General features: G+C 42.5%; 43 protein-coding genes and 1 other RNA gene (2 of these 44 running past the window's edge). 20 read left to right on the top strand and 24 right to left on the bottom strand.

Annotation, left to right across the window (positions count from 1 at the left end; genetic code table 11):
- From L1070_RS08030 to L1070_RS08020, 3 genes are all read right to left on the bottom strand, one after another.
- Positions 1 to 3,019, bottom strand: partial view of a lantibiotic dehydratase gene (locus tag L1070_RS08030; protein ID WP_237125153.1) — the 5' portion only. Its footprint begins 107 nt before the window's first position; the window shows 3,019 of its 3,126 coding nt (coding positions 1-3,019); it begins with the start codon at positions 3,017 to 3,019; the stop codon falls past the left edge of the window.
- A gap of 15 nt (positions 3,020 to 3,034) precedes the next feature.
- The gene (locus L1070_RS08025; RefSeq protein WP_237125152.1) at positions 3,035 to 4,255 is read right to left on the bottom strand and encodes a lanthionine synthetase LanC family protein; all 1,221 of its coding nucleotides are present in this window, start codon (positions 4,253 to 4,255) and stop codon (positions 3,035 to 3,037) included.
- 729 nt (positions 4,256 to 4,984) lie between these two features.
- Positions 4,985 to 5,233 carry a hypothetical protein gene (locus L1070_RS08020; protein WP_237125151.1) on the bottom strand — a complete coding sequence of 83 codons (249 nt, stop codon included), beginning with the start codon at positions 5,231 to 5,233 and terminating at the stop codon, positions 4,985 to 4,987.
- Positions 5,234 to 5,773: 540 nt separating this feature from the next.
- Here L1070_RS08020 and L1070_RS08015 point away from each other — a divergent pair.
- Entirely contained in the window at positions 5,774 to 8,347 is a 2,574-nt protein-coding gene (locus L1070_RS08015; RefSeq protein WP_237125150.1) for a TonB-dependent receptor, read from the top strand.
- A gap of 282 nt (positions 8,348 to 8,629) precedes the next feature.
- On the top strand, positions 8,630 to 9,958 hold the full coding sequence (locus L1070_RS08010; protein WP_237125148.1) for a TonB family protein: 1,329 nt from the start codon (positions 8,630 to 8,632) through the stop codon (positions 9,956 to 9,958).
- A 4-nt stretch (positions 9,959 to 9,962) separates the two neighbouring features.
- Here the strand turns inward: L1070_RS08010 and L1070_RS08005 are convergent, their stop codons facing one another.
- Positions 9,963 to 12,059 (bottom strand): winged helix-turn-helix domain-containing protein, encoded by a 2,097-nt coding sequence (locus tag L1070_RS08005; RefSeq protein WP_237125146.1) that lies wholly within the window; start codon positions 12,057 to 12,059, stop codon positions 9,963 to 9,965.
- A gap of 97 nt (positions 12,060 to 12,156) precedes the next feature.
- Between L1070_RS08005 and L1070_RS08000 the strand changes: the two genes are divergently transcribed.
- The 10 genes from L1070_RS08000 to L1070_RS07955 all read left to right on the top strand — a co-directional run bounded on the left by L1070_RS08000 (position 12,157) and on the right by L1070_RS07955 (position 24,698).
- Positions 12,157 to 14,757 (top strand): TonB-dependent receptor, encoded by a 2,601-nt coding sequence (locus tag L1070_RS08000; RefSeq protein ID WP_237125144.1) that lies wholly within the window; start codon positions 12,157 to 12,159, stop codon positions 14,755 to 14,757.
- A 245-nt stretch (positions 14,758 to 15,002) separates the two neighbouring features.
- Positions 15,003 to 15,626 carry a hypothetical protein gene (locus L1070_RS07995; protein WP_237125142.1) on the top strand — a complete coding sequence of 208 codons (624 nt, stop codon included), beginning with the start codon at positions 15,003 to 15,005 and terminating at the stop codon, positions 15,624 to 15,626.
- A 10-nt stretch (positions 15,627 to 15,636) separates the two neighbouring features.
- Positions 15,637 to 16,419 (top strand): DUF3307 domain-containing protein, encoded by a 783-nt coding sequence (locus L1070_RS07990; RefSeq protein ID WP_237125141.1) that lies wholly within the window; start codon positions 15,637 to 15,639, stop codon positions 16,417 to 16,419.
- 139 nt (positions 16,420 to 16,558) lie between these two features.
- Positions 16,559 to 18,541 carry a TonB-dependent receptor gene (locus L1070_RS07985; protein WP_237125139.1) on the top strand — a complete coding sequence of 661 codons (1,983 nt, stop codon included), beginning with the start codon at positions 16,559 to 16,561 and terminating at the stop codon, positions 18,539 to 18,541.
- A gap of 225 nt (positions 18,542 to 18,766) precedes the next feature.
- Positions 18,767 to 19,462, top strand: a complete 696-nt coding sequence (locus tag L1070_RS07980) for a fimbria/pilus periplasmic chaperone (RefSeq protein WP_237125138.1) — start codon at positions 18,767 to 18,769, stop codon at positions 19,460 to 19,462.
- 10 nt (positions 19,463 to 19,472) lie between these two features.
- Positions 19,473 to 21,944 (top strand): fimbria/pilus outer membrane usher protein, encoded by a 2,472-nt coding sequence (locus L1070_RS07975; protein ID WP_237125136.1) that lies wholly within the window; start codon positions 19,473 to 19,475, stop codon positions 21,942 to 21,944.
- A complete protein-coding gene (locus tag L1070_RS07970) occupies positions 21,941 to 22,807 on the top strand; it encodes a hypothetical protein (RefSeq protein ID WP_070985675.1) in 867 nt (288 codons plus the stop codon). Before L1070_RS07975 ends, L1070_RS07970 begins: the two co-directional genes overlap by 4 nt.
- 174 nt (positions 22,808 to 22,981) lie before the next feature.
- Positions 22,982 to 23,482, top strand: a complete 501-nt coding sequence (locus L1070_RS07965; RefSeq protein WP_070985676.1) for a hypothetical protein — start codon at positions 22,982 to 22,984, stop codon at positions 23,480 to 23,482.
- Positions 23,483 to 23,781: 299 nt separating this feature from the next.
- Positions 23,782 to 24,285 carry a hypothetical protein gene (locus L1070_RS07960; protein WP_237125135.1) on the top strand — a complete coding sequence of 168 codons (504 nt, stop codon included), beginning with the start codon at positions 23,782 to 23,784 and terminating at the stop codon, positions 24,283 to 24,285.
- Between the two features lie 104 nt (positions 24,286 to 24,389).
- Entirely contained in the window at positions 24,390 to 24,698 is a 309-nt protein-coding gene (locus tag L1070_RS07955; RefSeq protein ID WP_070985678.1) for a hypothetical protein, read from the top strand.
- A 355-nt stretch (positions 24,699 to 25,053) separates the two neighbouring features.
- Here L1070_RS07955 and L1070_RS07950 read toward each other — a convergent pair whose 3' ends face one another.
- From L1070_RS07950 to L1070_RS07910, 9 genes are all read right to left on the bottom strand, one after another.
- Positions 25,054 to 28,101: a DEAD/DEAH box helicase family protein gene (locus tag L1070_RS07950; RefSeq protein WP_237125133.1), complete on the bottom strand. Its 3,048-nt coding sequence runs from the start codon at positions 28,099 to 28,101 to the stop codon at positions 25,054 to 25,056.
- Between the two features lie 22 nt (positions 28,102 to 28,123).
- The gene (locus L1070_RS20415) at positions 28,124 to 29,260 is read right to left on the bottom strand and encodes a restriction endonuclease subunit S (RefSeq protein ID WP_237125132.1); all 1,137 of its coding nucleotides are present in this window, start codon (positions 29,258 to 29,260) and stop codon (positions 28,124 to 28,126) included.
- Positions 29,257 to 30,837: a class I SAM-dependent DNA methyltransferase gene (locus tag L1070_RS07940; RefSeq protein WP_237125131.1), complete on the bottom strand. Its 1,581-nt coding sequence runs from the start codon at positions 30,835 to 30,837 to the stop codon at positions 29,257 to 29,259. Before L1070_RS07940 ends, L1070_RS20415 begins: the two co-directional genes overlap by 4 nt.
- 43 nt (positions 30,838 to 30,880) lie before the next feature.
- Positions 30,881 to 34,336 (bottom strand): DEAD/DEAH box helicase family protein, encoded by a 3,456-nt coding sequence (locus tag L1070_RS07935; protein WP_237125130.1) that lies wholly within the window; start codon positions 34,334 to 34,336, stop codon positions 30,881 to 30,883.
- A gap of 51 nt (positions 34,337 to 34,387) precedes the next feature.
- Positions 34,388 to 35,896, bottom strand: a complete 1,509-nt coding sequence (locus tag L1070_RS07930; protein WP_237125129.1) for a sigma 54-interacting transcriptional regulator — start codon at positions 35,894 to 35,896, stop codon at positions 34,388 to 34,390.
- A gap of 182 nt (positions 35,897 to 36,078) precedes the next feature.
- Entirely contained in the window at positions 36,079 to 38,970 is a 2,892-nt protein-coding gene (gene gcvP / locus L1070_RS07925; protein ID WP_237125128.1) for an aminomethyl-transferring glycine dehydrogenase, read from the bottom strand.
- A gap of 224 nt (positions 38,971 to 39,194) precedes the next feature.
- Positions 39,195 to 39,584, bottom strand: coding sequence for a glycine cleavage system protein GcvH (gcvH, locus tag L1070_RS07920; protein WP_070985682.1), 390 nt, complete (start codon positions 39,582 to 39,584; stop codon positions 39,195 to 39,197).
- Positions 39,585 to 39,638: 54 nt separating this feature from the next.
- Entirely contained in the window at positions 39,639 to 40,721 is a 1,083-nt protein-coding gene (gene gcvT / locus L1070_RS07915; protein ID WP_070985683.1) for a glycine cleavage system aminomethyltransferase GcvT, read from the bottom strand.
- Between the two features lie 119 nt (positions 40,722 to 40,840).
- On the bottom strand, positions 40,841 to 41,413 hold the full coding sequence (locus L1070_RS07910) for a hypothetical protein (RefSeq protein ID WP_237125127.1): 573 nt from the start codon (positions 41,411 to 41,413) through the stop codon (positions 40,841 to 40,843).
- A 130-nt stretch (positions 41,414 to 41,543) separates the two neighbouring features.
- Here L1070_RS07910 and L1070_RS07905 point away from each other — a divergent pair, with 130 nt between their 5' ends.
- Entirely contained in the window at positions 41,544 to 42,389 is an 846-nt protein-coding gene (locus L1070_RS07905; protein WP_070985685.1) for a LysR family transcriptional regulator, read from the top strand.
- Between the two features lie 222 nt (positions 42,390 to 42,611).
- Here L1070_RS07905 and L1070_RS07900 read toward each other — a convergent pair whose 3' ends face one another.
- Genes L1070_RS07900 through L1070_RS07885 form a run of 4 tightly spaced genes read right to left on the bottom strand, consistent with a single transcriptional unit; the run spans position 42,612 to position 46,842 of the window.
- Complete coding sequence (locus tag L1070_RS07900; protein ID WP_237125126.1) at positions 42,612 to 43,781, bottom strand: FAD-dependent monooxygenase; 1,170 nt, start codon at positions 43,779 to 43,781, stop codon at positions 42,612 to 42,614.
- On the bottom strand, positions 43,781 to 44,965 hold the full coding sequence (ubiH, locus tag L1070_RS07895) for a 2-octaprenyl-6-methoxyphenyl hydroxylase (protein ID WP_275423262.1): 1,185 nt from the start codon (positions 44,963 to 44,965) through the stop codon (positions 43,781 to 43,783). Before ubiH ends, L1070_RS07900 begins: the two co-directional genes overlap by 1 nt.
- 9 nt (positions 44,966 to 44,974) lie before the next feature.
- Positions 44,975 to 46,285: a Xaa-Pro aminopeptidase gene (gene pepP / locus L1070_RS07890; protein ID WP_237125123.1), complete on the bottom strand. Its 1,311-nt coding sequence runs from the start codon at positions 46,283 to 46,285 to the stop codon at positions 44,975 to 44,977.
- On the bottom strand, positions 46,285 to 46,842 hold the full coding sequence (locus L1070_RS07885; protein WP_070985689.1) for a UPF0149 family protein: 558 nt from the start codon (positions 46,840 to 46,842) through the stop codon (positions 46,285 to 46,287). Before L1070_RS07885 ends, pepP begins: the two co-directional genes overlap by 1 nt.
- A gap of 185 nt (positions 46,843 to 47,027) precedes the next feature.
- Between L1070_RS07885 and ssrS the strand changes: the two genes are divergently transcribed.
- Positions 47,028 to 47,210, top strand: a non-coding RNA gene (gene ssrS, locus L1070_RS07880) — 6S RNA.
- Positions 47,211 to 47,351: 141 nt separating this feature from the next.
- Here the strand turns inward: ssrS and L1070_RS07875 are convergent.
- From L1070_RS07875 to rplU, 5 genes are all read right to left on the bottom strand, one after another.
- Complete coding sequence (locus tag L1070_RS07875; RefSeq protein WP_237125122.1) at positions 47,352 to 47,726, bottom strand: DUF3718 domain-containing protein; 375 nt, start codon at positions 47,724 to 47,726, stop codon at positions 47,352 to 47,354.
- 80 nt (positions 47,727 to 47,806) lie between these two features.
- On the bottom strand, positions 47,807 to 48,298 hold the full coding sequence (folA, locus tag L1070_RS07870) for a type 3 dihydrofolate reductase (RefSeq protein WP_070985691.1): 492 nt from the start codon (positions 48,296 to 48,298) through the stop codon (positions 47,807 to 47,809).
- Positions 48,299 to 48,368: 70 nt separating this feature from the next.
- The gene (gene cgtA / locus L1070_RS07865) at positions 48,369 to 49,526 is read right to left on the bottom strand and encodes an Obg family GTPase CgtA (protein WP_237125120.1); all 1,158 of its coding nucleotides are present in this window, start codon (positions 49,524 to 49,526) and stop codon (positions 48,369 to 48,371) included.
- A 170-nt stretch (positions 49,527 to 49,696) separates the two neighbouring features.
- Entirely contained in the window at positions 49,697 to 49,954 is a 258-nt protein-coding gene (gene rpmA, locus L1070_RS07860) for a 50S ribosomal protein L27 (RefSeq protein ID WP_010383519.1), read from the bottom strand.
- A gap of 17 nt (positions 49,955 to 49,971) precedes the next feature.
- A complete protein-coding gene (gene rplU / locus L1070_RS07855) occupies positions 49,972 to 50,283 on the bottom strand; it encodes a 50S ribosomal protein L21 (protein WP_070985693.1) in 312 nt (103 codons plus the stop codon).
- A 368-nt stretch (positions 50,284 to 50,651) separates the two neighbouring features.
- Between rplU and ispB the strand changes: the two genes are divergently transcribed.
- Positions 50,652 to 51,623: an octaprenyl diphosphate synthase gene (gene ispB, locus L1070_RS07850; RefSeq protein ID WP_237125119.1), complete on the top strand. Its 972-nt coding sequence runs from the start codon at positions 50,652 to 50,654 to the stop codon at positions 51,621 to 51,623.
- 63 nt (positions 51,624 to 51,686) lie between these two features.
- Here ispB and L1070_RS07845 read toward each other — a convergent pair whose 3' ends face one another.
- Both L1070_RS07845 and mutY read right to left on the bottom strand, forming a co-directional pair.
- Entirely contained in the window at positions 51,687 to 51,962 is a 276-nt protein-coding gene (locus tag L1070_RS07845) for an oxidative damage protection protein (protein ID WP_070985695.1), read from the bottom strand.
- A gap of 38 nt (positions 51,963 to 52,000) precedes the next feature.
- The gene (gene mutY, locus L1070_RS07840; protein ID WP_070985696.1) at positions 52,001 to 53,059 is read right to left on the bottom strand and encodes an A/G-specific adenine glycosylase; all 1,059 of its coding nucleotides are present in this window, start codon (positions 53,057 to 53,059) and stop codon (positions 52,001 to 52,003) included.
- 129 nt (positions 53,060 to 53,188) lie between these two features.
- Between mutY and trmB the strand changes: the two genes are divergently transcribed.
- From trmB to arcA, 5 genes are all read left to right on the top strand, one after another.
- Positions 53,189 to 53,914, top strand: coding sequence for a tRNA (guanosine(46)-N7)-methyltransferase TrmB (gene trmB, locus L1070_RS07835; protein ID WP_237125118.1), 726 nt, complete (start codon positions 53,189 to 53,191; stop codon positions 53,912 to 53,914).
- A gap of 59 nt (positions 53,915 to 53,973) precedes the next feature.
- Positions 53,974 to 55,008: a 16S rRNA (guanine(1207)-N(2))-methyltransferase RsmC gene (rsmC, locus tag L1070_RS07830; protein ID WP_237125117.1), complete on the top strand. Its 1,035-nt coding sequence runs from the start codon at positions 53,974 to 53,976 to the stop codon at positions 55,006 to 55,008.
- Positions 55,009 to 55,248: 240 nt separating this feature from the next.
- Positions 55,249 to 56,868 carry an ATP-binding protein gene (locus tag L1070_RS07825; RefSeq protein WP_070985698.1) on the top strand — a complete coding sequence of 540 codons (1,620 nt, stop codon included), beginning with the start codon at positions 55,249 to 55,251 and terminating at the stop codon, positions 56,866 to 56,868.
- Positions 56,868 to 57,383 (top strand): YfiR family protein, encoded by a 516-nt coding sequence (locus L1070_RS07820; protein ID WP_070985699.1) that lies wholly within the window; start codon positions 56,868 to 56,870, stop codon positions 57,381 to 57,383. Before L1070_RS07825 ends, L1070_RS07820 begins: the two co-directional genes overlap by 1 nt.
- 107 nt (positions 57,384 to 57,490) lie before the next feature.
- A protein-coding gene (gene arcA / locus L1070_RS07815; protein ID WP_070985700.1) for a two-component system response regulator ArcA crosses the window boundary here: on the top strand, positions 57,491 to 57,671 show its start. 536 nt of this gene lie beyond the right edge of the window; 181 of the gene's 717 nt are visible here — the first part of the coding sequence; the start codon lies at positions 57,491 to 57,493; its stop codon lies beyond the right edge, outside the window.

Here is a 57,671-nt window from a genome sequence, read left to right as displayed (position 1 = left end):
GTAGCAAGCTGGCAGCGACCATTTCCAGTGAACAGTTCAGCTGGCCTTGTTGGCTAAGGCTATTTAACTTATCAACAACAGGTCGAATCGCATTTGAACGTATAGCCAAAATATCTGTTACGTGTTGTAACTCTGGATCATGGTTTTGGTTCTCAAACAAAGCCAGCAAGAACGCTTTGTTGGCTCTAAATTTACGGCCTAAAGATGTCCTTGTATCGATGTTCTCATGAAACTCTCTCCCATAAGCAGCACGTAAGTTATTTGCCACATTAAGTTTGGCACTCAACGGCAAATTAAGGTCTGTTAACAACTGCTCACATCCTTTGATGACAACTTTCCACAGTAATTCATCACTGATCCCCAAAGATAGCAGCTGCAAGGTGCACACACTATCTGCGGTAAATATTTCTTCAATCAAAGGCATAGCTTTTGCGCCGCCATACCTTTGAGTTTCTCTGGTGTATGACATCCATGCCACATCACTTATGTAGCTACGCTGATACAAATCACTCAGTAAGGAAGATAACTGTTCCTGAAGCAATGCCATCGAACTTTGCTCAGGAATATAAAGCCGCAGTCGAATATGAAACTCAGGATCTGCGTAACGCAGAAAAAAGTACCGTTGCAGCTCACCCCTCGCGTATTTGTCTGTCAACCAAGGGGCCAAAACATCGGTTAATATGTCTTCAGCTAAAGATTCACCACAGTAAATTTTACAACACAGCCACTGATCTCCATTGAGAAATTTACTCTGATAGCTGGCGTCATTCATAAAGCCAGGAAAGTGAACGGCTTGATACTTAAACTCCGTATTTCTTAGCGGTAAAACAACTTCATTAAAATAACGTTTGTCATCGTAATGCAAGGCGCTGCCAAGTTCTTTTTGCAAGCACTCTTCAAGTTCAATTTGCTGAGTATGTTGTTTAATGCTGTCTAACAAAGCGCCCAATGCCAACACATTATGCAAGTCAACGAGTAGCTTTTGATCGTATTCTTTATATATAACGCAACGGGGTAATTTGTACTTACTACGCAAATGATGAACGGTAACACTGGAAAAGTGATTTAAAAGCACAGTCAACTCAGTTACATCTATACGCCAGCGACGTGGTGCTAATACCAGCTTACCGAGTCTGATCCTTGGCGTATAGGCCATTTCTTTTAGCGCTAATGGCAACTCGAAGCCCGGCATAGCAATATTTTGATTTTGCAGTGATGCCAAAAAGCTGTAGAGCCCCAACGAGTTATTCCGAGTATTATGGGCACATGATAGTCGAGGCACCACTTCCTTATTATGTTTGAGCGACCACAATACTACGCGATTATTTTGGACAAATACGTGGAGATCTTGTAATTCAAGCTGATTTTCTTGCGCTACACTGGCATCTGCAAGAAGTGAAATTTCAAACTCTCTTAATTGTGGGCGAGCAATCACATTACCCACTTTCCCTTCAGGGAAGTGAACAATTTCAGCAAGAATCGCATTTGGATACAATGACTGTTCAAACGCCAGCTCAGACTGAGTTGCAGTCAACAATTGCTCATCTAAGTGACAAAATCGCCCCAATGTATTAGCAGCAGAAGGTCCACCCATGCCTCTAAATTCGAATAACGAAATGTGCTCATTGTCATCGCTCGCTGCTGCATCGGCTATCAAAGTGCCACAGGCATAATAAGAAGGAGGTAGCTGAGCATTTTGCAGTGGCCCCATCTTGTCTATGTCTGTCTTGGTTAGCACAATTTCGTCTACATGTTGATTGCGTGACAGCTTTGCAATGAGTAGTTTATCTAACGCCGTCAGTTTATAGCTCTGTTCAGAGCGTCCAGTAGTGATTGAAACACCATCTAAAATAGGGGTGTTTACACCAGAGGAAGTCGAAAACCCTACCCCGCTTTCATCATCAAGTGCTTCAAGTAACGGTATACTATGACTTTCATATTTTGCTGTAAAGCGCGATTTAAAATCAGCTAAGCTCTGATCAGCATAACAACTTAACCTTGCTAATACTGAAAGATCCGACATCAGGCTATCAATAAATTGCCGTTGTAATTTGAGCTTTTCAGTGTCATACCATAAGTCAGTTTGAACACACGAGCTGGCATTTACGTCAATCGGCAACTGCATGAGAGTGTGTAACACCTCCCGATACGCGTCACTGCTATGTCCAAAACCTTGATCCAATTCTGCCAGCTTTTTCTGACTTTGTATCAAAGTGTCAGCAATCTCGTCTAAACCACATTGATGACAATAGTCAATAATACCTGCAATACAGCCTGAACGCGTCAGTGACATGGGTAAACTGATTTGCAAAACATCCGCAGCCATCAAATCCCATACAAACTCTTTAACACCTTGACGTTCAAATTCGTCATCTAAATCGCAAATGCGACTGATCACCTCTGCAACTTGAATTTCGTCACGACATATATCGATTGCTGCTTCAACAAACTCATTACTATCAATGCTACTTAAGCTATATAATTGCTCTGTTGCGCTGCTTTGACTTTCAATGTATCGAATGGTGCTGTCCAGTTTATATATTGTGCCATTGGACTTTATTCTCAGATTTTCAAAAACATCTAAGTTTTGCCACACTTTTTGTTTTAGTTGAAATGGGATCAGCATATCTAAGCGGCTTTTTCGCTTATAGCGCAATGCTTCAATTGCAAGGCTAGTATCAGTGCTAATTGTGCCGAGCGCGACGCCTGAAAACATACCAAAAGGAGTACACCGACTCGCCATTCGGATGAAGTACTTGGTCAGTACTCTTTCAATTTTTTTGCCCTTTTTACTTGTTGGGTCTTTTATCCAATAGCCTAGTCGCTCTTGCAAAGAAGGAGACGCAATGTAAAGCGCTTCCTTAACCAAAGGATCTTGTATCCAGACTTGTAGCTGAGCCCTAAGCTCATCTTCGTCTCCCTGCCAACGATCCAGCTCGTCTATACCGTACTTTGGAAAGCGCATCACAAAAAAGTCGGCGCTCTTAAACTGAGACTGCAGCTGCTTTAATTCTGACATCGTAGTCATAACTCACTAAGACAATAAAAGAAACTCATCCCAGCCGGAAGCTTGAGGATGAAGTAATGACATAATTGCTAAACCAATTCCACTGTAGCCAACAAGTAAACCCCGTCCGTCAAACGGTTCATCACTCACTTTATGTTTTGGCATCAAACCTCTTAGTCCACACGCTGTGCGACTTCTTTGAATTAGCTCGCCACTCCAGTTTTGGCTTGCATCTAAAAATGCCTGTCGCCGCGTCAACTGATAAAGACGCCTGTAAATAAGCGCAATACCAGATACACCATGACATAAAGAAGCATCCTTCACGTGTTCAGTTTTTGACGTTCTGCTTAATGTTTTTAACGCGATAGACTCACCAAACACCATTAGCTCCGACAAGTTCAACTCTTTTGCGGCTCTAACTAAAATAAGCGCTGTACTTAAATCCCCATAACACCACCCCAGTAGACTAGAGCTATCTTTGCCAGCATGTGAGGGCAGCACAGAGGATTGTTGATCATTTAAAACTTGGCGCTGTAAATAGCTAACAGCCTTCGTTAATAAATCAAAGCATAAGTGGGAGTTAATGTTTGCATGATAAAATTTAAGTAGTAAGCCAATAATACCCACGTTACCGTGCGCGATACCTAAATCAGTTTGAAAATGACCAAGATCCGCTCTAAAAAAAGCTGAATTAACTTGGGTATGCCAATACACTGCGTCCTCATCAACACAGAGCAATTGAGTTAGTTTGGCCAGCACAGCATGGCATATCTGCATACCATTGGATGTATGTGCTCGCTTGACCGCATAGACGCCGAAACCAACCAATCCGTATAACAACTCATATTCCCCGTCCCACGTGTCTTCACTAAGTATCTCTAACAAGCACGCATCAATGTCGCTATTATGGTCGTCAAGCGTGTTGAGATTTAAGTGATCCAGTAACCATCCCAGACCCGTGATACCATCCGCAAGTGATGCATTGAGTTCTTCAGTTGCTGCTTGTTCAAAAAGTCTAACCATTAGCTCATCAATTAAGCTCTGACGCTGCTCACTTGGGTAAATATCATTCAAGTTGGAAATAAACAGAATTTTGCTGGCCAAGCCGTTGGTCAAAGAAGACCTTTCATCGTCATATGAAATATTAGTAACTTGATTCTCGATAGAAAAAAGAAGCGACTGCAAGCCACGTGTCAGATCAGTCTGTTGCTCTCCTTGTTGATAGGAGTGCGCTATTCCTTGCATCATTTCGTTAACCTTAAGTGAAAATTTATTATTCTTGTTAATTTTTCATTTTAATTAATAGACCACATGTTTGTTTTTTGTGTCAACAATAAGTTTTTTATTACCTGATTCAAATCAAATCCCAAACTAAAATCTCTTTAGCTTCATTTTTATTTTCCTAACAAAAAAGACCAAAATGCGAGAGATACACCTCTAACTATTTGAAAATAAAACTTATTTAAAATATCACTCATAAATACATCTGTATTTTAAGCAACCATAATTTGTTACAAAACAACTACTTTGGGCAATGTTCTTGCTGAAATAAAAACAGTTTTCAGTGTGTAAGAAACAAAATATCGCTGTCCACGTCGGTATCTATATACCAGCACGCGCAACAGTATTATTTATTCTGGCATCGCTCATAAGGCATACTTGTTTAATGAGTCTGCAGAAAAAAGAAAAAGGCACACTAAAGAGTATGCCTTTTTCTTAATGATGGAGTGCGACACGCACTGCAATATTTGAATGTGGTTTACATACCTATTTTAAAAACAATTCGTACCTTAAAAATAACCGTAATGAACTGTATTTATTTGCGGATTAAACTGAGGATTAAAGGGTGTGTTCGCAAAGAGCCGTTCATTGCCCACGATAGCTGCCAATTTTAATTTCGACGTTGCACGAAAAGCTTATTCAACATAAATAAGTTCATGCTATAGCGGCTGTAAAAATGTTCTGATAGCTGTCGCGTTAGTTTAATTTCTTCGGTCCACTTCTCACCAAGTCTTTGCCATTTTCAAATACTTCCTGAGTCACCCAGCGACCGAGTAATAGCTGGTGATTGTCATCTAGTACAGCAATGAAGGGACGGCCATCGCTATTGTTGGTTGCCAGTGCTACTCCTGCGGCGTTTGTGAGTCCCAAGCCACCACCATCGACTAACCGTAGAAACGATTCCAACTCTTCTAAGGTATCTATTACTTTGTTATCGTCAATCATGCATTTTACTCCAGTACAACTTACAAGCGCGTAGAATAGCAGTTTTGCACTAAGTAAAGAAAGTTGAGATGTGCGCACGATGTGTTTTATGACATGTTTAGCAACTAAACTTGGCAGCGCGTTTCGAAGAGCATAACGACAATCAGTATCCAATTTCGTGGCAGATTTAAGTTATCACCGATAAGCTTTAATCTAACGCGCAGATACACCATATCGATAAAAAGCAAAAATCTCACCTCACAACCAACACCCTCCCTTTACTCTTGTATCTAATTAGTTGTGAATGTTAACTAAATAAACCATTTCATCAATTGAGTAAATTTAACTCATCATCAAATACAGAAGTTCCAATGCAAATTTTTATCTTTATTTTTCAAAATGATAAATAAAAACCCATCTAATTTTCATACAAATCACAACTAATCATTTTGATTCAAGATTTAACAACTCCCTCTAGTGTTTAATTTTTTAGCGCTATCGATCAAAGGTTGGCTTAAACGACTTTAATACCAAGGCACATATAGTACTTAAGGGGAAACTATGATTCACAATAACAAAAAAAGACTGGCGGTAATCATCAGCCAAATTCTAGTTGGTTCACTGTTGTACACACCAGCTTATGCCGCTCAGCAAGACACTCAGCAACAGGCTGACACCAACGGCGACGTCGAAGTAATTCAAGTTCGAGGGATCAGAGGAAGTGTGGTGCAGTCTCTCAACACAAAGCGATACTCTGATGCTATCGTTGATGCGGTAACCGCAGAAGATATAGGTAAATTTCCAGACCAAAACGTTGCCGAATCTTTGCAACGTATCACAGGTGTATCAATCACTCGTAGTTTCGGTGAAGGGGAGCGAGTCAGTATTCGTGGTACAGGTGAAAGCCAAAACCGTACGCTGCTGAACGGTCAGGCAGTCGGCTCTGCAGATTGGTGGACAAACTCAGCCGCCAGCCGTGGCTTTAACTACACCATGCTACCATCAGAGATTATCTCAGCGTTGGAAGTATATAAGTCTCCTGAGGCAGACATAGATGAAGGTTCTATTGGTGGCACAGTTATCGTAAGAACACGTAAGCCTTTGAGCTTAGAAGCAAATAAAATTGCTGGTGCCATCATAGCCCAACACAGTGAAGTATCAGGTGAAACTGACCCACAGCTTTCAGCCATGTATAACTTCAAAAATGACGATGAATCATTTGGTGCACTTATCTCCGTTGTACGCCAACAACGTAACCTACGACGTGATGGTATCGAAGCATGGTCTTGGACCTATCGTGATATTACGCTTGAAGATGGCAGCGTAGTCGAAAATGTGTATAGCCCTGGCGGCGGTGGCTCAGCGATGTTTTCACAAGAACGAGTGCGCACTGGCATTAACTTAGCACTGCAATACCGCCCAAATGACAACATGGACATTGTCTTCAACGCGCTAGATTCTACATTAGAAGCCGACAATGAAAACCAAAACTTCCTTTGGTTACCAGGCTATGGCGGCTCTCAGTACACCGACATTAACGTAATAAGCCATCCCGTAGCAGGAAACATGGCGGTAGGTGGGACGCTCGGGTTATCTCCAGATGGCAATAATATTCTCAATGAAACCAAAGTCAGAAACTCTGAGCTAAAAACAAAATCATACGATTTGAAAGTTGAGCATCAGGGTGAACTTTGGGAGTCATCTTTTCACCTAGGCTACACAGAGGGTTCTGGTGGCTCTCAGGCTGACCGCTCGGTTGGCTGGGAAGGCAATTACGTACACAGCTTTGATGCCTCACAAGCAGAAGATATTAAAACCAGCTATGGCGCAGATCCTAACGATGGTGAAAAGTGGCATTTAGGCTTTTTACGTTATGATAGCAACGATGCAAAAGACGACGAGAGCTACTTTCAGGCAGACTTCAAACGCCCCATCGACGTGGCCATTTTTAATCAGATCAAAATGGGCGTCAAATACCGTGACCACAGCCGTTTTAATACCAAACACACCACAGATAACCGCACGGATCTAAACTGGAGCCTAGCCGATTACTCAATGGCTATGCCCAGTGATTACCTCTCTGGCCTTGGTTCTGATGGTACAACACGCAGTTATGCTATCACAGATGCCAATAAAATTCGCAAAGAAGGCGATGCGTTAGGCTGGAACTATCGAGTATTAAAAGCCAGTACGTTTGATATCAACGAGAAAATCACAGCCGCCTACATCAAAGCAAATTTGGATGCGGATGGGCTACGCGGTAACCTTGGGGTGAGGTTGGTCAATACCAAACAGACTTCATCCGCATTCGCAGGCGAATCTGGCGCTGAAGTTTGGACCACACAAGAGAAAGATTATTTTGATATTCTGCCCAGTTTAAACCTTGTAATAGACTTAGACGATGATCTGATCATGAGGTTTTCTGCGGCCAGAGTGATGTCTCGCCCTGACTACGCTGATATGACCGCTTCAACGTCGTACAATCTAGAGACACAAACGGGTACTGGTGGTAACCCAGATATTGACCCATATCGTGCTACGCAGTTTGATACCGGTATTGAGTGGTATTTTAGTGACGCAGGTCTATTCTCAGCTGTGATTTTTTATAAAGATATTCAATCATTTATAGAAAGTCAGCCAGCGCTTGAAGTTCATGAAGGTAGAGAAATCCTTATCAGCCGACCCATTAATGGTAAGGCTGGTAGAATTCAGGGGCTAGAACTTGGCTATCAGCAAGAGCTATATGAAGGCTTCGGTATCGCAGCAAACTATACTTACGTAGACGGCGAAGCCAAAGATGCGCAAGGTAATGATATTACGATTCCTGGTAACTCTGAGCATACTGTAAACCTAAGCTCATACTATGAAAACGAAATCATCAGCGCTCGCATCTCATACAACTACAGAACTGGCTATGATACTGGCCGAGATTGGCCAGGCTATATGGATGACTACGGACAAATAGATGCTAATGTCACTTATACCTACAGCGAAAATCTAGCATTTGTAGTAGAAGCAATTAACTTAACCGATGAACATACCTTCAGCTATCAAGAAAAAGGGGTTGAACAAGCACTCACTGGTGTTTATGCGGATGGCAGACGTTTCAGCGCAGGTATCAGGTTTAACTTCTAGTGCTCACTAGAGGTTAGAGAGCGAACATGGATGTTCGCCACACTCAAGTCGTACTACTGCTAACACAGGTTCGACTTTATCGGCTCCCTGCCCGGAGTCACCAAGCTGATAGCACCCGCTATCAGCTTTCTTTATTGCGTTATGAGCATAGTCCGACTTTTTCATCTCGCTCACCGAATATTGGTCTGTGGATTATTTTAATTTCTCTTATATTGTGGTTAGATAACCAGTCAAGTCGAGCTATTCCTAACAACACAAGCCAAAGGGTGAGTAACAAATAAGATGCACAGCAACCTCATTATCAGGCTTATTTTTTTACTCCTATGTGGATGTAGTTGGCTCGGCAGAGCAGACCTCTATGACGCTACCCTCGCTTACCAAGATGCCAATTATCAACGGGCGTTTACCCAATTTAACCACCTAGCCAAACTTGGCAATGCGGATGCTATGTATAACCTGGGGGTAATGTACCTATATGGGCAAGGCGTTGAAAAAAGTGCTGCAAGTGCCTTTGCTTGGTTCTCTCTGGCTCATGATTTTGGCGTAACCGAAGCACTTCAAACCGCGCAGTTAGTGTTGCAACAAGCTAAGCAGCCCAAAGACTTACAAGACTTTGTGCGTCAGCAAAGAGGCAACCTCGCAAAAACTTATTTGCTGGATTCGACACTTCCTCGTTTAGAAAAAGCAGAAACCATTCCCTCCCCAAAGAAAATCGCTGATGTGCTTCCCAACTACCCAGAAGAGGCAGTACGACAAGGTGTTGAAGGATGGGTGTGGCTAGAGTTTGATATTGATAGCAGCGGTAAAGCCATCAACATTGAGGTCATCGATAGCTACCCCAAACATACGTTCACTGCAAGTCTACTCAATGCAGTGGAAAAATGGCGCTACAGTGGCGCAAAAACCAATCACTCTCTTATTTACCACTTCGCCACTTACAAAGGCGAGCAATACCACGCAACTCTAAAACTTCAAAAAAAGGATTATGAGCAACAACTTATGCTCAATATTGATGCCGCTGAAAAAGGCGTTGCTCAAGTTCAATACAATATTGCGAACTGGCTGAGTATGAAAGACTATAACGCCTATCAGTTATTGCGATACCATTGGCGTACTGATAACCCTAGCAATCGCTTGCTACTTGCTGCTGCAAAGAATGGCTTTAATTTGGCACAATATCGCCTTGCTATACAGCTGCTTAACAGAAAGGAGGAAGAGTTAGCAACGCTTTGGTTGCACCATGCTGCAAAGACTATGAATGTTGCCCGCTTCAGACTAGCTACGATACTTTTGCAAAACAGCCATGATGAACAAGCACAAATAAAGGCACTGGATATACTTGAACAAGCTGCATCCGAAAAGCACCTACGTGCCATCATTTTACTCGCTACTACTCATCTGAACATTACAGAAGATCTTGAAAAAGCCAAGTATTGGGTTGAGCAAGGGCTTTCTTTAGATACAACTCACCCACAACTGTTACTGCTTAGTGCCAAACTGACAAGCTCAAAGGTTCAGGTAAACCGATTGCTATCACAAGCGTTAAAATCCGCCATGGACCGAGGCTGGAGCACAGCCGAAATACGCGCATTTTCACAGCTCGCACAATAACTTCTCATTGCTGCTTAAGTAATACAATGTCGCTTTCATAATTGTTGATTCGATTGAATATGACTTTGCTACCATCGAAACTAGATAATACCTGCAGCTCCTTGATATCTGCATATAAATGCAAGCCTACAGCCTGTATTTCCTGTATTTCTTCGCTGGCGCTTAAGTAGCGATAAAGCACTAGTTGATGTCCTCTTTTTAAAATAAAATAGATCCCATCTTGGTATACCGCTGGCTGATAAAGAGAAAGTGAAACCCTCAGCTGCTCCACATCAAACATGCTGGCTAGTTTGGCAATTAGAAAATCTTGCACTTGCTCCTGATAATCCTTGAAGCTCTGATTTTTTGCCGCTAATGGCAAACGACTTACGTTAGTAGTGTGCGCTTGCTCACTGCGACCTTGGGATATGTCAAAAAGCCAGTTCTGCCAATCTGCATCGCCAGACAGTTTGGCCTGATACCGCAAACTACGACTATCACTTGACCAACGAAGGCTGGCAACATCAGAGAAGTTATCAATAATTTTTTTGACTTCTTTGGTAAATGAACTGACTAAATACACCTTATTTGATTTTGACAATACAGCTAAATATTCACTACTTGGTGACAATAACAATAAAACAGGTGTTTCCCCTTCGGGCATGGTGCCAAGTAAACTTGAGGTGGGCCGATAAGCATACTTGTGCCATAATTCGAACTTGCTAAACCCTTCATTTTTAGCTGCAATGGATGCATACACAAAGTGTAAGCCATCTTGTGAGAGTGTTGCGAGCAAATCCATTCTAGACGGTGAGGTAAGTTGTGTTTGTTTACCCTTACCCTGTTCACTCAACTCCAGCTGGTAGTAGTTAATTTCTGCCACCCCTTCAGTATGAGCTGACACCTCAGTATTGGCGTGAAAATCTATTTCAGTGACCGAGCCAAAACTGGCATAGAGTAGCTGTTTGTTCGCGCCGTGTACTTTTTCAATTTGATTTGCGGCCAGTATCACAGACCCTGGTACATCGCCGAGGCTGAAAGCGGTATAAGTTTTGTCTGCTATCTGAGTGTGTGTTCGCGCAATATTATTAAGGTTGGTTAGGTTAGCCAAAAATACTCCCTGCTCTTTTATTTGATAAAGCAAGGAATGGAGCTTCACGTCGTAATGAGTGACATCTCTAATCGGCAATGCAGTTTTATGGATCACTTTAGGGGCACTGCCTGCAAAAGACACATTTAACGACTGCAAATAAGCGCCATCTTTGTCCCAGACTTTAGTGATAAACTGATTGTTGCTATACGGCAACCAAGGCGCGGAATCTTGGGCACTGTTACAAGTATCTAGCACCGTATCTCTTGCCAAACGCCACATCTCCACAGGCCCCTTAACATCCAGTGCGCGTATTTCACAAGAAACGGGGTCTGAACGCGAGTAAATTAACCATTTGCCATCTGCGGACCAACTTGCCGACTCTTCACTATAACCACTGCTTTTTATGGTATGTGTTGTTTTCGTTTCCAGATCATACACAGCTAAGTCAAACTGATCGGCTCCATCGGCTAAGTAGCTATATACCAAGTATTTTCCATTTGGGGAAAAGCGAATAAATAGCTCAGCTCCCGGAGCTGAGGTTATTCTCGTAGTGTTGATCGCTTTAACTTCACCCCGTTGCTGCCAGTATTGCGTAATTGCAAAACCTGCCAAGGTAATGGCTGCGCCCGCTAGAAACCCCAGTAAGGCAAATTGCACACCACGACCACGCGATACTTCTTCAATATGTTCAAGCAGTGTTGGCGCCCTTTCAACATGGGCAATACATTGATAGCCTAAGCGTGGTACCGTTTTGATAATCTTAGGATCAGTCGGGCTGTCATCCAAAAGCCTACGCAACTGCGCCACCAGCTGACTCACCGAGTTATCACTCACTATGGTACCGGGCCACAAGGTGTTGAGTATTAATTCACGTGTTACCACCTCGCCATGATTGGTAATCAACAGACGCAATAAAGCGGCATGCTTCGCTTCGATGCTTCTACAGGATCCTCCTACCTGCACAGATAAGTTGCCCAGATCGACCAGTATCTCATTGATTAAAAAACGTTTATTAAGGTTTTCAAGCATTCGCTAAAAATATTGTAAAACTATGGTTCGGCTCGTAATAAAAGCGTATTATGAAAAGTAACTAACAATAACTTACTCGTATTATAAGTTGAGCACAATGTCAGAGACTCTCATACTAACAGCGTCTTGCAGCGCACTTTTAATTGCAGGTTCTAGTTATGCAACAGAGCGCGATCCGACAATAGAAAACTCAATTGAGCGCATTGAAATTCGTGCCTTTCATGACAGCGTTGTCAAGTCTCTCAGTAATAAACGCCACAATCAACAAGTTTCAGATACAATCAGCGCAGAAGATATCGGTAAATTTCCAGATAAAAATGTCGCTGAAGCGCTACAGCGCATTACGGGTATTTCTCTTTCTCGTGCACAGGGCGAAGGTGAAAGAATAGGTGTCAGAGGTACTACTCCAGAACAAAATAGAACCTATCTAAACGGTCAATATCTAGCATCAGCAGATTGGTGGATTTCGAGTCAGCCCAGCCGCGGATTTAATTTCACCTTACTTCCCAGTGAAATAGTTTCTACTTTAGAGGTCTTTAAAACACCTCAGGCGTCACAGGACGAAGGCTCGTTAGGTGGTGCGATCAATATAAAAACGCGAGACCCTTTATTGACCCCCGCAGGGTACAGCATGGTCACAGCTCAGCTGCAATACAGTGACTTAAGCGATAAGCTCGACCCGCAACTTAGCGCCATTTACAACTATCACAGTGAAGGCGGCGATTACGCGATTTTATTTACCGCCACAAGGCGAGACCGCAGCCTAAGACGAGATGGCCTTGAGTCATGGGGCTGGCATGAGCGCACATTGTATCAAGACAATGACGACAACTGGTATGCCACCCCACAAGAGCAACAAAGTCCAGCAAAAATGATGTGGTTTCCTGGCGGTGGAGGCTCCGCCGTATTCCAGCAAAAAAGGGAGCTGCAAGCGTATACCGTCAATACCGCCTTACAACTATCACCACGCTGGAGGCTCAATGGTCACCTGCTATATTCTCACCTAGATGCAGACAATAATAACCAGAACTTTTTGTGGCAAAGTGCTAAATCAGTGGATTTAGGTGGTGCCGTTCGTAATCTCAATATTATAGATAATACGCTGGTTAGTGCACAATATTTACCAGTAACAGGGCCATTCAACACCAGTATGGAGGCGATTTGGCGAGATTCACAATTAAGCACACACAGCGCACATCTAGATTTAGCCTATGAAGGGGTTTTCTGGACTTCTCAATTACAAATAGGTGTGAGTCGCGGCTCAGGTGGCACCAAAGAAGATATCACCTCGCAGTTTTCTGCCAATACGCAATTTAGTGTCGATACCTCAAACAAAAAGAATATTGTTGCCCGCTACACCACGTCGCCGTTAGATGCTAAACGCTGGTTTCTCACCGAGGCAAGAAATGACAGTCAAAACGGTGAAGACAAAGCTTGGTTTGCACAACTCGACTTCACCCACGATATGGGTTTTAAAATTATTGATGCCATCAAGTTCGGACTCAAGTTTAAAGACCACCAGCGTGATTTTTTGCGTTACCGCTCCAACTCTGGTGGACTTGATGGCCTTGCCGGCCAACTCAATACGACTTTGGCGGACTACCCAGGGCAATTTGTAGACAGCTATTTGGCCGACGTGGGTAATTCAGATACCTTAAAGGTATACAGCTTTGCCGATATCAATGCACTTGCAGAAGATTTTAGCCATCTTAATTTTCAACAGGAAGTTGAAAAAGCCAGCCGCTTTCATATTACGGAAAAAACACTCGCAGGTTACGGCCAACTGCAATTGGCCACGGAGCATTTTAGCGCTAATATGGGCGTTCGAATCGTCAGGACCGCTCAAGATTCAGGCGCATACAAGCGCGTTGCCTCTCCTATCGAAGCCCCTGATAGTTATAAATGGCATGAAGAAACAAGAGATTACACCGATATACTACCAAGCATTAACTTCAAGGTGGATTTAAGCGATGAACTTGTTGGTCGCTTTTCCGTTGCACGCGTCATGTCTCGCGCTCAGTTTCACCACCTAATGCCGTCTACCAATTACAACGTCACGCAAGCCCAAGGCCAAGGCGGTAATGCCAATTTAGACCCTTACCGTGCAGCGCAGTTTGATGCCAGTTTGGAGTGGTATTTTGACGATGCGGGGCTTGCTTCATTGGCTCTTTTCAATAAAGACGTAGAATCCTTTATAGAGTTTGATAGGCAATTGGAACATCACGAAGGTATTTTAATGTCGATTGATAGACCAAAGAATGGCGCGGGTGGCAGTATTCGGGGTATAGAGCTAAGTTATCAACAAACGCTGGCCTATGGCTTTGGGATCATTGCGAACTATACTTTTGTTGACGGTGAACGTGAGCACAGTGACCATAACTTAAAAAACAAAGTGCCCGGCACTTCCAAACACAGCACTAATCTCACCGCTTACTATGAAAATCACCAGTTCAGTACCCGACTAAGCTATAACTATCGCACTCAGTTTGCCACAGGGGTCGGTGAAACCATCATGGATAATTATGGTCAGTTAGATGCCAGCCTTACGATTAAGCTGACTCACAGCCTAGAAGCACAATTTGAGTTTATTAATTTAACGGATGAGCAAATTTATACCTTTGATCGTAATGAATTTGCCCCTACGGGTATATACATCAACGGTAGACGCTATTACGCGGGGCTAAGATATCAGTTCTAAGTTCATTTAAGTTTATAAACCACTTGCCACAGTTGGTATCGAGCTTTGAGTTGAAAAACCCGATACCAAGCACCTATTTAATAGAATAATGTATCTTGTTCCGAGCCACCGTACGCATCAGAGCTAAACGGCCACTCTATAAACAACCAAATAAGGTTGTAATACACATTTGCAACCTTATTTAATTGCTTATATCAATGCAATGAAATATAGTTGCATCAATAATGACTTTGAGCAAACATTATATGATAGCGGTGCTAACCGGAGATCTCGTCAACTCCAGCAAAATGAAACCTGACACTTACACTGCAGCAATATCCATATTAAAAAACATCATGCACCTAGCTGATGAGCGATATGGGGCGAAAGGCGAGATATATCGAGGAGATGAATTTCAGATTCAATTTCCAAACCCTAACCATGCGATTGGATGTACACTGTTACTCAAACTGGCACTGCATTGCGCGCCTCAAACCGATAAGCCTATTTTATGTACGCTATCTTTGGCATATGGTGAGCAAACACTCCATAGCAACAACCCTACCACAGCAACAGGCCCTGTTTTTATCGAGTCAGGCCGAGGCCTAAACAAAACCCCACGAGGTGACCTTACTATTGGCTTTGCAGGCAACGTGAGTGAAGAAATGCAATTGCTAACAGGATTTTTAAGTCATCAATTAAATAAGATGACCAAAACCCAAGCCGAGCTATTATACACTTACATAATAAATGACTTTTCAGATCATCAAAAAATAGCTGAAATAACAAAAACGTCGCGACAGAATATTAGTAATCGACTGAGCAGTATTGGAGCAACCTTGATACGCGACTACATTGGTGTCGTAAACCAAAGAGTTACAACAGCTTAAGGAAAAGAACATGGATCTACTACTGCTGCTGATTGGCGCACATTTTGTTGGCGACTTTTATCTACAACCAACAGCATGGGTGAAATGTAGAAATACTCGGCATTTAAAATCACCGGGGTTGTGGAAACACTTTTTGGTTCATCTTGTACTCTATTCATTAGTTTTTTTACTGATGGAGTTTTCCTTTTGGCTATCCAGTTTAGCGGTTATGCTCCTTGCTGTTTCACATGTAGCCATGGATTGCGTTAAGTCTCACTTGAGTAATAGCTTGCGCCCGTTTTTACTCGACCAAGGCGTGCACCTTTTCATTATCTGTTTGGTCTGGGTATATTTATCTGAGTTTTCAATATCGCAAGTTGAGCTTTTTCTCAGTGACTTTATCACCGCCAAAAACATTGTCATCGCGCTTGCCTATTTACTGGTATGCAAACCCGCTTCGGTACTGATTGCACTAGCTTTGAAAAAACATACCGATTGTTTAACAGCCCCAAACCAACAACACGAAAGACCAAATAACCCCACAGGCACTGCCCCCATCAATGTTGGCTTAATCTCAGCAGGTGCGTGGATTGGCTACATGGAACGATGTTTAGCTATTTCCTTTATCTTTATGGGACAATTTGCAGGCATTGGCTTTTTAGTTGCAGCTAAAACCATCTTTAGGTTTGGAGACTTAACCAAAAACCAAGATATGAAGCTGACGGAATACGTAATGCTAGGCACCCTGTTTAGTTACGCGATAGCGCTATTCGTTGGTTGGCATGCACTAAGGTTATATCAGGCTATTGCGTAATATATAAACCCACCTCCGCAGAGTTGTATACCCATCAAACGCATAGGTTATTATTCTCAGTGGCACTTTGCTTGCTTTTGTTGAATCCCCTCTATTCTCTGCTATCTTTTTTAAGTAGATTTTTTCCAAATATACGTCAATGACACATTCCAAACGCTGCTCTTATTTGTTGTTCCTATCTGCGTCAATGCAGAGTTTTCCTGTTGCCTCGCAAGATGATGTATTTGCATCGCTGTTTGATATGTCGCTTGAAGAACTGCTAAGTACGCCGGTGACCACGGCTTCAAAACAAGAAGAATCGTTACGCAACTCCAACGCCAGTATTTCGGTTGTTTCACGCCAACAAATAGAACAGTTTGGCGGACATAGTCTCTATGAAATACTTGAACGTATCGTCTCCGTCAACAGCAACTACGGCGTACTCACAACCATTACCACCCGAGGAAGTAAGCCTTGGACGGGCCTTTTACAACACCTTGGATTACTCAATGGCAGGCCTTTTGGTAACCTCTCTGGCGCACACAACCTATATACTTCAATCCCGCTGTCTTCGATTGAGCGGATAGAATACATTCGCGGCCCGGGCTCTGTGCTGTATGGCACAAACGCCTATCAGGGCGTGTTCAATATCATTACCCGACAAGGTAAATCTGAGGGCTGGCAGGCCAATCAAAGTATTGTTGTAGGAAGCTTTGACTCACAAATAATTGACGCCAGCTATGTATATAAAAATAACGATTTATCTGGGGCAATCAATGTTTTGTACACAGATATAGGCGGATGGGATGCACAAACCTTTGACCCAACTACGCAAACTACATTTAGCAAAAAAGCGTTTCAAACCGACAAAACGCTACATTTAGATATAAACTACAAGGCACTTTCACTATCCCACTTTAGAAATCTACAGCAAAAATTCGGCAACTTTTGGGATGCACCTGAAGAAAACTACATCCCTTGGTCAAAGCTACATCCATCAACCTTCACCAATCTCTCTCATAGCTATCAATTTGATAATAACTGGAAATTAGATAGCCATTACACCAACATCAAAAAAGAGATGGAATGGAGCAGTGAAGGTATTGCAGACGACTTTATACGCATCAAATCTCCACTCAATATTAGATTACTAGAGTTTAACTTAAGCGGTGATTTATCAGACAATGCTTCACTGTTGGTCGGCGCATATCATGAACATCGCAGAGTGTATGCTGCTTCAACCATCCCTGATGCCAAGGAGCGCTATGCCAGTTTGTATGCGCAAATAAAGTACGTTGTCACGCCAAAGTTGAATGTAGAGCTAGGCGGGCAGTATGTGACGTCCGTCGAACTTATCAATAACATTGATAACCAATCTGATTTTGTACCAAGACTCGGACTTACCTATCACTTTAATGACGTTTGGACGTTGAAATTGCGCCATGCTAAGGCGTTTCGTCATCCATCTTCAGGAGAGCGCACCATCGAAACCCCAGGGATCCAAAAAGGGACCCCCGATCTGAGATCTGAAACTATCAATACCACAGAAGCGCAACTGTTTTATCAAACAGACGAAAAGCTATTCACTGCTACCTTGTATAAAAATGAGGAGCACGACTTAATCTTGCTGCGCCCTTCCGATGACCCTAACTTTGCATTGGAGAATAAAAATAGCGGTGAAATTTCATCATATGGCATCGAATTGGAATATAAGCATCAATTAACAGCCCAGTGGTACGCTGAATTATCTGCCACACATCAGCGCAATGAAGATAAGCACGGCACAGAAAATATTAACCTAGCGCCCAATAATAGTTTTAAGTTCGGCCTAAGCTACGATGATTCACGCTGGCAGCTTGGCATGTACCTGCTCAGTTACTCTAAGTATCACGATAACATTTTGTTTGACCCAAACAGAGAGCTTGTGAATCCGCCAGCCGATGGTTATAACTGGTTAACCGTTAAAGCCAGCCGAAAGTTTATCGTCAATGATGATAATCAACTCACCGTGTCACTGGAAATTAAAAACCTGTTGGATGAGTCTGTTTATCAGCCCAATGATACCCCTGTGTTTTATCCCATCAATACCTTGCCCGCTCGTGAAGATTTAGGGGCGTTTTTGTCAGTAAACTATCAATTTTAGCGTAATAGGCTCAGTCCAATACAACTCAAACATAGCGCATTACAATAAAGCGTGTTACCAGATGAACATTGACACCATTACGCCCCCAAGGTTGTGCAGATAGAACTGTACATACTTACTATGTACCCATAAATTGCAACAATCTAATAAATTAGGCTTGTATTAACCAAAAGTCAGGGTATCGTATAGCACAAATGTAAGTCACGTCTCCTTGTTGGAATTCAGATGCGTAAACTGTTGTTACTATTATTGTGTTTATCAGCCCCCGCAATGGCCTATCAGGTTCAGCCAATGATCGTCGATCTCGCGTCTCATGGCAAAAAATCGTTAGTAACCTATCGACTGCAGAATCCCAGTGATAGCCCTCTGCCCATTGAAATAGAAGTCTATAAACGTACTTTCGACGAAAACCATAAAGAAGTGTTAGTGCGTGCAGAAGAAGACTTTATTGTGTTACCGCCACAAATAGAGGTACCAGCAAAAGGTCACCAAGTTTTTCGTGCTAAATATTTAGGCTCGCCCGAGCTTAAGCAGACCCATTCCTATCGCATTGTGTTTAAACAGCTACCACTACCCGGTGATGACGAAAAATCTGGGGTAAAAATGGTATTTAATTTTGCTACCTTGGTATTTGTCAGCCCAGAGGGCATCGCAGCTAAGCCAAACAGCAGTGTAAGTTGTGAAAAAATAACAGACTGTAAACTGACCATCAACAATGACGGTGAACGTGTATTAGACCTTTCTGGATTTGAATATCATTTCCATCAAGGCGATACCGTGATTAGTTGGCCTCAGTTCCAAGGCGTCACCTCTGGGCGCTTCATTATGCCGGGGCACTCTATGGTGATAGATTTACAGTCTCTGCTAAATGACAAGCCAACCAAAAGTGCCGCGCTTATCAACCTATTCAGTAAAAAGTAACCAATAAACGATGTTAGCAATGGGCTTTACCCACAGGCCTGCCAAGTGGCAATGCGTGCTGCTAAGCGTGCTGTTTATACAGGCATTCCCCGCGCTTTCGGCCGTCTATGTGATGGAGTTTCCTATCAGGCAAAATGCGACTGAACTGGGCCATGTGTCAGCCACCGTCGACGGACTCACCTTGAAGTCTATCTCGGCCGCTGAGTTTAAACGCAATCTACAATCAGTGTTAAGTAAAGAAGTACTCGCATGGCTGACAAGCAAAGGAGAGCAGGAAGTCACCCTTGAGCAGTTTCGCTCGCACGGGATCTCGCTGTCATTACAGCCGCAAGACCTCACCATTGAAATGTCGTTAACTGAAGCTGCGATGGCAACAGACAGCCTATCGTACGGTAGGGAAAAACACTTTGAACAGCCAAAAGGTGAAGCGAACTGGGCGGTACTAAACAACTTCAACTTAAACCATGAACGCAGTGATAATAACCAAAGCCACCACTCACAGTTTGAGTGGCTCATCAATGCCAATGTTGGTGGTGGTGATGGTATCAATATGCGCAGCTCTATATTTTGGGAAAACGATGATAACCTAGAAGAGCAGTTTTATCGGGGTGATATTGCTTTGTTCTACGATCAGCCTGATATGCCCCTGAGAATGACCTTGGGTGATACCCAAACTAGCAGTCGTGGTCACCTTTCTGGCACCCAGCTTGGCGGGTTTGAAATACAAAAAGCCTACTCAAAATTGCAGCCACAGCGCAAAATAACGCCAGGTAATAGCCAACAGTTTGTGCTGCCACGCCCCGCTACACTCGAAGTATTTATTAATGACTTTTTGATCTCTCGACTCAGGCTGCGTGCTGGACGCTATGATTTAAACGACTTACCACTGACATCCGGTGTGAATAATATCCAAATTGTCGCCACCTATGCTAATGGCGAAACCCAGCAGTTTAGCTTTACCACACACTATAACGCCAGATTACTGGCCGAAGGCTTAAGTGATTATTCTTTCGCGGTAGGCTATGTCTCGTCTGTAGAAGATGGTCGTTACGACTATGATGATGACTTATTCATATCAGGCAGCTATGAATACGGATTAACTGACAGTTTGACCCTTGGCGTAAACGGGGCAATTCACCCACGTGGCCACGTGCTGGGCTCGGTTGCCACACTCAATAGCCTATTAGGCAATATATCGTTTCGCTTTTCACAAAGTGATATGCAATACCAAACACACAGCAGCACCCAAGGCCACGCCTATTCTATCGAAACCGAGCACAGCGTTTTTGGCAAAGGAAACTATGGCTCACCAAACTTACGTTTAGGCTACGAAGTCAAAGAAGACTTCACCAACACGCCATGGCTGCAATTCAGTACGCCTAATAACAATAAAAGGGCCTATGTAGACTACAGCTATATCATTGATGACAATCTTGATGTTAATTTAAACGCGTCACGCTCAACCAACAGTGACGCTATGGTGACTAAAAACATAACAGCAGAGTTAAACCTGCGTTATGAGGGCTTGCGGGTGAGAGTTGGCTATAACCACAGCACAAGTGAAGACCCACGGACCCTCTCTGAAAATCAGTTTGTTCTGAATTTCATTTGGAATGACTATAACCGCCGAAGTAATATTCGCACCCGAGCGCAGTACAATAATCAAAGTAAAGTTGCCAGTGCCAGCTATGGCAAAACCAACAATAACTTTGTTAATGATTACGGTTATGAACTCAGAGCCGAAAGAGGTAGTGACTATAGACAAGAGCAGTTTAAAGCCAGCTATACCGGCGCCTTTTTTAGAGCTGATGTGGGCGCAAACAACTATACTCGCTCACAGCAAAGCAGTGAAAGTGGCGCGAATATCAACTTATCTACCAGTGTCGGTATTGCTGATGGCCACGTGGGTATGGGGGCAACCACCACCGCGCCGTTTGCCGTTGTGACTAAACACAAGACGCTCAAAGAGACCGACGTTCTGGTCAATGTTAACCACTTTGGTCGCGCACAAACAAAGCCCAGTCAAAATATTGGCGCACTCATTGACCTAGGGACCGGCTATGCAAACTACCAGTTTAATATTGATGTACCACAAGCCCCATTGGGCTACGACTGGGGTCCTGGAATGTACCAAATCGTCGGTGGGGCAAATACAGGTCACCATATCCAAATAGGTTCAGAGCTCTCGTATACGGTTATTGGTACTTTAGTGGATGAGCAAGGCACGCCGATTGCAATGCAGCGAGGACGGGTCATCAAACAACAAAATACTGACGGCCAAAAAGCGCAGCCGCTAAGCCGAGCATTTTTTACCAACCGAGCAGGTAGGTTTGTCGTGGAAGGAATTAGTGTTGGTGAGTATCTGATTGAATTAAATGACACTCAGGGTACTTTTTTAATTGAAGATACGGAACAACGATTTATCAGAATTGGCACACTAACGCTTGAGAAAATCCCATCGAAAGGAGACGCAAGTAAATGAAATTAAAAGTTTATATGTTGCTTATTGCGGCTCTTCTTTGCGCTTCCAACCAAGCACTGGCGAAGCACGGACGATGTTATGGCACTTTATGGGCCACTTCAGATCCATCTGAAATCATAGAAGAGCACAGTGACCGAGTTTCAGTATACCTGCCATTAAAAGTACAAGTTTCTGACACATTATTAAATTGTGCGGATGAAATATGGATTGAAGACGTTTACTACTACTCCTTAGTATTCACAGGACCGACAGAATATAAATACGCCAGACTGTTGGACTCACAGTTTAATACCATGTGGCCACAAAGTGGCATATGGCGCATTCCTCTTACGAGTCGTTCTAGTCAATTGTGGGCCCGCTTGCAGCATTATAGCCTGTTTCCTGCGGGCTCTTATACGGGCAGTGTAAAAGTATCTATCGTGCGTAGGAACCGTGTGATAGAAGAGCAATACCTCGATATGGCTTATTACTCACAGCCGCAGGTTGCGGTCTCCTTAGATAACGCCAGCAAAGGTAAAGTCTCTGGCAGCAATGGACATTATCAAATCAATTTGGGAGAGCTGAAAAGCGATATGCGCTTCTACTGGGGCATTAATATTCTGAGTAACAGCTCTTACGACATTGTTTTAGACTCAGAATACAATGGCTTGCGTCATGAAACCGATACTCAAGCACTGATCGACTATTCGATAACCTTCGATAACGTCAAAATTTCGTCTTCAGAGCGACTCATTCGTAGCTATAACTTTTTTCCAGGCGTCAGAAATAAGTGGTTTGGCTTTGAATTTATTTTAGGTAACACAGAATTAATGCCAGCGGGATATTACAGAGATAATTTATCACTGACTGTTTACCCAAAGTAAACCATTGAAGTTAAACAAGTTAACAAAAAACCGGACGATAAATAAAAATTTTACACGCAACAAAGTAATATTTGGCACACCCTTTGCTTAATGTTTAGGAAACAGGTAACTAATACCTAACCATTAAAAGTATATAAAAAAACATTTGCTGTATTTTATTTTAGGGGAAACGCCATGAACACATTACTAAAATCACTATTCGTTGCATCTGCAATCACATCAATGTCAGCAGCGGCTGCTGTTACGCAAACATCTGCAACAGAAGCAAGCTTCTCGTTTGAAGGTACTATTGAGCCTATGTGTAAAACTGATAGTGGCTCAAACAGCGTAACGGGTTTGAACCTTGATTCAACTCAAGAAACGCAAGAGATTGGTACATTAGATGTGTGGTGTAACACAGGTGAAAATGCAACAACTGAATATAGCTCTGCAAATGGCGGTTTCTTAGTTGCTGACAACGCACAGGCAAGTAAAATCGCTTACACGCTAAGCATCGGTAATACATCTGGTGTTGACCTACAAAGCGGTACTTACAAGCACCTAACAACCGTTGCTGGTACTGGTAGCACAGGTGAAACACAAGCGACATCACTTAAAATCACACCTCAATCAAACGGTATGAACGATGCAGGTACTTACTCTGATACTATCACAGTTACAGTAAGCCCTAACTAAGCACTACATTTTGGCAATGAGCTATGCTCATTGCCCTCCCCCACAAATAGAGCTAAACGGTCGGGTGTGTAACATCATCCGACATATCTCTATGCCAAAACACAGAGGCACTTTCTTGCCTATGTGGCAATAAATGTCCCCAAATGTAATATCAACGGTCTATAGTGACATAACAACGCAATTAAAGTGCCACATGTTGAACAAAAAATAGGCGCAATATATGCAATACGGTGTTATGCGACGATAAATAGTTGCAAACTGAAATACAACTGCTGTACTTTAGTGTTAGGGGGAACGCCATGATCACCATATTAAAGCCACTGTTTGCTATCTCAGCGATTATATCGCTCAGCACAATGTCAGCTGTAACTGAAACAACAGGCAGCGAAGCTCAGTATTCCTTTACTGGTACTGTTGAGCCTATGTGTAAAACCAGCAGCGGTACAAACAGCGTAACAGGCTTAAACCTGAGCACCACATCACAAGCACAAGAAATTGGCACATTAGATGTGTGGTGTAACACCGGTGAAAACGCCACCACAACCTACAGCTCAGCAAATGGCGGCTACTTGGTTGCTGACAACGCACAAAACAGTAAGTTGGCGTATACCCTAAACATCGGCGATACCACAGGTATCGACCTTCAAGCGGGAGCCTACGAGCATTTAAATGCTACCGCCGCGGGTACTGGTAGCTCGGGCGAAACACAAGCCACCTTGCTCAAAATTACCCCTCAGGTAAATGGCTTAAACGAAGCTGGCACATACTCAGATACCATTACCGTCACGGTGAGTGCAAATTAATAAGCACTCCCCCTTACAACAGAACGCCCGATAACTTTTGCTACTCTAAGAGCTTGGTTATAATCCGCCTTTATTGCTGTATTTTGCCGTTAATTTGGAACCCCATGAAAAAGCTCTCTAAAGTTCAACAAAAACAACAAACGCTAGTAATGAGCGTTGCCGATATGCTCGAAGAGCAAGCCCGCAACGAGATCCCCGGTATGGTGCAATGTTGGTTTGATGTGGAATATCACCTATTCCCCGGTTCTTTACTGCTATGTTTTCAATTTGAAGATGAACCAGCTTTAGAAGCCGCCAAACCAGATTTATTAAAATGGCAAAAACGTTTAAGCGCCGCCATGCTCAAAAAAGGCGTGATTTTAAAAGATATGCGTAAGCATTTAACGTTTACGTTGTTGGGGCCAGAGGATTAAGCAGTTACAGGTGGTAACTCGTAGGTTGGCATAAGCGAAGCGCCATCCGAAGGTGACGAGATGAAGCGACCTATTACAGAGGTTAAACTTGTTCACTCCACCTTGCGCAAAGGAAACGCACTCACTATGTTCGCTGTCGTTAACCCTTTGCACCTTTGTTGGAAGGCGCATTCGGCTTTTCCACCTATATGGTCTTCTTATTTGTAGATCGGTATAAGGCGCGAAGCGCCGCCATCCTACAGCCCCGAACAAAAAAAGTCCTTGTTGCCAAGGACTGTTTTTAAATTCAAATCAAAGACAAGCTCTTAACTTGGTGGCCACCTCTCATCATCTATTCTTTAGCTCTTGTCTAAAACTAAGGTGAAACAAAAACTTTCAACTCAACATCATTATCATGCGCCGTCGCTAGCCAACTATTTAATAATTGAAAAGCTTGCAAAGTTCGGCCATCTGCCTCTGAACCTAACTTTAATTGCTGCTCAAAATGTTTGGCTGAAAAGCTATTAGCCGCAACAATCCAAATCTCTTTTTTAACAGCCGTAGAACGCCTTCTCATTGCAACTGTATCCCACAGCTCATTTAGTTTTTCTTTTCTTTCCTGTTCGTTTTGAGCAGTAAACGTCGCTCCTTGGAAAATTCTAATTCTCTCAGGAATGTTTGGGTTATCATGCGGTCCAGGCCATGCCGTATATAAGCTATTCCAATTTGAAGGTTTTAAATTAACATCACTACTAATAAGCATTTCGATATTTTTAATGGCTTGAGATCCAACTTCAGCAAGAGCACCTGCTGATGATCGGGGGGCTTTTGCATTGCCACATTTAACATGAACGAATACTAACTTGTTTTTTGACGATACTACAAAGTCAGCAGGTTCAATGCCCATATCCGTGTTAATCAACAAGTCTGCATCAGGTATGAAGGGAGCAAATGGACCTAGTTCGCTTTTTGTTGGGTTGGCAAAGCCATTAGCTTTTAATTGATCTACTAAATAGAAAATGGAATCTCTGCTAAAGCCCTCATCAACAACCTGATGAGCACCATTTTGATATCCTTTCTCATCTAAATCTTCACCAATAAGAGATTCAAGCCCGATAACAACATTGGCAAGGTTAGATGCACCTAATTCAAAGCTATCAGCCACTGGAAGCGTTAATTGATAGAACTTACCATTTGAATAACTGATCCCATTAGCTAAAAGTGCTTTATGTAAGTGCTCGTTGAGAAAGTCTGTTATGTCTTGGTGTTCCCCACCTGCAAGTGAATATAGTATTTCCGCTTCTGGTGTAATTTCTAAATAAGGTTCTTCTTGATTAAAGTTGACTAAGATTTTACTTTCCTCAACATCATCAACTAGCAAAGCCCCATCATTGTATATTAAATACAAAAACGAATTATCGAGTGTATATTGTTCCCCGGCTATAAAAGTACTTATCGGAGACTCAAATTCTGTTAAATCAAAAATCAAACTGTGAGCTTCAAAATTTTCATCAACAGATATTGGCTTTGCATATGAATGTACTAAGGCGTTCTGTATATTAATATTTGCAGATATGACACTATCAATATCTGTAAGCCAATCATTAAGATCACCCAAAGTAAACGATGACTCTTTTTGATCTGAGATTCTCCCAGAGTCTGCACCTACATAATAGCTACCTTTCTTTTTATTGTATTGGTCATAGGTATCACAACGCAAAGTAGCTAGTCGATATGACGCATTGGCTTGCATGTCAGCCATTTGCTCTAAACCTTTTCCTTTTACCGCGATGCGTTCAGGACGTTTTCTAGCTGAGCTAATCGATTTACTACTCGCCTCTTTCGTTGAGGCTGATTCACCTAATGACATTACATTAAGCAGTTTATCTAGAGGTATCGCAGAGCCGAGTTTTAAACCTTTCTCACCATTAAATCTGCGACCTCGGCTATCATAAATTGCAACAACGTTGTTCGAGAGCTGTTTATATAATGTTATTTCAAGTGAAGGCTCAAAGAAAAACTGATCTGTTAAAAACCGAGACTTATCGAACGCGATTGATATAACACCATGAATACCAGTTTCTGTAGCAAATATTTTCGCGAGTTCGCCAGCATTATTGCATCGCCAATATAGATGATCAGATAAAAGCTGAACGCTGAATCCCTGCGACTGATTCAAAAAACAAATTGATGCCGTTGGGATATTAAGAGAACTTTCCGGCTCGAAGGTATTAAGATCAAATTTACTTACAAAACGGTTTCCGTAATAACTCACATCAGGAAATGCTTCTAGGTAACGGTCAATCAACTTACTACTATCTAATGATGCTATGAATTTTTTAACTGATTCAGCGCTATCTAGTGAACGATCAAATTTTCTGTAGTTTTGCCACATTTGGCTATTTGCATCGCTTTCAACCTCCAAGGTTTTAGGTTCAACATCACCGTACAGACGAACTACTCTTCCGATGGTTTGAACTAGTTCCCGACCACTATTAACTGCATAGGCCAAAACCAATAACTTTGCTTCGGGAATATCGACCCCTTCATCCAGTTTCCTCTGGTGAATAATGACTTGGTAATCAGAACCTTTAAGGTTCGCTGGCACGGAAACCTTTACATTATCTCGATCATCTTTAGTAAATTGTTCATGTATTGCTAACACTGAAAAGTCATCGTTTAACAAATCGTAATAGCGATTAATATCTTCGAACTTTTCACATTTAATAATGCACTTTGTGTCATCATTAGCTTCTAAGAAGTTTGTAATTTTCCCGCTTAATTCAGCTAAAGTAATTGACTCAAAAGTTGGTTCTTTTAAAACATCATCTGCAAGTGCTCTTTCAAAGGTATAAATATAACTGGCATCTTCGGTAACATCGAATTGATACAAATCATTCCTGTAAGGAGTAGCTGTTATAACGACTTTATGAGCGTTAATACCACGTACTAAGGTGCTCCATACTGGAGAAGGTTCGGCGTGCCCCTCATCAATAATAATAAGATCAATATCTAGCTTTAACCGCTCAAGCTGAGCACTATCGAAAGTTTGTAGTTTCTGAAAGGTTGAAACATAAACGCCGTTTTTAGAGGTATCGTTCACATCACTAAAAACAACCTTGCGCTTGATAACCTCGCCTTCCACACGATCACTAAAGAACTTTCCATCTATTTCTTTAAAAAGTTGATCACACACAGCACGTCGATGACATAAAACCAGCACCCGCTTGTGGGTCGCTTTGTGAGATACGATACTAATTACACCCGATTTACCTGCACCTGTTGGCAAGCTAATAAGGCAAGAGTTCGCATTTTCATTTAACGGCTTTTTTAAGTAGCTTAACGCCGTTTGAATACTTTCTTGCTGGCAGTATCTCAGGCTTTGCCACAACTCTTCATTAACGATGAAACCACTTACATTCATAAAAACATCCTTGTTGTTATTCTTATAATTTGCCAGCGAAAGCGCTCTGGCTTAGGGAGTTAAATAAACTATCGCTACTTGATTCATCAAATTTGGATAATAAACCTAAGACGTTCTCCCTTACTTTCACAAACCGTTCTTGCTCTTCTATTGGTGGAGCATACATTTCAATATCAACCATTCTTTTCAAACCAAGGTCTTTGTTCGTAGCGCCTCTGGTGTATCTCTGAGATTGTTGATAGCAAAATTTTGTATTTAGCATATGTGTTAGCCAAATATGATTAGCCAACTTTGGCTTAGGCCGAACTAACGCAACATGGACCCATACGGCAAATTCTTTTTCGAAATCAACAGGACATGCAATGCCAGTTGTTCCCCCTTTTGTATATAAAACATCACCTTTCTGAGGTTTACATTTCTTCCAGTGAACATCGGCTTCCTCTTGTGATACGTACTTTAAATCCTCCCAAACTACGCCAGAAGGTTTCACATGCCTTGTTGATAAAAAGGGAATACCAGACACTGAGTATTTAGGACTGACGTGCGGACCATCTTTAGCAAACTCTATGAGGTCACCCATTTTTGCAGGCTTCCAGCCCTTAGGGTTGCTTACAGGATCGCCGAACATATCTAGGAATACACTGCGGAGGAAGTCATCGGCGAGGTCGACGGCTTGTTGGCGTTTGCGGCGCACGTTGTCGGCTTTATCTAAAATCGCGGCAATACGTTTTTGTTCTTCAAGTGGTGGTAGTGGGATTCTCGTCCCTAGAAAGTCACCACGATTCACATGCTTCATAGTAGAGCCGCGTGAAAACTTAAGCATTGAGTCGATAGCTTTCTTTAGCGCATATTTGAAGTAACGTTTATTAACTTTTTCATAATCGGGAACTACTTTGAAAATATGTTGGTTTAATAGTGCATCCTCTCTAGACCATTCGAAAACATCTAGAGTAGCCGACCAAGAGACCAATATATCTCCTTTGGTCACGTTATATTTATTCGGAATATCCAACTCCGTGAGATTGTACTCTTTGTGAGGATTAGTTAAATTTTGAATTCGAATAATTTTCTTTCCACTTTCTTGCCAATCTTTAGGTTTAAAAGCAAAGCCATTAATAAATTCCGCAAGATCACCCAACTCTACTAAAGGCCAACTCACAGCATCGCCTCCAACTCTTTCAAATCAGCTAAGATTTCATTTTCCAATGACACTAACTTACCCAAGATTTCTTTTGGCGGATCGTATTGCTCTTCTTCATAAACCACTTCTTTGTAGCGGTTAATGGAAAGGTCGTATTTGTTTGACGTGATGTCCTCTTTACTTACCCAAAACGCCTTTTGGGTTTTATCGTTTTCTTCGCTGGTTGCGATAGCTTTATCACGGGCTTTAAACTGGGCAACCAAATCTGGCAAATCGTTATCTTTAATCGGTGTGCGTTTATCATCGAGCGAGAAGCCATCCGCTTGCACATCATAAAACCAAACATGGTCGGTAGTACCACCTTTGGTAAAGATCAAAATCGCCGTTGATACACCCGCATAAGGTTTAAATACTCCGCTAGGCAGCGAGATTACTGCTTCAAGCTGATTATTATCGACGAGTAATTTACGCAATTGTTGGTGCGCTTTTGATGAACCGAATAATACGCCATCTGGTACGATAGTCGCTGAGCGACCACCAACACGTAACATACGCTCTATTAATGCAACAAAAAGAAGTTCGGTCTTTTTGGTTTTTACTTTACGTAAAACCTCAGGGCAAACGTCTTCCTCGTCTAAAGACCCTTTGAACGGTGGATTGGCGAGAATAATTTCCATCCCATCTTTTGCTTCAGCAGGAAACTTTTCTAAGAAAGACTGGCTTAAGGTATCTTGGTAATGAATATCAGGCTGTTTAATGCCGTGCATCACTAAGTTCATCGCCGCAACACGTAACATGGTGGCATCGAAATCAAAACCGTGGAACATGTCTGTATCGATATGCTTGCGGTCTTCCGAGTCGATTAAATCCCCCGAATACAAGACGTTTTCAACTTGTTTACCGTCACTGTCTAGTAGTGGTTTGCCTTCTTCGTCAAATAACGGCTCGCGTTCAATACCTTCTGGTGAGGTGTATTTTTCAAGTAAGTATTCGTAAGACACCGACAAGAAGCCACCTGTGCCCGTTGATGGATCACAAATACGGCTGTTTTTATCAGGGTCCATGATTTCAACCATTGCACGAATAATGTGGCGTGGCGTTCTGAACTGGCCGTTTATACCTGCCGTGGTTAACTTACTCAATAGATATTCGTATAAGTCACCTTTGGTATCAGAGTTTTCTAGTGGTAAGTCGTTCACCATCTCTACCGCTTTCACTAATAGCGATTGCTTTTGAATCATCAACTGCGCGTCTTTCATAAACTCGTTGAAAATAGCGCCCTCGGTTGATTCATCCTCATTGGCTTTAGAGAAATAAGGGAATAGCTCGTCTTTGACTACTTTATAAAGCTCTTCCGCGCCTAAATGACGCAAGTTTTGCCAACGCAGATGTTGTTCGTTGTCATTAAAGCGGTGTGCAAAGGGCTTTTTGGTTCTAGCGAAACGCTTTTCATCGGCTTGCTCATTCATATCAAGCATACGGGCGTACATTAAAAATGTAATTTGCTCGATTACCGTTAACGGATTGGTGATACCGCCCGTCCAAAATTCTTCCCAAAGTTTGTCTATTTTGCTTTTAAGCTGACCTGTGATCATTTTCTCTTTTCCTCTTGTCGCACTGTTTAATTAAACGCTCGACCTACAACTGAATTTCTTTATCTACTGATGTGGCTTTATGTCCAAGCTCCACATCAAACTGTTTAATGAACTGCTCTATCACATCAGCTTGCGCTTCGCTGAACAGGCCATCTAAGCCCATGTCATGCACTTGGGTAAATGGCGCATCGTAAAGCTGATCAATTTTGATAACGCCATAGCGCACTAAATGATTTTTTAATAAACCAATAAAACGCTGTTGTTTGGCATTCATATGGGTATGAGTTTGCTGTACGAATTTAGTAAAGCTTTGCTCGATTACCTCTTTATCCATGCCAACAATGGTACGAAGAATTTTATCCAAGCTTGCCGTTGAATCTGGGTAAAACTCTTTCAAAGTATTTAAATCGACATTCGGGTTTTGAATGTGTACTAAGGCATTTAAGCGAGCAATGTCATCTTCAGTTACTGGGCTACCTGCACGGATTTTTTGTAACACGCTATCGGTTTCAAATAGTGGCGCCAAGGTTTTTTCAACCTCTTGGCGGAAGATTTGATAGTCAATCGACACTATCTTGGTAGGACGTTCCGTAACCTGATAATCAGCTTCATCTTCTCTGATATCTAAGATGACTTCTTGAGAAGGCGGTTGAATGCCTTTTTCTCTTAAGTGAATAACGCTACGCAATGCCTTACGACTGGTTTCAAGTGTTTCAAAACCGTCTATTGATGCTGTTAGGTTCTGCCAGTATTCCTCTTTTTGAATATCTGCAATAAAACTTGCCTTAGCACGCACCTCATTTAAGTGCATTTGCAGCTTTTCAAGTTTCACCATCAAAGCTTGTCTAGCTAAGTCAATTAGGCTTGGGTCGGTGTATAGCAAAGTTTGGATAATGGCCATTTCATTATCAAACTTGTACGCCTCCGACTGACCCATAATGTTGCGCCATTGCATCAGCGGTGCAATATGCTCATAGAGACTTGCTTTAGTTTCTGGTGCAAACTGGTTAAGGTATTTATCGTCTTTGCACGCTTCAACTACTTGCCAATTGTCACGCACCGCTATGGTATTCATATCAAGTGAACATACGTCCTGATGAATGAGCTTTATCACTTCATCAAACGTTGCGACATCGGCTTTTTTAAGTGCGGTTTCAGCCAATAACAAGCGTGATTCAAATAGCTTTTGAGTTAGCGACTTAGACTGTTTAACGTCCTCTTCCTCTGGGTCCATATCGAAGTATTCGAAGTTTTCCCAATGATCGAAAATCAAGAAGTGGGTTTTGTCTTTTCCTGTACCGTAAAGGTCTTTACACAAGCGCGTGCCACGTCCAATCATTTGCCAGAACTTCACTTTCGACTTAATTGGTTTAGCAAATACGAGGTTTACACATTCAGGCACATCAATACCAGTGTCGAGCATATCAACCGAGATGGCAATACGAATACTGTTTTCTTCTGTCGATTTAAAATCGTCAATTAGCTCTTCAGCACGTTCATATTTCGAGTGAATTACTCGGCAAAAGTTATTACCCAACTGCGGATACATTTCTGCAAATAGATTAGCCATAAGTTCGGCGTGAGCGATATTCCGGGCAAAGACAATTGTTTTACCCGGTAATTGACCATCAACATCACGTAAACCTTTTTCCATCAGGTTTCTAATAATTGCTTCATTAGTTCCTGTTATTTTCACTGCATCATCAATTTCTTTTGCGTCGAAATCCAACTCATTAGGATCAATCCCTTGATCCTCAAGTTGAGCAATTTGCTCGTCACTAAGATTGTCCTTGCTAATGCCTTCGCGCTGGAATTTAGTCGTAAAGCTAACGATTTTGTAGGGTACTAAGTTGCCGTCTTCTATCGCTTGTTCTAGCGGGTAATTCGCCGTCGGCATTTTATAATCGCAACCAAATAGCTGACAGGTAGAACGAGATACCATTTCAACTGGGGTTGCAGTTAAGCCAACTTCTAACGCATCAAAGTATTTAAAAATGTCGCCGTAAATATTGTAAATAGAACGGTGAGATTCATCAGCAACAATCAGATCAAAATAACCGACATCGTACTTTTGGAAAATGCGTATCATGCCCGGATAGGTTGCGATAAAGACACGAGCACTACTTGCTGCTTCTTTTTTACTTTTACCAACTACATAAAGCGGCTCTTTGGTAAATTCGTTAAAGGCATTACCCGCTTGCTTACGTAACTCTTTACGGTCACATAGGAATAAAACACGCTTTGCCCAACCAGCATCCAACAGGCGTTTCGCCAGCGCGATAGATACTCGTGTTTTTCCCGTACCCGTTGCTTGTACGATAAGAGATTTACGGTGTTTGTTGGTGAAACGCTCACAGACACGCGATATGGTTTCCATTTGGTACATACGACCAGCCACATCGGTATCAATAGGCGTTTGGTTGAGATCTTTTTTCAAAGTTCGTTGCTTTATAAGGTATTGCAACGAGTCTTTTGAGTAATACCCGTAAAGCTTGCGGCTGTTATAGCCTTGCGCATCGTCTAAAATACGAATGTCGTAGCCATTTGAATAGAATATTACAGGGCGCTGACAATATTCCTTTTCTAGCGCATCAGCATAGATTTTTGCTTGCTCGCGGCCTTTTTCAACAGATTCACGAGTACGCTTTGCTTCAATAACCGCCAATGGCTTACCATCATCATCCCACAGAACGTAATCAGCTCTTCCGTTTCCACTATTCGTTGGCTGATGTGGCAAATCTACTTCTTTGCCCACTTCATCGGTGGTAGATTCGTCCAGTGAAACATTCCAGCCCGCTGCACGTAAATCCATATCAATAATACGGGCGCGAGTTTCAGCCTCATCAAACTTAAAGCTTGATGTGATTTTCTTATTCAGTGATTGCACTTGGCTGACTTTTTCAGAGTCAATTGCTTGTTTAAGCTTGGATGCTTCAATTTGTGCAAGTTTTTGCGCTTTTTCAGAAGTTGCCAGCTCCTCTAGTGCTTTCTTTAATCGCGCTTCATTTTCAGCTAACTGTTTTTCAAGTTGCTTGTTCTTTTTAACAAACTCAGCACCAGATTGGTCTAGTGGTTTTGTTTGCTCAGGAACAGTAAACTCAGGACAATCTTCTTGCTGGCCTCCCCCATAAGCCATAAAGAGGTAACTAGCGACAAAGTAACTTTCTTTTAATATCCAGATAGCTTGCTGTTGATCGACTTTGCCTTCGTGCGCGGCTTGGTTACCGCTTTTACGGATCGCATGAAGTTTGTCAGTAATTAAGCTTGGTACGACACTTGTGAAGTCATCTGAGGTTAACTTGTCATAGATGTTAGAATTGGGGAACACTGGTAGACGAAGTTCCTTGTACAAATAGCCAACTACTTTCTCAGCAAAACAGCGTAGTTTTACTAAAGCACTTTGTGGGTCACTGATTACATATTCTTCTGCAAATGCAGCAAGCTGATGTAACTCAGGCCATTTTGTTTGGATGTGTTCAAAATTCATTGATTGCTTCATTCCTGATTATTCCTTGTGTCCTATATCGCAAGCGCAATGCCAAATTCGAAATTATTGTTCTTTTTCATTTTGAATCCCCAACCGCTTCATCCAGTTTGTTAGCGTTTGATGGTCTTTTAAGCCCAGCATTTGGGTGGCGTGTTTCTTAACATTACCGCTTGCCTTTAATGCTGATTCAACATACTTTTTTTGATAATTTTCAGTTAGTTGAACTATATCCACTTTGTCGTTAAAAGACAGCCTAACATCATTATTTTGTCCACCAAGTCTTCTATTTATGATCGCGTCAGACAGTTCCTTTTCACCTACCAATTTTGCATCTGTCCAGAGAAAAGCCCTGTTCAATGTGCTCCATAATTCACGAATATTGCCTAGCCATGATTGCGATAAAATAAATTTAATTCCATTTTCGGAAACTTTTTTACTTATGTAGTCTGGGTGTTTGGACCCAGACTCATTAATTTGGTCTGTCAGTTGTTCAACTATGACTGGAATATCTTCTATTCGATCACTTAGTGGTGGCATATTGATAATGCCCACCGCTAGGCGGTAAAACAGATCTTCTCGGAAATCCCCTTGTTCAATCAAGGCGGTTAAATCTTGGTGGGTAGCTGCAATAACTCGCACATCGACATTAATGGTTTTAGTGTCACCCAGCCGAGTAATTTCCCCTTGCTGTAATGCCCTTAGAAGCTTAACTTGTATATCAGGCTTTAATTCACCAACTTCATCTAAAAATAAGGTTCCACCGTTAGCTTGCTCAAATAGACCTGCATAATCTTTATCTGCGCCAGTAAACGCACCTTTTTTATGACCAAACAGTGTTGAATCAACTAGATTTTCAGCAAGCGCACCACAGTTTACGACTCTTATGGGCTTGTTTGCTCTAAGACTGCCTTTGTGAATAGCATGTGCCATTAGCTCTTTACCCGTACCTGTTTCACCTAAGATAAGTGCAGGAACTTCAGATGCAGCTATTCTTTTGGCTTTTTCAACCACATCAGTCATTGTTTTTGACTTGGCAGTTAATTCTGAAAACGCCTTTTGTACCTGTGGTAATGAGGTCGCCGTATGTGCAATGTTCTTCGAGGCAGACTTTACGTATTCTTTACCGAAATCCAGTGGTATTTCGACTTCTTCAATAACATTTTTCGGGGACGATTGCACAAAGCGTGTATTGGACTTTCCCTTTCCATGAAGCACAGAAAGAGTTGTCATTGCAGGAGTACCAGAAGTCAGGTTAATTGAGAGCATGTCAGACTCTTCAGATAACTTTGTGATCCATTTTTCTGTTTCAACTGAAATAGATTGGTAGTCAATTGGACTTTGAATTTGCGCCAAGTGGATTTTAATATCATCAGATGGTCGGCTTATCATCGCCATCCGCTTTTTCAGAAAGCGCTCAAATGAATCCCACTTAGCTTCATCTTTGTTGGAGAGAATAACGATTTTGTCGAATGGAATTTCAGATTTTGTCGCAAGTGAAACAATAGCAGCATTCTGCTCCTGTTCCATGTTTTCAATATCGCGATTACCAAGCCACGTAAAAAGTGTATGCACTGTCCAATTGCTTATTTTTATTCATTTGTAAATCATCTTACATGAAATAAAAATTTTTACCCATTAAAAAAGCGAACCATTACTGGCTCGCTTTTTTTTAATTTTGCGTTCACAATCTTAATTGCATTCACATTTTTAATTGTAGCGTTCACAAACTTAATTGTTGATCGCCAACCCAACCCTTACTCCGCGTAAGTTTCTACCGCTGGGCATGAACAAATTAGGTTACGGTCTCCGTATACGTCGTCGATACGGGTTACCGTTGGCCAGAATTTGTCTTTTGCTACGCTTGGTACTGGGAATGCCGCGTAGAAGCGGTCGTATGCTCTATCCCAGTCGTTGCCAAGTACGTCGGCTTGGGTGTGTGGTGCAAATACTAATGGGTTGTTTTCGATTGACCACTCGCCTGAGATGATCTTGTCGATTTCGCCCTTGATTGACACCATGGCTTCGATAAAGCGATCGATTTCTACTTTTGACTCAGACTCAGTCGGCTCAATCATCAAGGTGCCCGCAACCGGGAACGACATCGTTGGTGAGTGGAAACCGTAGTCTTGTAGACGCTTCGCCACATCCATTTCAGTGATGCCAGAGGCTTCTTTGATAGGACGTAAGTCAACAATACACTCGTGCGCAACACGGTTGTTTTGGCCACGGTACAAGATTGGGAAGTGCTCGCTTAACTTTTCAGTTAGGTAGTTAGCGTTCACAATCGCCATTTCTGTGGCTTGTTTTAAGCCTTCGCTGCCCATCATGGCAATGTATGCCCAAGAGATAGGTAGAATAGCCGCAGAGCCGTAAGGCGCTGCTGAAACCGCACCGTTGCCTGCAGTTGTGCCCGCTACGTTGATCACGCTGTGGTTAGGCATAAATGGCGCTAGATGAGATTTAACACCGATAGGACCAACACCTGGGCCACCGCCACCGTGTGGAATACAGAATGTTTTGTGTAGGTTAAGGTGCGATACATCAGAGCCGATTGAACCTGGGCTTGTTACGCCAACCTGCGCGTTCATGTTCGCGCCATCCATGTACACCTGACCACCGTGCAGGTGTACGATGTCACATACTTCTTTGATGGTCTGCTCGTAAACACCGTGTGTAGACGGGTAAGTAACCATGATACACGATAGGTTTTCAGCGACATCCGCAGCTTTGGCGCGTAGGTCTTCCATATCGATGTTACCGTTCTTATCACAGCCAACAACCACCACCTTCATGCTGGCCATTTGCGCAGATGCAGGGTTAGTACCGTGCGCTGAGCTTGGGATCAAACAGATGTTACGGTGACCTTCACCGCGTGACTCGTGGTATTTACGAATCGCGATAAGACCCGCGTATTCACCTTGTGCACCTGAGTTAGGTTGTAGTGATACCGCATCGTAACCTGTGATATCAACTAACCAATCATGTAGTTCGTTGATCATGATTTGGTAGCCTTGTGCTTGCTCTAATGGGCAGAACGGGTGAAGCTCTGCAAACTCAGGCCAAGTCACTGGGATCATCTCAGCGGTCGCGTTAAGTTTCATGGTACATGAACCGAGCGAGATCATTGAGTGGTTAAGCGCTAAATCTTTGTTTTCAAGACGCTTGATATAACGCAACATTTCAGTCTCGCTGTGGTACGAGTTGAAGTTAGGGTGCGTTAAAATTTCATCATCGCGTACTAGGCTTGCAGGAATACCTGTGATGCCATCGTTGCTCACTTGTACATCAAGTGCGTCAACGTCTAAGCCATGACCTTCGCCAAGAACGATATCAAACAACTGGGCAACGTCTGCACGTGTGGTTGTTTCGTTCACAGAGATTGAGTACTCACCTTCGTGGTTAGTAGCAAAGTTCACCTCTGCGGCAATCGCGCGTGCAACAACTTCGTCTTTGTTATCAGCTACAACCGTTAGCGTGTCGAACCAAGTATCGTGCTTAAGCGCAACGCCTTTAGACTTAAGACCCGTTGCTAAAATGCTGGTTAAACGGTTAATACGCTGAGCGATAGTCTTAAGGCCCTGTGGACCGTGATACACCGCGTAGAATGCGGCCATGTTGGCGAGCAATACCTGCGCTGTACAAATGTTTGAGTTGGCTTTTTCACGACGGATGTGCTGCTCACGCGTTTGCATCGCCATACGCAGTGCATCGTTACCTAAACGGTCTTTAGACACACCGATGATACGACCAGGTAATGAACGCTTGTACGCATCACGCGTTGCAAAGAATGCAGCGTGAGGACCACCGTAGCCCATAGGCACGCCAAAGCGCTGTGCAGACCCCAGCACTACGTCAGCACCTAATTGACCTGGCGCTTTAAGTAGCAATAAGCTCATGATGTCAGCTGCTACACAGGCAATCGCTTTTTTGCTTTGTACTTGAGCAATTAAGTCTTGCACATCAACCACTTCACCGGTTGTGCTTGGGTATTGGAATAAGGCACCAAAAATGTCGTGGTTTGCAGCTTCAACAGCAGGACCTACTACCACTTCAAAACCAAACTGTTCAGCACGCGTAGCTACCACGTCAATGGTTTGCGTGTGTACATCATCGGCAATAAAGAAAATATTAGCTTTTTTCGCTTTCGCAACACGCTTAGCCAGCGCCATAGCTTCTGCTGCGGCTGTCGCTTCATCAAGTAGTGAAGCTGAAGCTAGGTCTAAGCCTGTTAAGTCAATCGTAAGCGTCTGGAAGTTTAATAATGATTCTAAACGGCCTTGTGCAATCTCTGGCTGATAAGGAGTGTAAGCTGTGTACCAACCTGGGTTTTCAAGTACGTTACGTAAAATTACGTTCGGTACATGTGTTGGGTGATAACCCTGACCGATGTATGACTTGAATACCTTGTTTTTGCTTGCAACTGATTTTAGGTAGCTTAGCGTTTCAACTTCAGTGCGACTTTCACCGATGTTTAACCCTTGCTCTAAACGGATAGCCGCAGGTACAGTTTGACCGATCAGCTCTTCAACACTCGATACCCCAAGAGCATTCAGCATGTCAGTTACTTGCGCCGGGCTTGGGCCGATATGGCGACGAATAAAATCTTGCTTTTGCTCTAATTGTTCAAGAGATTTGGCGTTTGACATTAGTCCAGATTCCTATGATCCAAATTAAAAAGTGTGTTTGTCACAATAGCCTTGGTAACAGCAGAGTAACAAAACTAAATCAGCCCATGTGATATGGCACATGGGCCAAAAATGCGGTGCTTCTTATTAACCCCAGTTTGGATAAGCGTTTGCACAACGCATTTATCATCAGGGTTAATTATAAAAGCCCCAATAAATGGGGCCTTTATGTAGACGTAAAACGATTAGTCTTCGTCGATTGAATTCGCGTAACCTTCCGCATCTAAAAGGTTGTCAAGCTCTGACTCGTCAGAAGCTTTGATGCGGAATAACCAACCGTCGCCATAAGCGTCGTTGTTTACCGTTTCAGGTGAATCTTCAAGCTCTTCGTTGATAGCAACGATTGTGCCTGTGATTGGCGCGTAGATGTCAGAAGCTGCTTTAACAGACTCAGCAACTGCGCAGTCTTCGCCAGCATCAACTTCATCGTCTACTTCTGGTAATTCTACGAATACCATGTCGCCTAGAAGTTCTTGAGCGTGCTCAGTGATACCTACTGTGTAAGTGCCATCGCCTTCAGCGCGAACCCACTCGTGTGAAGACGCGTACTTTAACTCGCTAGGAATGTTGCTCATCTTTTTGTTCCTTTGGTTCGGTGTTTTGGGTGGTTAACCCACCCTTTCTTAATATTAAATAACTGCTTTGCCGTTACGTACGAAGCAAGGCTTCACTACTTTCACGTCAACTAACTTTTTGCGCATTTCAACCTGTGCTGTATCGCCCGTTGAACGAGGAACACGTGCTAATGCCACACTAAAGCCTAAAGTCGGTGAGAATGTACCAGAAGTGATCACCCCTTCGCCACCCTCTACGATAACTTTAGAACCACTGCGAAGTACACCTTTGCTTTCTAAAACTAGACCAACTAATTTGTCAGTACTTTTTTCAGCGCGTTGTTTTTCCAATACTTCACGACCGATAAAGTCACGTTCTGCGGGTTCCCAAGCGATGGTCCACGCCATATTTGCAGCCAGTGGCGATACAGACTCATCCATATCTAAACCATACAGGTTCATGCCCGCTTCTAAACGTAGCGTATCACGCGCGCCTAAGCCAGCAGGTGCAACGCCTGCATCTAATAATTTTTGCCAAAGTGTTGCTGCGTCATCATTGTGAACCACAATTTCATAACCGTCTTCACCGGTGTAGCCTGTTGTTGCAATAAATAAATCGCCCGCTTGAACACCAAAGAATGGCTTCATGCCCTCAACAGCAGCTTTTTGTTCGTCGTTTAATACGGTAGCTGTTTTTGCTTTAGCATTTGGACCTTGTACTGCAATCATTGCGTACTCTGGGCGCTCAGTCACTTCAACTGCGTAGCCTTCAGATACTTTTGCGATGTGTGCTAAGTCTTTTTCACGCGTTGCTGAGTTAACAACTAGGCGGTAGCTGGTTTCAGTGAAGAAATAAATAATAAGGTCGTCGATTACACCGCCGCGCTCGTTAAGCATACCTGTGTATAGTGCTTTACCTGGTACAGTTAACTTAGCCACATCGTTGGCAACCAATTTACGCAAAAATGCTTTTGCATCATCACCAGCTACGTCAACAATGGTCATGTGAGATACATCAAACATACCTGCATCGTTACGTACTGCGTTGTGCTCTTCAATTTGTGACCCATAGTTGATAGGCATTTCCCAACCGTGAAAGTCAACCATTTTTGCGCCAGCTTCTAGATGCTTGGCATGTAATACTGTTTTAGAAGTCATATCATTCCTTCACTTATATTTAATCAACAAGTCTAGTTGTTGACGCTACCTCAAACGAGGTGGGGTTAATTCAAATAGCAACAAGGGCACGCCATACAGCGTGCCCTTGTTATTTTGATTTAGTTTAGGTCAAAGCCTTGCGCTTGCAATGTTGCTTGCCATTTATTCAGCGTAGGTAATTGCGCAATTAACTGATAACGCTGTTCACCTTGCTCTAAAAGAGAGGTGACAAATACTTCACCGCTTTGTCTGCCATAACACACCTGCTCGTCAGATAGTCTCAATCCAGGTGTTAACTCAAAGCTGTTTACTAAAGTTTCAAACGCTTGCTGGCCAGAAACGGTCGTGATAGCTAAATCATCACGCACCACCAGCTCAATATCGTAATCTTCAACATGTGCAGCCACAAACTGCTCTAAAATTGCAACCGCGCTACTTTCTACCACAAAACGATAGGCCGTTTCGCTGAAATAATACACGCAGTACGATTGGCCTCCATCTAATTTTCCTTGGATACCAAGGCCCGGTGCCATTAGCTTGTTGAGATTTAAACCCATTTGTTGATTTAAAAAAGGTGTCGCTTCAAAACCACTAAAATCAAGTACGGTTAGATCTTGCGTCATCGTCATACTATTAACGGCTGGTGTACAGCCTTGGCGGTGTTTTGCAAACATTGTAGGTGCAAATGTCATAGAGACACCTTAATTAAATTTCGATAAGCACAGAGTATATTGGCCCTAAAAGCCAACAACAAATTGTAATTATTTATCCATTGATAAATAATACTTATGTAATTAGCTTTGTTAAATAGTATTTATTAATATGAAGAACTTATCGATTGATGGCCTGCGTACTTTAGTCACAGTAGTTGATGTGGGCGGCTTTGCCAAAGCTGGCGAGCTATTAGGTTTATCACAACCTGCCGTTTCGCTACAGATAAAACGCTTAGAAGACATGCTCAACTGCAAGCTATTTAAGAAGCAGGGTCAAAGACAGGTACTCAACCAATATGGTGAGTTGCTACTGCCACTTGCCAAGCAGATGTTGCAACACAACGATGTAATCATTCAGCAGTTCACCTCAGAGAGCGTGACGGGTAAAGTACGTTTAGGGATCCCCAGTGAATTTGCAGCCCGTATTTTACCGTCCATCATCGGTGATTTTGTTTCTTTATATCCAGATGTATCGTTAGAAGTTAAATCCCGCTTAAGTAAGCATTTACTTTCAACTTCTAGGCAGGATCAATTTGACTTGGTGCTCGCGCTTAATGAGCAACTTGATTCTGCTCAACATCCCATTTTTATGCAAGACCAACTGGTGTGGGTAGGTGATTTATCCAAAGCCAATGATGGTATCGTCACGCTGGTGACGGCGCCTGAAGGCTGTATCTACCGACGCCGCGCCATTGAAGCGTTGCAACAAGCGGGCCTTAAACATCGCATTATATACAGTAATGCCGATTTAACTGGGCTAACAGCAGCACTTAAAGAAGGGTTAGGGATCACGGTATTAGCAAAAAGCACCGTGCCAAGCGAACTCAACTATCAAAGTCACACGGCCACCTTGCCTGAGCTTGGACAAATTGGTATCTGTCTTATCAAGAACTCGGGTGAATCTGTCCATGCTGTTGATAAGCTTGCTGAATTTATCGCGCTGCGTCTTGGCTAATCACGTTAAAAATAGCTTTAAAGGCCAAACAATGATCACAATAGATGGTAAACAACTTGGCCCTGTCACTGGCGGGCTCACGACAAGGGCAACTAACAAGGATTGATAATATATTGATAAACGACTGATGAATCACTGATAAGGAGATAAAAGCTCATAATTTAGAACGTTAAATGTGACATAGAGCTCTGTATATAACCAGAGCCCAACGTCAACATCCGATTATTTACCGACGGCTTGTTTAGCAAACAACTGCTTCAAGGGGCCAAGCTTGTCAACCATACTTAGACCAACACCGCGTACTAGCTTTTTCAACGGATGAGTTCCTTCAAACAATTCTTTAAGCCCCTGCATCATAGCAATGTGCTTTTGTGCATCTAGTTTTCGCGCTCTTTCATACTCACGTAACGTTCTATGGTTTGCAAACCCGTCACGCAGGTCCCGACTAAGCAACTCGATAAGCAAAGCAGCGTCCTTCAAACCCAAATTCATGCCAAGCCCTGCCAGCGGGTGAATGGTATGCGCAGCATCGCCCATCAACACCACTTTGTTATTCAGCCACTGCTTTGCATAGCGCATTCTAAGTGGGAATACCGCTCTATCGGGGGCAACTTCACATAAACCACACTGTCCATCAATAGCCACATTCAACGCCTTGTTAAATTCGCCTTCGGATAGTGCCATTAATCGCTCAGCCTCTTTTGGTGAGGTCGACCAAACTATCGAATGGTGATGCTCATCATGTAACGGTAAAAAGGCCAATGGCCCGGTAGGTAAAAATACTTGGCGAGCGGTGGCATCATGTGGCAGTTGTGTTTTTACCGTCGCAACGATGGCGTGATGGTCATAATCCCAAAAAGTCATTGGCATTTTAAACTGTGTGCGAATAGCTGAATTTGCACCATCGCATGCGACTAAAAGCTTAGCCATCACAGGCGTACCTGATCCTAGCGTGATCAGCACATCGGAGTCTGTTTGATGAATACTTTGATAACGCGTATCGAACGCCAAGCTTACATTACTAAATTGTTTTAGTTTATTGTAAAGCGCATAACGAATAGCGTCATTTTCGATAATATGGCCCAGCTCTGGCAAATCCAGTTCGCTGCTGTTAAAAGCTATTTTACCAAAGCTGTCCTTGTCACGAACATCCATATGCGTGTAAGGCATAACACGTTGTGCCACCATATCCTGCCACACATCCAGCTGCTCAAATAGTGTTTGGCTGGCCAGACTGATGGCACTGACACGATTGGCAAATAGCTCACCTAAAGGTTGCGGTGGCGCGGAGCTATCTATTACTTGAACAGTAATATCTGCTTTGGCCAGCCCCAAAGCCAGTGTTAAGCCGACTGCCCCACCACCTACAATACATACTTGAACTTGCTGCATTAGCGATTTCCTTTGATCACATGGCCCATTAACTGCTTTGCAAGTGGCGCTTTTAAACGTGAAGATAAGGCCATCGCAAATAAACCACAACTGCGGCCTAATGCCATCAGCCTTGAAGAGTTCGAAAACAAGCGTACTAAAGAGTCAGTGAGAGTCATCACCGTGTTAATATCTTGCTCTCTTAATAACTCATAACGACGCGTAAAGTGATAATCCCCAATTTGTGCTTGGCTAGGATTCGCCAGCAGCTCAACTAAACACTGTATGTCTCGCAGACCAAGATTAAAACCCTGTCCTGCAATCGGATGAATAGCATGTGCCGCATTACCAATTAAAAGGCAACGGTGGTGCACCACTTTCTCAACGCGACCTAGCACAAGAGGGTAGCTTGCTCGCATACCCACTTGAGTAAAAAGCCCAGCGCGATAACCAAACGCATTGTGTAACTTTTCAATAAACTGCTCTGCATCCATGTGCTGATACTGTGCCAATTGGCTATTTTCCATGCACCAAACAAGTGAGTAACGAGAGTCACTCATGGGCAATAACGCCATCGGTCCATGTTCTGTAAATCGCTCAAAAGCTTGACCGTTATGGCCATCTTGTACCTTTACGTTTGCAATCAATGCACCTTGCTCATAGGCAACACTGTTAAAGTTAAGCTTTAGCAGTGCTCGTGTGGGGGATTGTGCGCCATCAGCAATCACCATTAACTTTGCGGCAATGGTTTGCCCAGTGTTTAAGGTGAGTTCCACAGCATCAAGTGTCTGTGTTAACGTTTCAATCGTTGCAGGACAAAACAGCGTGACACCCGCGTCTTTTAATTGTTGATGTAAAAACGCGCCATAAGGATTTACTTCAACCACATATCCCAAAGCATCACATTGGTAGTCTTGATGATGAATATGGGCTTTACCAAAATGGCCTCTATCAGATACATGCACCTGCTTAATAGCTTGCGCAAAAGACCAGCTAGGTTCAAATAAACCTAATTCTTTAAGATAACATACCGATTGGTGTGCCAGAGCAATGCTTCTATCATCAAAGCTAGGATGTGTTTTATCTTTGGGCGTGAAGGCTTCGACAACGCCAATTTTGTAATCGACATTAAGCTTACTCATTGCCAACGCAGCGGTGGCACCAGCCATGCCTCCGCCTACAATAAGGATATCAAAGTGTTGCAACCTGCTCTCCTAGTGTTGCATTAGCGCTTCTATGTCAGCAATGGTCTTTGGTGCATCTACAGTTAAGTTCTCAAAGCCACTTTCGGTAACGAGCAAGTCGTCTTCAATACGAATGCCTATGCCCTTAAATTTTTCAGGCACTTCAGCATCTTCGTCAAAGTACAACCCAGGTTCGATGGTTAATACCATGCCAGGTTCAAAAGGCCTGTCAGCCTCATCGAGTTTATACTCACCAACATCGTGTACATCCAAGCCTAACCAATGACCTAAACCATGCATATAAAACGCTTTGCACGCTTGGTTTTCCATGAGTGTATCTAAATCTCCAGCCAAAATACCGAGCTGGATCAAACCTTGTGTCATTACTTTCATTGCAGCTTGATTGGCCTTAACCAACGTACCGCCTGGTTTAATATGCTCAAATGCGGCTTGCTGTGCTTTTAAAACCAATGCATACACTTGCTTTTGGGCTTCACTAAAACGCCCAGATACCGGAAAAGTACGGGTAATATCTGCGGCATAACCTTGCAGCTCGCAACCTGAGTCAATGAGCACTAAATCTCCAGCTTTTAACTCATCCCCATTTTCGGTGTAATGTAATATATTGGCGTTGTTACCTGAGCCAACAATGGTGCCATAGGCTGGATGACGCGCACCATTCATTGCATAATGATGATGTAACTCTGCCTCTAGCTGGTATTCAGTGGCTCCAGCTTTTGCAAACCGCATTGCTCGTTTGTGTGCTTCGCAGCTTATTTTTGCCGCCTTTCGCATGAGCGCAATTTCTGCTTCGGATTTAAACAGTCGCATTTCATGCACCAATGGGCGAATGTCTTTAATGATCTCAGGGGCGCGATAACCTTTTTTTGGTGCGCCACGTAGAGTGCTTAATAACGACCAGATTTTATTATCAAAGTCACCGTAAGTACCTTGTCCATAATACAGTACACGCTTGGTGTTAACGAGCGACTGCAATTGCTCATCAAGCTCACTAAGTGGGTAGCTGTGATCAAATAAATATTGCGCTTTCGCCAGCTCAAAGCCAACGCGGCGACCATGCCAAATTTCAGCTACTTTGTCTTTGTTTCTACAAAATAAGTGGCTGCTGAGTTGTTCATCTCGGTCTTTACATAGCACCAGTACAGCATCAGGTTCGTTAAAGCCTGTTAAATAGTAAAAGTCGCTGTCTTGACGAAAAGGAAACTCTGTATCGCGGCTGCGTGTCAACTCCACCGCGGCAGGGATCACAGCAACAGCGTTTTTATCTAATTGTGATAACAAACGTGTTCTGCGTTGTAAAAACTCTTTTGTCTCAATCATTAGTGTATTGTCTTTGAAGTTGTAGTCAGATCTTTGCCCATTTCAGCAAAACACAGCATGGCTGATACACGAATATATTCAATAATTTCATGAAGGGCTTGTTGGTCTTCTTCGGTGTCATCAAAATGCGTATCGAGTTTGGTAATTTCAGTAAAATCACTGATCACTTCTTTCACATCAGCAGATAACTTACCATAATCTTTTTGTTTTAAACCAAATCCTAACAAAAACCCAGAGACCCAGCCGACTAACGCATTGGCCTGGTCTATTAAAGACTCGTCTTCGCTTGGTAAGAATAATTCAAAATGAAATTCTGCATTACTGAAGTGCTCAACAACGTGTTTATACATGTTGGCAAAAAATTGCTTTAGCTCTTCTTGAAATGTTTGTCCCTCATTGAACACATCACTCAATAAACCGAGGTACTCTTTTTCTTCAATATTTAATCCACATGCCAACAAGCCGCTGATAGCACCATGTACTTCCGCTGGGGCAATGTATATATCGTGTTTTTCAAGCAATAGTTGCGCTTGGGTGTAATCGTTTAGTTCACTCATCAGTTCGACTTTTTAGGCATGTTTACGCTTAATGCTAACACCGCAAGTATAGCAACTCCAAGCAATTGTATCCTTTGGGCTAAAAATCAAACACCTGTATGAGTGTTACGAATAAAAACCAAGCAAACGAACAACATTTTTCGTTTTATGGTTTCGGCCAAGCGTTATGTTTTATATACTGAAGGTGTTCCCTAGCTCGTAGGACAGCAGATTAAGTCCCTGAGCCGATAAATTTTATTTAGGAATGTAGTTTGCTTGCTTTTGCGCAAGCTCGGCATGTACCGAGAAGCCTACGGTGAGCTGTTGCGTTCCGCCTTGAACCTCAGGGTTCAAGGGCTGACATCCGCATCCGCGTCGCCGGGGAACATCTACTTCTCTTATATTCAAAGCACTACTTTCAACAAATCAAAGCTTGTCAATTTCATGCTCCCAGAAAACAAAAAACCCCACTAATGTGAGGCCTTTTTCGCTCTTGTACTTACGATTTGCACACCGTAAGTCAGTTGTAATTAAAGCCCTGCGCGGTCTTTAATTGCAGCGATGATTGGAGAACCGCCGTGACCATTTCCTTCAGCCCAAGCGATATCTGCGCCATCTTCTAATACGCTTTTTGGTAAGTTTTTAACAATAAACTCACCGGTATCTGCTGCGTTGCTCGCAATCGCATGACGCAGTAGGTTGTTACCATTGCACTGTATCGCATCAAATACGTTACGGATTTTAACACGTGAACTTTTCAGTTTTTTACGTAAAGCGCTTTTATCGTCAGCTGCAACATACTCACATAGAGACACCGCTAACTGATCATCAGCACTTGCTTTTTGACTAAATGCTAAAGAAGCTGCACATAAAGAAACAGACACAAGCACAGTAGTTAATTTCATTCCAAACACCCTCTAATACTTTTTTCGTACCCCAAAAAGGATAGTAATTGTACCAAGCTGAACAAAATTTAGCAATAAACTCATAGTTTTTTCTTTAGGGTTACGAACTTATGGTTATGTGGATTACACTCATCTGCACTTAAAGACTGCTCTTCGATGACTTCCCAGTGTCCTGCTTTTGTATAATCAGGAAAGCAGGTATCTCCTGCGACGTCCAAATCAATGAAGGTCAGGTATAGTCGTTCACACATAGGTAAAAACTGCTCATAGATGTTGCCGCCACCAATGATCATGATTTCTTCCGCATCACTAACCAGCTCCAGTGCAGCTTGAGGCGAACTTACCACCTCAACGCCCGATGCAGAATAACTCTCGCTTCGTGTGATCACTATATTACGTCGCCCTGGCAATGGACGCCCTATTGATTCAAATGTTTTTCTACCCATCACAACGGGTTTGTTCAGCGTAACTCTTTTAAAGTGCTTTAGATCAGAGGGCAAATGCCATGGCATTTTATTGTCTTGCCCTATCACTCGGTTGTTCGCCATTGCCGCTATCATGGAAATTATCACATTGAACCTCATCAATAATTTAGTATTAAAAAAGGGCCAAATAGCCCTTAATTACAAAAATATCTGTATTTTATCTTTCGTAGATCACTTCAACATCATAGTCGTCGTCATCCCAATCGTCGTCCCAATCATCATCACTAGCTTCTTTTGTTGCTTGGCGATGATAGGTATCCCACTTAAACTCGACTTCTTCTTGCTCTGCTTCAGCCTCAAATTTGTCTTTTGGCATACTTTCCAGCAATTCCATGATGTCATAACACAGTGCCTGCGTGTTTTGCTTGTTTATAGCAGAAATGCGATACACAGTATCAGCATCCAGCTCACTGGCAATACGCTCACATAACGTTTCAACTTCATCTTCTGGCGCTAGATCAATCTTGTTGAGCACTAACCAACGAGGTTTGTCTGCCAGTTTAGGGCTATATTGATGTAGCTCATTGATGATGGCAAACGCATTATCTACTGGGTCTGTACCATCAACTGGCATCACATCAACAATATGTAACAGTACACGACAACGCTCTAAGTGTTTTAAAAAGCGAATACCTAAACCCGCTCCCTCAGATGCCCCCTCAATAAGCCCAGGGATATCCGCAATCACGAAAGATTTGCCCGACTCAGGTCTCACCACCCCCAAATTAGGGATCAATGTCGTAAAAGGATAATCAGCTACTTTTGGTTTTGCAGCTGATACGCTACGAATAAAGGTTGATTTACCAGCATTAGGCAACCCTAACAAGCCTACATCAGCAAGTAACATTAGCTCCAGCTTCAGATTACGAACCTCACCCGGCGTACCTAAGGTTTTCTGACGTGGTGCTCGGTTTACGCTAGATTTAAAGCGAGTGTTCCCCAAACCATGAAAGCCGCCTTTGGCAACTAATAGCTTTTGCCCATGTTGTGTTAAGTCCCCCAAAGACTCTTCAGTATCAACGTCTGTCACGCGCGTACCTACAGGCACTTTCAAGAATAAATCATTACCCTTTTTACCAGTACAATTACGAGACTGGCCATTTGTGCCACGCTCTGCTCTGTGAAAACGTTCAAATTGATAGTCAACTAGGGTATTCCAGCTTTCATCTGCTAATAGGTATACACTGCCACCATCCCCACCATCACCGCCATCAGGGCCGCCATCAGGGACAAATTTTTCACGACGAAATGACACAATGCCACTGCCGCCATCGCCCGCTTCTGCTCGAATTTCAACTTCATCGACAAACTTCATGGTTACTCTCTTTTGACTGGGGGGATTCTAATACCGAAGTATAATACCTTTACCGCTAAAGCTTTAGTTCTTATTACTTTGCCCAATAAAAACCAATCTTTACTAATAAAGTTATGCTTTTGACAAACAAAAAACCCCGCCGTAGCGGGGTTTTTTCAATCTTTTACCGATTACTCAGCAATGATGCTAACGTATTTACGGTTTAAAGGACCTTTTTGTTCAAAAACAACTTTACCGTCTGCTTTTGCAAAAATTGTGTGGTCTTTACCGATACCTGCGTTAGTGCCAGCGTGGAACTTAGTACCACGTTGACGAACAATGATGTTACCCGCTAATACTGATTCACCACCGAAACGCTTAACACCTAAGCGTTTACTTTCTGAATCACGACCGTTACGAGTACTACCAGCTGCCTTCTTATGTGCCATCTTTCTGTACCTCTAAATTAAGCGCTAATGCCAGTGATTTTAACTTCAGTGAACCACTGACGGTGGCCCATCTGCTTACGAGAATGCTTACGACGTCTAAATTTAACGATCTTAATCTTCTCACCGCGACCATGTGAAACAACCTCAGCTGTTACCTTGCCACCGTTTACGAACGGTGCACCGATCTCGATTTTCTCACCATCAGCAACTAGAAGTACTGAATCGAATTCAACTGCTGCACCAGTTTCAACGTCTAATTTTTCTAGACGAATTGTTTGACCTTCAGTCACACGGTGCTGTTTACCACCACTTTGGAAAACCGCGTACATAATTAACTCCGTCTGTGCGCCCTCAAATCGACGCAACTTAATATTCTTCAATAGGGCGCGAAGTTTACGCTAATGCTTGTCTACAAGCAAGCCTATTTTTGTAGAAAATGAATAAAAAATAACTGCAATGAGGGCGAATCATTATTTTTCGCTAGTTTATCCAAAAATGCCGCTAAACCAAAGCCCTTTTTTACACTTTTTAAGACGATTTTTAAAGCGTTTAAAACAACCGACAAGTTGTCCAAATAATCAACAACATACCAAGATAAGTTATTTTTTTAGCCAGATTTGGACAAAATATCGAGCTAGTTTAAATTTTGTAGTACACTCGCGCTGTATCTCGTAACTTATTTTTGGCTTGGAGCACAATGGATATCAAAACTATCCAGACGTTAATCGAACCTGATATGCTTAACGTCAATCAACTTATTCATGCACAAATGCAATCCGACGTTGCTTTAGTTAATCAACTCGGACTCTACATTGTTAACAGCGGTGGCAAGCGTATTCGCCCTATGCTCACTTTGCTTACAGCCAAAGCTTTAGACTGCCCAAATGACGCACATGTAACACTTGCAACTATTATCGAATTTATCCACACCGCAACCCTTTTGCACGATGATGTAGTGGATGAGTCGTCGCTACGACGTGGCGAACCCACTGCAAATGCTGAATTTGGCAACGCTGCAAGTGTGCTCGTCGGAGACTTTATTTACACTCGCTCATTCCAGCTAATGGTGGGTTTAAACAACATGCAAGTGATGCAAATACTTGCTGATGCCACCAATGTTATCGCGGAAGGGGAAGTACTGCAGTTAATGAATTGCAACGACCCTGATACCAGTGAAAAAAGTTATATGCAGGTTATCTACAGCAAAACAGCTAAGTTATTCGAGGCGGCAACAATGTTACCAGCTGTGGTTTTAGGGCACCCTCATGATGTACAAGAAGCACTGAAATTATATGGCATGCACTTAGGGACTGCTTTTCAACTTGTAGATGATGTACTGGATTACAGCGCAAATGCGCAGCAAATGGGTAAAAACCTAGGTGATGACCTTGCTGAAGGAAAGCCAACACTGCCTCTTATTTATGCCATGCAGCATGGTTCTGAGAAACAAGTAGCCCAGATCAGAGAAGCGATTGAAACAGGTAATGGCATGGCCTATCTGGAAGATATTCTTACAACGCTTGAGCAAACTAAAGCATTAGAGTTTGCAATGGAAAAAGCCAAGAATGAAGCTCAAAAAGCGATCAGCTACCTTGCATTTTTACCTGAGTCGCCATACAAGCAGGCTTTAATAGCATTGGCTGAATTGTCAGTTGCAAGAGATCACTAAGAATTACAAATTGAATCAAAAAAGGCCGCATGTAGCGGCCCTTATATGTTCTCGTCATTGTGACTACTTTTGCTCAGGTGGACGATAACCTTCAATTTCTACTTCTTTATTTTCAAACAAGAACCCTACCATTTGCTCCTCAAGTAGCGCTCTGTGCTCTGGATCCATCATGTTTAGATGCTTTTCGTTAATCAGCATAGTTTGCTTATGCTGCCATTGCTGCCAAGCTTCTTTTGAAATATTGTTAAAAATCTTTTCGCCGATTTCACCTGGATACAATTGAAAATCTAAACCAGGTGCCTCTTTTTGTAGCTTTTGACAAAAAACAGTACGTGCCATAACTTTTCCACATCAAATTATAATTTAATATCGATAGTCTAACTCATCGCGCCTAGGACTTTAACCAACTTTTTCGTAGGAGCAGCCAAACCAACTTCAGCATGGTCATCTAAGTCATACCAAATAATTGCTTGCTCATGGGCAAAATCAGGGATCGTTGCCAGCTTAAATACCAATGGGTGAATGGTTAATTCAAAGTGAGTAAAAATATGAATAAATGATTGCAGCGAATGTAATTGCCCTTGTAATCCATGCTGAGCGATAAACTGCTCGGCCTGCTCAATCGTCTGAAACTCAAAAAAACCAAACAGCCCGCCCCAAATACCTGTGCTGGGCCTTTTCTCCATCAATAGTTTGTTTTGGGCATTGATGATTAAATGATATGCCTGCCTTTTAGGTTTGTCTTTTTTCGGCTTTGGGTTTGGAAATGCTTTAACCTGATTATGCTTATTGGCTAAACACTGCTCCGATAACGGACAAGCTGCACAATTAAAATTACTTCTTGAGCAGAGGCTCGCACCTAGGTCCATCATCGCTTGGTTAAATTCAGTGACATTATTTTTGGGCGTGAGAGCATCACTTAGCGCCCAAAGCTGCTTTTCTACGCCTTTGACACCATACCAGCCCTCAACCATGAAAAACCGTGCTAATACTCGCTTGACGTTGCCATCTAAAATTGGGTGATGTTGGCCTAGCGCTAAAGACAAAATAGCGCCAGCTGTAGAGCGGCCAATTCCGGGCAACGCCATAACCTGCTCCAAAGTTTGTGGGAACTGTCCGTTAAACTCGTTTGCCACTATTTTTGCCGTTTTATGCAGGTTCCTAGCTCTCGCGTAGTAGCCAAGTCCAGTCCAGTGATGTAGCACTTCATCTTCTGGAGCCTCAGCCAAGGCTTCAATGCTAGGAAAGCGCGCCATAAAACGCTCAAAGTAAGGGATGACAGTGACAACCTGAGTTTGTTGTAACATAACTTCTGAGATCCACACTTTGTAAGGTGTTTTACCTAACTGCCATGGTAAAGTCTTACGTCCATGTAGGTGATACCAATTGACGACCTGCTCGGCGAACCATTGCGCCTGCTCACTAGATACCTGCATTAACCACACTATTTATTGATTTATTACTAGGGCGCCAGTGTATGGTGCTTTTAAAAACAGTCAAGCTATTGTACTTGAGCCAATGAATAGGGATAATATGCGCCCGTTTTTTACACCGCAGAAATGATTATGAGTGAATCGAGCAAAACCGCGCTGGAACAAGCACAGCAAGAAGGTAAATACATCCGCAAAGTACGCAGCTTTGTAAAACGTGAAGGCCGTTTAACCAAAGGACAACATGCTGCGATTGAAAAGTGCTGGCCAACTATGGGCTTAGAGCACAGTCAAGGAATGCTCGATTTCTCAAAAGTGTTTGATAATGACAACGATGTAGTGCTAGAAATCGGTTTCGGTATGGGTAAGTCGCTGGTCGAAATGGCCAAGAATGCACCAAACCTTAACTTTATTGGAATTGAAGTACACCGCCCAGGTGTAGGCGCTTGTTTGATGGACGCCGATGAACATCAAGTAACAAACTTACGTGTATTTGAGCACGATGCAGTTGAAGTGCTTGCTGATTGTATTGCGGATGGAAGTTTAACAACAATGCAGCTTTTCTTCCCCGACCCTTGGCATAAAAAGCGCCACCATAAGCGCCGTATCGTACAATCTGAGTTCGTCGAGAGTCTTAGGAAAAAGCTAAAAATCGGTGGTATTTTTCATATGGCCACTGATTGGGAAAACTACGCTGAACATATGCTAGAAGTGATGCAAGCAGCACCTGGTTATGAAAATATCTCAGCGACGAACGATTATGTTCCACGTCCAGACAACCGCCCTCTTACTAAGTTTGAACAACGTGGTCACAGGCTTGGTCACGGAGTTTGGGACCTGATGTTTAAGCGCGTTGAATAATCTGTAAGGTGTTTAAAAAACTAACAGGGCCCAATTAAGGCCCTTTAATATGAGTGATTATGAGTAAGTTAACAAACCCCAGTCTGTTGCTCCTTCGCAACGAAGAAGAATTACATGGCAACAACATTTTGGTCATCAATACAAACCGAGATGGCTTTTTAGCTGAGTTAACCGAGCTAAATCCCACAGCCACGATCAGCGCCTTTAGCTATAATGTGGCGGATCATAATGACTCCAGCAAATATCCAAATATTAATAGTTATGTGGATCATAGCTTGCCCCAACTCGCCGATTTGGATTTGATTATTTACTACTATCCAAAATCTAAACCAGAAGCTTTAATGATGCTTGATAACATTAGAGCAATAGCCAGTGCTAACACACGCTTGTTGGTAGTTGGTGATAATAAAGGTGGCGTTAAATCGGTTGAAAAGCAACTCAAGCCTTTCGCTTTGCAGTTTTATAAACTTGAAAGTGCCAAACATTGCGTACTATATGAGTTTTCCGAACTTACAGTTAACCCAAGCTTCGATATAAAACAATATCACAGCACATTCAGTGTAAACGTCGCCAACAAAACCTTCAATGTGGTGAGTGTACCGGGTGTATTTAACCACGGTAAACTTGATGTGGGCACAGAACTGTTACTTGAAAACATCCCTGTGCCATATAAAGGCAAGGTGCTAGATTTTGGGTGTGGCGCAGGCATCATTGCGACTTTCTTAGGTTCGCAACAAAGTGAGCTGAGGCTTTTTTGCTCCGATGTTAGTGCACTAGCTATATATGCTACGCAACAAACCCTTGCTCTTAACAACTTAGCCGCGGATTGTATTCTCAGTGATGGTTTACAAGAGGTGAGTGGTCAATTCAACCTGATTATCAGCAATCCACCATTTCACACAGGAATTGCGACAGATTATGGTATTGCCGAACGCTTTTTAGAACAAACCAAAGGGTTTCTGAAACCAAGCGGACAGATACAAATTGTTGCTAATAACTTTTTAAAGTACCCGCCAATTCTTGAACAACAATTTGGTCAATTCACTATTCTTGCCAAAAACACTAAATTCACGGTTTACCAAGCTAAAAAGTGATCCTACTGCCACAATTGCAGACTTTTTAAGCGCGCATATTGGATAAAATAACATGCAAAGTCAGTGATTTTTTTGTTATTTTATTCAATCTCTTTGCTACACTAGAATGTAGTTCATACCGTTCGACTCTTTTTCGCGCCAAATAAAGCTAATTTGAGTGACTTGCGCGCCCAAACGCTTTATGAGTTGCCAAAAGTATAACGAATTAGTATTTGGTAACTGGCTGAATTAAGGCTGATAATGACAAAGCAGGCATCAAAAACAAGTATAAGGAAAGTTTTAATTAGTGCAGTAATGCTCGTTACAGCTCTGTGCCTGTCTTTATCCATTTCAATCTCTACTTACCTTGATATCAAAGAACAAAGAAAGTTGATCATCAACAAGCTTGATATGATTGCTGAGATAGTCTCGTTTAATGCACAAATCACACTGATTTTTGAAGATCGAAAAACCGAAGAAAAACGCTTAAAATCGTTTAAAAGGGTCGAACTAGTTAAAAATATACATATCTATGATATCGATGACGTAACGAATAAACCGGTATTTTTTACCAGCTATAATGCTTCGAAAACGCCCCCTGTACCACTAAAGGTTAATAGCATTGAGCAGCTGCAAGAGCCTAGAATAACCGAAGACTATATCGAACTCATCAAGCCTGTGATTTATGAAGATAAAATTGAAGGTTATGTTTATATTCGCGGTGGTTTGGAACGTTTGAATGAATATATCAATACTAAGATATTAGTTGATATCACTTTGACTTTGTTTGTGTTGTTATTAGTGCTACTGGTTGCAAGAGGTATTCAAAGACGCATCGCACGACCCATTGAAGAGCTTTCGATTTTGCTGCAAGATGTATCAAAAAATCATAATTACAGCACCAGAGCTTCAAATAGCCACATAGAAGAGATCAACATTCTGGCAAGCAGCTTAAATGTGATGCTAACTCGAACACAGAACCAGTTAGAACGGCATCAAGCAGACAAGCTCGAAATAAAAAAGTTAAACCAGAGCCTAGAAGAAAAAGTAAATCAACGGACTATTGCACTGCGTGAAGCAAATCAAGAGCTGCTAAATACATTAGAGCGGATGCATCAGTATCAAAACCAAATTGTCGAAAACGAAAAAATGGCATCTTTAGGCCAGATGGTTGCAGGTGTAGCACATGAAGTTAACACACCAATCGGGTTAGGTGTCACCGGCTCAACCCTATTACGCGATAAACTAGCAGACATAAAATCCGCCTTTGAGCAAAAGAACCTTACTTCTAAACAGCTTGAGCGCTTCATAAATGATGGCATTGAAAACCTCGATTTAATCTACAGAAACTTAAACCGAGCCGCTGATTTAATTTCTAGCTTCAAACGTGTTGCTGTTAGTCAGGATCTGGAGCTGAGTTCCGATGTTAATGTTGCGATCTTATTAGGCAACATTATCAAAGCGATGAAGCCGGATCTGGTCGCCAAGAATCCCACTATAAATATTGATTGCCAAGAAGACTTAGTAATCAGTAGTAAAGCGGGGCCACTACAGCAAATATTTGAACAACTGATATCTAACTCTTTGCTACATGGCTTCAGCAGCGCCGAAGGCAATGTCATTGACATAAAGATAGCCAAAGATCACAACCAACTGACCGTCGAATACAGTGATAACGGCTGTGGCGTATCCAGCTCCATCAAAAAGCGGATCTTTGATCCCTTTGTCACAACACGACGTGGCGAAGGTGGTAGCGGCTTAGGTATGCATTTGGTGTATAACCTCATTACTCAGGCATTACATGGCAACATCTCACTTGATGAAAGCACTAAGACAGGTGCTCGGTTTATTCTCACACTACCATTAGGTGAGGTAAATTAATGCGCTTACTGATATTGATTTTATTAATTATTCCATTTTTATCTAGTGCAAAATCACCTGATCAGGTACGTTCGGCATTCTTGTACCAGATGGCTAAATTTATTGAATTTCCTAATCAGCAGACAAAAGTGTCTACGCGATTTTGTTTTCTAAATATAGATAACGGACCGGGGTTAATTCTAGCAGGAAACCGTAGTTTAAAAATTAGAAACTTACCAATAGAAATAATACAAATAAAAAAGCCGAGCAATTTAGGGGAACTTTCTGAGCAGTGTGATATCACATACATTGATGAAAGTAATGAAGATGATATACTTACCGCTTGGGCCGATACAACCCCGCTTAATACGGTGTTTGTGGGAGAAAGCATAGAGTTTCTCGAAGGTGGTGGAGTCGCATCTTTGGTCCAGGAAGGGAGTAAAATACGGCTGTATATTAATAAGCAACAAGTTTCGCAACATAATTTTAAAGTGTTATCAAGACTGCTTGCAGTTTCTAAGTTTCATCCTAATTAATTTTACTTGTTAACAATTAGATATACTCCTATAATCGTAAATATTCGGTTTTATTAGATAGTACCGAATTTCATGTAAATAATATATTCCGAAAAGGTTAATTAATAATGCAAACGCCAGTCATTCTGATTGTAGAGGATGAAGACGTAACTCGCCTGAACCTCGTTAGTTTATTTGAAGCGGAAGGTTACAAAGTAATTGAAGCCATAGATGGCGATGACATGCATGACAAACTGACAACGCATGACGACGTCAACCTTGTTGTTATGGACATCAATCTTCCGGGTA

It is taken from the genome of Pseudoalteromonas sp. MMG022, assembly GCF_021654245.1.
In the GTDB taxonomy this organism is placed as follows: domain Bacteria; phylum Pseudomonadota; class Gammaproteobacteria; order Enterobacterales; family Alteromonadaceae; genus Pseudoalteromonas; species Pseudoalteromonas amylolytica.
Note: the sequence above shows the minus strand (reverse complement) of the source record. Positions and strands in the feature narration are given on the sequence as shown.

Excerpts from the sequence above, each read along its gene's own strand:
- gcvT (WP_070985683.1), bottom strand. The coding sequence starts at position 40,721 with ATGACTTCTAAAACAGTATTACATGCCAAGCATCTAGAAGCTGGCGCA.
- L1070_RS07985 (WP_237125139.1), top strand. The coding sequence starts at position 16,559 with ATGACACATTCCAAACGCTGCTCTTATTTGTTGTTCCTATCTGCGTCA.
- L1070_RS07950 (WP_237125133.1), bottom strand. The coding sequence starts at position 28,101 with ATGAATGTAAGTGGTTTCATCGTTAATGAAGAGTTGTGGCAAAGCCTG.
- L1070_RS07955 (WP_070985678.1), top strand. The coding sequence starts at position 24,390 with ATGAAAAAGCTCTCTAAAGTTCAACAAAAACAACAAACGCTAGTAATG.
- L1070_RS08025 (WP_237125152.1), bottom strand. The coding sequence starts at position 4,255 with ATGATGCAAGGAATAGCGCACTCCTATCAACAAGGAGAGCAACAGACT.
- L1070_RS08010 (WP_237125148.1), top strand. The coding sequence starts at position 8,630 with ATGCACAGCAACCTCATTATCAGGCTTATTTTTTTACTCCTATGTGGA.
- L1070_RS08015 (WP_237125150.1), top strand. The coding sequence starts at position 5,774 with ATGATTCACAATAACAAAAAAAGACTGGCGGTAATCATCAGCCAAATT.
- L1070_RS08005 (WP_237125146.1), bottom strand. The coding sequence starts at position 12,059 with ATGCTTGAAAACCTTAATAAACGTTTTTTAATCAATGAGATACTGGTC.
- L1070_RS07875 (WP_237125122.1), bottom strand. The coding sequence starts at position 47,726 with ATGAAATTAACTACTGTGCTTGTGTCTGTTTCTTTATGTGCAGCTTCT.
- rsmC (WP_237125117.1), top strand. The coding sequence starts at position 53,974 with ATGAGTAAGTTAACAAACCCCAGTCTGTTGCTCCTTCGCAACGAAGAA.
- gcvH (WP_070985682.1), bottom strand. The coding sequence starts at position 39,584 with ATGAGCAACATTCCTAGCGAGTTAAAGTACGCGTCTTCACACGAGTGG.
- L1070_RS08020 (WP_237125151.1), bottom strand. The coding sequence starts at position 5,233 with ATGATTGACGATAACAAAGTAATAGATACCTTAGAAGAGTTGGAATCG.
- L1070_RS07900 (WP_237125126.1), bottom strand. The coding sequence starts at position 43,781 with ATGCAGCAAGTTCAAGTATGTATTGTAGGTGGTGGGGCAGTCGGCTTA.
- L1070_RS07940 (WP_237125131.1), bottom strand. The coding sequence starts at position 30,837 with ATGATCACAGGTCAGCTTAAAAGCAAAATAGACAAACTTTGGGAAGAA.
- L1070_RS07845 (WP_070985695.1), bottom strand. The coding sequence starts at position 51,962 with ATGGCACGTACTGTTTTTTGTCAAAAGCTACAAAAAGAGGCACCTGGT.
- L1070_RS07885 (WP_070985689.1), bottom strand. The coding sequence starts at position 46,842 with ATGAGTGAACTAAACGATTACACCCAAGCGCAACTATTGCTTGAAAAA.
- L1070_RS07820 (WP_070985699.1), top strand. The coding sequence starts at position 56,868 with ATGCGCTTACTGATATTGATTTTATTAATTATTCCATTTTTATCTAGT.
- L1070_RS07905 (WP_070985685.1), top strand. The coding sequence starts at position 41,544 with ATGAAGAACTTATCGATTGATGGCCTGCGTACTTTAGTCACAGTAGTT.
- L1070_RS07975 (WP_237125136.1), top strand. The coding sequence starts at position 19,473 with ATGTTAGCAATGGGCTTTACCCACAGGCCTGCCAAGTGGCAATGCGTG.
- ispB (WP_237125119.1), top strand. The coding sequence starts at position 50,652 with ATGGATATCAAAACTATCCAGACGTTAATCGAACCTGATATGCTTAAC.
- mutY (WP_070985696.1), bottom strand. The coding sequence starts at position 53,059 with ATGCAGGTATCTAGTGAGCAGGCGCAATGGTTCGCCGAGCAGGTCGTC.
- trmB (WP_237125118.1), top strand. The coding sequence starts at position 53,189 with ATGAGTGAATCGAGCAAAACCGCGCTGGAACAAGCACAGCAAGAAGGT.
- L1070_RS07935 (WP_237125130.1), bottom strand. The coding sequence starts at position 34,336 with ATGAAGCAATCAATGAATTTTGAACACATCCAAACAAAATGGCCTGAG.
- L1070_RS08000 (WP_237125144.1), top strand. The coding sequence starts at position 12,157 with ATGTCAGAGACTCTCATACTAACAGCGTCTTGCAGCGCACTTTTAATT.
- cgtA (WP_237125120.1), bottom strand. The coding sequence starts at position 49,526 with ATGAAGTTTGTCGATGAAGTTGAAATTCGAGCAGAAGCGGGCGATGGC.
- L1070_RS07970 (WP_070985675.1), top strand. The coding sequence starts at position 21,941 with ATGAAATTAAAAGTTTATATGTTGCTTATTGCGGCTCTTCTTTGCGCT.
- pepP (WP_237125123.1), bottom strand. The coding sequence starts at position 46,285 with ATGATTGAGACAAAAGAGTTTTTACAACGCAGAACACGTTTGTTATCA.
- L1070_RS07980 (WP_237125138.1), top strand. The coding sequence starts at position 18,767 with ATGCGTAAACTGTTGTTACTATTATTGTGTTTATCAGCCCCCGCAATG.
- rpmA (WP_010383519.1), bottom strand. The coding sequence starts at position 49,954 with ATGGCACATAAGAAGGCAGCTGGTAGTACTCGTAACGGTCGTGATTCA.
- L1070_RS07910 (WP_237125127.1), bottom strand. The coding sequence starts at position 41,413 with ATGACATTTGCACCTACAATGTTTGCAAAACACCGCCAAGGCTGTACA.
- gcvP (WP_237125128.1), bottom strand. The coding sequence starts at position 38,970 with ATGTCAAACGCCAAATCTCTTGAACAATTAGAGCAAAAGCAAGATTTT.
- L1070_RS07990 (WP_237125141.1), top strand. The coding sequence starts at position 15,637 with ATGGATCTACTACTGCTGCTGATTGGCGCACATTTTGTTGGCGACTTT.
- rplU (WP_070985693.1), bottom strand. The coding sequence starts at position 50,283 with ATGTACGCGGTTTTCCAAAGTGGTGGTAAACAGCACCGTGTGACTGAA.
- L1070_RS07825 (WP_070985698.1), top strand. The coding sequence starts at position 55,249 with ATGACAAAGCAGGCATCAAAAACAAGTATAAGGAAAGTTTTAATTAGT.
- L1070_RS07965 (WP_070985676.1), top strand. The coding sequence starts at position 22,982 with ATGAACACATTACTAAAATCACTATTCGTTGCATCTGCAATCACATCA.
- L1070_RS07995 (WP_237125142.1), top strand. The coding sequence starts at position 15,003 with ATGATAGCGGTGCTAACCGGAGATCTCGTCAACTCCAGCAAAATGAAA.
- L1070_RS07960 (WP_237125135.1), top strand. The coding sequence starts at position 23,782 with ATGATCACCATATTAAAGCCACTGTTTGCTATCTCAGCGATTATATCG.